We start from the raw sequence: 56,990 nt of genomic DNA, 5'->3' as shown, positions 1-56,990 counted from the left end.
ATAACTGTGAAATTGCCTGGTTGAAGTCTTGCCAGTCCCCTTGAATTTCTGCTAAACGCTCCCGACCACTATCCGTCAACCGATAGTACCGACGATTACGCCCCTGAAAGGGTTCGTCGTAAGTGTCTAGCCAGCCATTTTTCTTCAGCCGCCGCAACACAGGGTATAGGGTTGATTCCGAGATTGGCAAGAGTTGCCGTACTTCCTGGGTCAGCGTGTAACCGTAGTGATCCTGCTGTGTCAGCAGGCCCAACACACTACCATCAAGAAGCTCGGTCGGTACCTGAATGGCCATATATTTTCCTCCTCATAATATTATACGTGATATAATATGAATTCACCAATAGTATACGAAACTCCATGGTGGCTGTCAATGTTTCCTGACAGTTATTTTATAAATAATGGACTTCCTAGCAAGGCCGTTATCATCTAGCTGACAACAACTCATTATTAATGAATTCGCCGTAGTTATTAATTCGTTAATGACCAGCCCCATTGACAACGGCCGGCTTACTCGGCATACTAGCCCAAATAAGGTAAGGAGACGATCAGATATGACCAATCATCAAGCATTGTTAATTATCGATTACACCAATGATTTCGTGGCGGATAAGGGCGCCCTAACTTGCGGCGAACCCGGGCAAAAACTAGCCCCGGCAATCGTTACGCTGGCAGACCAGATGCAGCAGACCGGCGACTGGGTCCTTCTACCTACAGATGTCCACACACCTAACGACCCCTATCATCCTGAGACCAAGCTTTTCCCACCCCACAACGTCCGTAACACTTGGGGCCGCGAACTCTTTGGCCCGGTCAAGGATTGGTTTGATCAGCATATCGCGGACGATAACGTCTGGCTATTCGACAAGACCCGCTACAGTGCCTTTGCTGGCACCGACCTCGACCTGCGACTGCGGGAACGTCACGTGGACACTCTCCACTTAACCGGCGTCTGCACGGACATCTGTGTACTCCATACGGCAGTCGATGCCTATAACCTGGGCTATCGGTTGGTGATTCACCGCAACGCCGTGGCCAGCTTCAATCAGGCCGGTCACGACTGGGCGTTGAATCACTTTGAGACGGCGCTGGGCGCTACGATTGTGAATTAACCTAGACATAATAAAATAAACGTTCAATTGACGCAGGCCATTTCACCTCATCTTGGTGAGAAATGGCCTGCGCTTTTCATTTGGCAAAATGACGTTTTATCACGCATATTTATTTCACAAATACAATTGTCGTCAACACCTCCAAGGCGTACAATGAATGAGTAACCTAACCATTATTTAGACGGATTATATATTCACAAAATCTTTTAATACATACGTAAGGTGGCAACTTTATTATGAAACGACTTTCCTGGGCCTTGCTCACTTTGAGCTGTGGGCTCCTACTCAGCGTTGGCCAACCAGCAAACGCTCACGCCGCTACGGCAACTTCCAACGCCTCCTCAGCGACTACTGCAACCAGTAGTTCCGTGGTTTCGGATTCCACTTCAAGCGCGTCAGAATCTTCTACTTCATCTTCATCTAGTTCTAGTTCATCCAGTTCTAGTTCATCTAAGAAGCCCAAACCAAAACCAAAGCCTAAGCCAGTAGTTTACCGAAAAGTAACTAGCTTAAAAAAGGTGAGCTACTACACCAAAATCAACGCCAACAAGAAACACAACTACAAAGTGTATAAGTCTGGTGGAGCCAAGTCCTCGGCCGCTAACATGAAGGCCATTTCAACCGGCCGAGCTTATGCCAATCGTAAAGTTCACATCACACGCGAAGAAAAGATGGCCGACGGCACTTGGCTGAAGTTCACCTACAATCACACACAGACAGGCTGGATTCATCGTAACGGTACAGTGGAAACTTATCGGTACCTCGCTGTTCCGCTGATTGCACAACGACCACAATTGCCAACCGGATGTGAAATCACAGCTACTGCAATGATGCTTAAATTTGCCGGGGCTAAGGTCACCAAGATGTCTCTAGCTAAAGAGATGCCACGGAGCTCCAACCCTAACAAAGGGTTTGTCGGTAGCCCTTACTCGAAGTCCGGCTGGTGGATCTATCCCAAGGGCCTCATGAAGACGGTTAAGAAGCACACGGGATCTGCTAAAAACATGACGGGTGCTTCCTTTAAACAGATGAAGAAACAGATCAACAAGGGGCATCCCGTAGTCATCTGGGTTGCCGGTGTTGATGGCTTCGTCAATCATGCAATTACCTTGTCCGGCTACAGCAGCACACGGGCCTACTACAACGATCCGTGGACGAAGAAAAAGACTAGCATGACACTAGCCAATTTGAATACACACCGTAAGCATGACGCCTACCGTGCTTTAAGTTATTAATTATCAGGTGTTGCCGCGCGCAATTACCTAGTAATAAAACAATCATTATCAAAGGGGAGATTATTTTGAAGAAACATTGGCTCACAGCTTTATTGGTCATCGCTGGCTTTGCTAGTGTTGGTGTCACAACAACTGCACAAGCAAAGACAAGCTACTATACTAGTAATCCTGGCATTATTCGTGTTAAGAAGACCGTTGCTTACTATAAGAATGCAACACGGACGAAACATGACACAACCGTCCACAAAGGTCACTATGCTAAAATTTCCAAATTAGTAACTGTCAAGGGTCACGCCCCAGTTTTGAAAACCAACACTGGAAAATATGTGACCGCAAATAAAGCATTTGTTGCTAAGACCAAGGGTTACCAAAACCCCAAGAAATACTATCAAGTCAATTACAAACAGATCAAGGCTTACGGTAAGGTCGGTTACACCGTTAAGCGTGGCTATGAAGGGATTAAGACTTGGAAGATCATGCGGCGCTTAGGAACGGCCAATGGTTATAACAAATATAATTCTGCAACCTACTACGCTGTTAAAAACTTCCAACGTAAGCATCATCTGAAAGCTACCGGGAACGTCAATGAAAAGACATGGGTTAAGTTAGGCTTCTCTAAGTCCAGTTGGAAGAGCATTGATTCATACGTAGCGCCATTGGGTGCTCACGCCTGGAATGGCCGTTCAGCTCATATTGAAGCGATGATTAAGCAAGCCTACAAGTACAAGGGCAATCCTTACTTAGTTGGTTCTTCATCTAAGACCATCTATGGGACGGACTGTTCTGGTTTGGTTATGCAAGCATTGTACGCCGGTGGTATCAACACCAAGCCAATTAGTTCCATCCATCATGCCTACCCAGGTAACGAATGGAACTCACGGAATCTGTGGGCTAGCAAGAAGTTTAAGCATGTTGCTTACAGCCACAAACAACGCGGGGACTTAGTCTTCTACTATCAACCAGGGACCCACACAATCTGGCACGTTGCCATTTACTTAGGTAAGGGCAAGGTCATCGAAAGCTGGCCACCACGCATCATGGTTCAACCAATCAAGAATGGTCAACGTTCTAACGTGGCTGGAATTGCACGAGTATTTAACTAAAAAATTAGAATTTAGGAGCGCTACCCACTTAATGTGAGTAGCGTTTTTTATTACATCTCTACAAGTACGCGTGGCGTTCCCAGGAAAAAAACGTGACCCGTATTTCTCAACTGTTCAGAGATTTCTTCACCAATTTTCCCAAGCCTCCCCCGTGTTAGCCTGAACTACCGTGAACCTCACCTTATTGCGCTATCAGTCCAGCTAGCCTTTCATTGACGTCCACAATTGCTTAACCATCAGAATAACGAAACAGATTTAACGGCTTTTACATTAGTACTAGTGAACGGGTAAATTAATGGACCGCTCAAATTTGAGCAGTCCACCGAGTGTCTCATTCTTAAAATTCCGAATACAAACTAGACGTCAATCGCCAACAGCCTTGACTCAGTCCTGTTCTATCTTACGCAGAACTTCGACGCAGTAATTGGTCTTCCCACAAACTGGGCAGGTCAGTTTCCGTGTTTTGGGCGTGTGACCTGACCAAAATGCCTGTTTAAACTGTGGCCGAAACTGGCTAGAACAAGCCGGGCAGATATAATCAACCGCGTTGAAGTAGTGACGAACAGTCAGCGCCGCAAAAATCACAGCCATCACCATCGCGGCCCCAAAGACCCACCAATTACCAACAACAATACTGTAGACCAGAGCCGCTACTTCAATGGCATCCATTACCAATCCGCTAACTACCATGCTCACATGAATCCGACGTAATCCCTTCTTATTTGCCATAATTAAGTCCATGTCTTCAATCGATCTGATGGGCACCGTGGCAAAGTCGGCGAGTCCGGCACGGACCTGCATGACCGTCTTTAGCTTCTCGGCATTCGCTGCCTGTTCATCCCGTAGTCGCTGCTCCTGCTGATCCAACACAAGTCCTAACACACGGGATGCCTGGTCACTGTCCATGATTTCCTGAATAGCCGCCAAAGATAGATCCATTCCCTTGAGTAAGAGAATCAGCTTTAATCGTTGCAGATCTGCCGCAGTATACAGGCGGCGGCCTCCCTCACTGACTTCGGTTGGTCGCAGGAGCCCGCGCTTATCGTAGTACTGCAAGGCGCGCACCGACACGTGAGCCTGCTTGGCCAGTTCACCCGTTGTAAACTTAGACATGGTCGTTCACCTCCTACCTTAGGTATACCCGATGACGTCGCGTAACGTGCAAGGGTCAAACGTCTTATTTTAAAATTAATCGCATATTTCCCGGGGAATATTTCAAGATCGACGCACTTACCAATTCATTTCCCGGGTTATTATTCTCTATTATACCGTAACCAGCCCATAATCAAGCCCACCTATCAAAGAGCGGAGAATCCCCCTCGTTACGCCAACACCTGAAAGTCTACGTTTGAACCACAGGGGCGTGACAACACCACTCTGGTTATTTTCAACTCGGCAGCTTCAATCCTCAAGGTTCATCATTGTCCATCCTTATTGACATTTCCACCACCCCACACAACCCTTTGATTTCCAAGCAACGTAAGCCCTAAAAAAATGCAACTCCATAGTGGAATCGCATTTCTAACAGACTATCGATATATATATAACAAGCTTACCTGACCTCATTAGGCGAAGACTGGTTAGTATGATCAATATTTAATGGCCACACGTAGCTGTGAATGACCTTTTTGATTCCGATTAATGTTTCCATCGTCGCCGTCGATTCTGGCGGTACAGCCAGACTAGTAATGCGACAACCAGCGCTGCCGGTAAGAGCACCGCGTACGCCGCCATTAGCGACGCGAAGGCGGCTACCAGCAACGCACCACCAATGAAGCTCAACATGAGTGCCCCGGTATCCAACGCCTTGGCACGGGCATCCCGATTGCGATAGCGCACCCCGTCATACAGGGATTCCGAAATGCTACGCACGTTGCCGGTCATCATGAGTGGGGTAAACGCTGCCCCCTTGATTTGCCGAAATTCCTGCAGTTCTGCTGCGGCCGCTAATGATAATAACGCCGCTAACAGCACACTTGGTAGATGATTATTTAGGAATAGTACAACCATTAATAATGCCAGCATGTAACCCAACACGACCATCTGGGAACTTACGCGCGACTTTTCCGAAAAATGCTGAAGCACCCGCACAATGACCGTCCCCACAACGAATGCAAGTAGCGAAGCCAGGTAGCGGCCCACAACTGCCAGTTGGAAGTGCCCCAAGCTAACTCCCAACAAAATCAGGTTACCCGTCTGGAGACCGGCAAAGACCGCGCCGTGTTCCAGGTAGGAGTAGGCGTCTAGCGCCCCCGCAACCATGGTTAAGCCACAGCCGAACAACAATTGCTCGTGGGCGGGAAATGTTATCTGTCTCAATTCAACTCACCTCTCTGAACTTTCTGCGTTCAAATAGTGTAGCCGAAATTACTTGAGTTTTGATTAAGACCCGCAAAAAAGCCACGGCAACACCCCGCTCGGTTGTTGCTGTGGCTTGCTTTAGCACGTTACGTCAACCACGCCCGTTTAAAAACGGACGCTTGTGAGAACCACACCCCACGGCATGGTGACCACAATTTGCTTAGATACAGCGCTAGCCTATGAATAGGACTTATCCGCTAATTACCAAAGCCTTTTAGGTCCGCAGGTTGCCAGACGGACTCATTTCTTACAAGAGTGCTAAACCCTTAGCTAAAATATTTTTAGCTGCGTTATGATCACGCACATGGAATGCCCCACAACTAGGACAGGTCCACTTGCGGTCAGCCAACGTTAACTTGTTTTTACCAGTCATGATATACCCACAATGACTACAAGTTTGCGTTGTATTTCGGGGATTGACAGTCAAAAATTTTCGACCGTACAAATCAGCTTTGTAGGACAGCATGCCTAGTAGTGTTCGCCAGCCAACGTCTGAGATGCTCATTGCCAAAGCGTGGTTCCGCAACATATTTTTACTCCGCAGTTCTTCAGCTACGACTAAATCGTGGTTTTTGATCAAGGCCGTAGAGACATGGTGCAGAAAGTTCTTGCGTTGGTTAGCGACTTTAAGCTGTAATTTAGCTACTAGTAACCGTTGTTTTTGATAGTTCTCGGATGCTGATAATCGTCGTTGGCTCTTCTTAGCTCGTCTAGCCCGCCGTGACAGTTTCCGCTGGGCTTTAGCCAGCTTTCCCTTGATCATCCGGTAGTAACGTGGGTTATCAATCACCTGTCCGTTGGAGTCCGTCAGAAAATTATCAAGATTCAAATCAATGCCGACTTTAGATTTAACGACTGATTGCTTAGAAACGAAGGGGTGTTCCGAACCCATCTGCAAGGACACAAAGTAATGGCCGACAGCATCCATTGAGACCGTTGTCGTACCAACTCTGACATCATCGACACGTGATAAAAGTTCTGATGGAAAGCCCTTGAAACGGAGTCGTCCTAGCTTGGGCAGTTGTAGGTGGTGGATATCATCTAGTCTTACGCTGCCATTACGCATGGTTGGGACTGTCACTTTGGCACTGTAAAGACAAGACGTTTGATAAGTCTGAGTATAACCACGTTTATGGAATTTGGGAGTTCCCGCCTGATGAACCTGGTGGAATAGCTTCCAGGCAGTCTTGTAATTCTTGATAGCATTGGCTTTCATCAAGCTATCAAAGTCCGGATGATTGAGCCAACCATGAATATTGGAGATGGCAGTTGATGGCCTCTTTAGACGTTCAGTCAGATCAGCGATTCGATCCAAGACAATTGCAATTGGAATCTTCACTTGTTTTAACCAGAATAGGTCATTGTTCATGCCGTTCATCTGATTATAAATAAATCGACTAGCGTCACTGTTACACTTAATCAACCGTTTCTGTTCGGTTGAAGGAAAGACTCTAACCTTAACCCCATAATGATAAGGTAATTGCGCCATTGTCTTCGCCATAAGTTGCCACCTCCTCTTGCTTGATAGAAGCATACCATATGAGTATACTGTATCCATAGCAAAGCGACTTATAATAATATTTATGGAGGTATCATATGAGCAAGGATGCTGGCGGAATAATTCACGAACGAGGTTATGTTTACAACTTTCATTTTCACTTAGTCTGGGTCACCAAATACCGGTATGAAGCATTTACAACGCCCAAGTTAGTCACTGAAATGGCCGACATTCTAACGAAAATAGCCCGACTGAACGAAGTAACCATTGAGCAAATGGAAGTAATGCCAGACCATATCCACCTACTACTAAGCTTTAAACCCAAGTATGCACCAACTAATGTTGTCAAAGCCTTTAAGGGCGGTTCGGCTCGCTTATTCTTTGAATTACACCCAGAAATAAAGGCTCAAAAGTTTTGGGGTGGACATCTCTGGTCCCCAAGTTATTTCATGAGTACTCTTGGTGATATGAACAAGAAAACTGTAGAAAACTACATTGCCAGTCAGCGAAAGGCATAGTGGCATTCATCCCTTGCTTGAAAGCAAGGGAATTCTGCCTAGCTTATATTAAAAGTCTTTAAAGAATCCGTAATGAGTTGAATAAAGGCTGGCCGATCAATGTCCAATAGCACATCTGTATTCTTCGGCTTGCCGGTCAACTCGTAGTAATCGCAAACCGTTTCGCCACGAACCAGTTCGCCCTGCGTTTCAACGTCCACGTTCATCAGCTCGCTTTTAAACATTTCTGGATGCAGGAGCCAGGCAATCGTGCACGGATCGTGGAGAGGTGCGCCCTTGAAGCCCCATTTAGGATTTTCGTGGTAGACCTCAAAGAAGTTCAACAGGCCCTGAAAGGCGTGGGCCACGGGATTATCGATCTCGCCAATGGCGGCGATTTCTGGCTTGAGGATCTGGGCCTTATGCGTCACGTTCAACGGCGCCATCGTCAATGGAATCCCAGCGTTGAGAACAATTTTGGCTGCTTCGGGGTCGACATAGATGTTAAATTCGACGGAAGGCGTCCAGTTACCCAGACCCATCGCACCACCCATGAAGACGATGCGGGCGATTTTTTCCTTGAGCTCCGGATAGACTCGCAGGAACAAAGCAATGTTGGTCATCGGCCCAGTCACCACCAACGTCACGGGGTCGTCACTCTCCCGCAAGGTTTTGGCAATCAATTCGATAGCGGTCATGTTCTGCACGGCAAAATCGGGATCGGGCAGATCAGCGCCATCCAACCCAGACTTTCCATGGACATTCCCTGCCGTTTCCAGCGGTCGCATCAATGGCGTTCGATTTCCGCCGGCGACCGGAATCTCCTGATGGTGCATCAGGGTCAATAGCCGCATAGCGTTGTTTAAGGTTTTCTCTGGCGTTTGATTCCCCGCGGAGGAAGTTACTGCCAACAGGTCAATCTCGGGGCTCGCCAGCGCCAGCATCATGGCTAACGCGTCATCGTGCCCGGGGTCACAGTCCATAATTATTTTTTTCATGAGGAAATCGCTCCTATCTGTTCATTTCGGTTAAGTTCCATTCTATGCTATGATGATTGCGCTTACAAGTTCCCGTAAAAACAAAAAGTTCCGCCGAACTTAATCGACGAAACTTTTGTAAACCTCTGATTGGGCTAGCTGGGTTCGAACCAGCGCATGACAGGATCAAAACCTGTTGCCTTACCACTTGGCTATAGCCCAATGAATTGGATAAATTACTTACCCCAACAGAGAATAATTTTATCATCTTACCCTAGGTAAATGCAACCCTTTTTTTCGAGATTTTTGTCCAATAAGCAGAAATAGTTGACGACACCCCTATGAAACCGCTACGATAAACTATAAAATACTTGATAATGACAGCCATCAACAGAGTGACTGTTTCTATGACTGTCCCATTATTTGTTTTGCGTTTTAATAATACAATTATTAATAATAAAGAAGTGAATTGCATGTCAACTAATATTACGATCAAAGATGTCGCTAAGCAAGCTGGAGTCTCGGAAGCCACCGTTTCACGGGCGCTCAACGATAGCCCCCAGGTCAAGCGCGACACCCGCCAAAAAATCCAAAATATTGCCCGCAACCTTGGCTACCGGCCCAACGGCCTTGCCCGCAGCATTCGGGTCCAAAAAAGTCACACACTGGGCATGATTATCCCCGATATTCTAAATGGCTTCTTCACGCAGCTCAGTCGCGCCATTGAAGATACAGCCAGCCAAGCCGGCTACGATGTCCTTATCGTCAACACTGACGAACACCTCAGCAAGGAAGCCAAGGCAATTAACTTAATGTTGGAGAAACAGGTCGATGGCCTCATCATCACCAGCGCCGGCAACAGTACTGATTATCCGAAAATGCTGGGCAACACCCCCGCCGTCTTTGTGGATCGGATGCCACCGGCCGACGTCGTCTCACAGTACGACCGCGTACTCGTGGACAACGCTCAGGGCACTCAGGCTATCATTAACTGCCTGATTAGCCGTGGTGCCCAGCGGATCGGGATCATTAACAGTTCCGTCTCCGCGACCGCCAAAGAACGGCTACAAGGCTATCACCAAGCACTAGCTGCGGCCGGACTGCCCACTGATTCTGCCATTGAAGCTACGGCGCGAACCGATGGTAGCAACGTCCCCCAAATGACCCGCCAACTCCTGGTCAATCAGAAGTGTGACGCGCTCTTTGCAGCGGATAATACCATCATGACCGGTGTACTGACCAAACTTCCTGAGCTCCAGCTGCCAGCCTTTCAATTAGGTGCCTTCGATGACAACGATTGGTTTGACTTTTTGCCGCAGCCCATCGTCACAGCCAAACAGCCAATTGCCGAACTGGGCCGCATTGCCGTTGAGCGGGTTCTTGCCAGAGCCGCCGATCACCAGCTCGCAACGCAAGAATTTCGGCTACCGGCGGAAATCATTCCCCGCCCGGACAACGCCTAGTAAGCTTGGCACACAAGGATTCTAACTAACCGTGCATTCCCACAACCATTGTGTGTTACCATCCATCTCTGCTAGGTTTCCATTTAAAACTCAGGTATACTCAGGACATCAAGCAATCACTACATTTCTAAACCATCCAAACAAAAATCCTCGCCGTTATCGACGAGGATTTCTTAGTCACTGATTGTATTTTTTACACAGCGGGTTGCAACGCTGAACGCTGAAAAACCAGTTATAACAATTTAGCTAATATTCAGATTAAAACTAGTGCAGCCGCAGGCGAAATCTTATTTAAACCTGAATCTTTAATCTAAGATCTGGCAGAACTCGATGGTTTCCTGGTTAGGTCCCAGAATGTTAAAGAACCGAATCCCGTGATCCCAGAACGATGGAATCGACTGCACCTCATCATTGACGAGGTGCAAGCCCTGTTCCTTAGCCGCCGCAAACGCCCGATCGACATCCGTCGTGTTCAACGAAATGTGGTTAATGGCGCCGGCCGTCGGATTCGTGGGGTCACCCTCCCAGGTTTCAATCGTCAAATTGCCAAGCCGCATGAAGGCACAGCGGTTCTCACCGTTAGGAAAGAGCCCGGCCTGAGTGAAGCCCAGAGACTTGTAGAAAGCAATGGTGGCATCCAAATCAATTGAAGGAATTCCCACGTGCTGAATCCCCGTAATATACGAACTAACTGACATATCTAACGCTCCTTTGAAGTTTACCGTAACCGTTACTTACCGACGTCGACTTGTTGGTGCTTCAGCTTCGGAAAGACTACCCGATCGGCAATCCCGGTGATTCCACCCTGCGCAAGGAAGGCAAAGACCGTTCCCAGACCAAAGTTCACGAATGAATGGGTGATCAACAAGGCAATGATGGCCATAATGGTCGGTGGAATGTAAGACGCCCACATCGCTCTGGACGCGTTTCCTTTGAAGTAACGGAACCGCAGAATCTGCATCAAATCATCGGCGGGATGTAAGACTAAGTTGACCCGTTGATAAATCGAGATGGCAATGGCAATCAACGCCACACCCAAGAAATTCAAGGCAATGTATCCGGCAACCATACCCGCACTGTGTGCAACGGGAAGGCCCGCAAACACCGCGGTCTTACCGTTGAAGAAGTCCGCAAAAACCTGAATCAACGCTGAGAATGGCACCATGAAGGCCATGTTTCCGGCAATCCGCTTCCAGTCCCAGTGATGAATCAGGACGGCGTTTAACGCCGCGGTCAGGAAGCCCAAAACCAGGAATGCCCAGAAGAGGTTCCAGTGGAAGGCCGCACCTAAGTTAGCCTCCGCAGCTGACCAGTAAGCCGCTCCTAAAAATGACGGGTGAATCTTAGCGCTGGTGACTAACGTGAGGACGTTTCCGGCCGAGTTGATCACGATTGACAGGGCAAAGAAGGCTAACGACTTTGACATCGATAGGGTCCGGCCACTGTCGACGTCACGACTCTGCGCGCCATCGTTGAATTGACTTACTGCTTCAGCTCTCATAATTAATTATCCCTTACCTTTACTGGTTGTTACCAACCTTGACGACCGCCTTGCTGACGCCCTTGATTTTACCGTTAAGGACATCTTCGACTTGTTCCAAACTAACTTCGTGACTGATCAAGGAATCGACATCTACTTCACCACTGGCCATTAAGGCAATGGCATCTTCGAAGGCGTATGGGTTGATGAAGGCCCCTTGGATCTTCAATTGCTTTTGATAAACTTCGTACGTGTTCATGGAGAAGGTTTGATCTGGCTTGCCGACCCCAAACATCAGGACTTGCGCACCCTTTCTGGTAGCGGCGACGGCTTGTTCCTGCGTTTGTGGTAACCCAACGGCTTCGATAACAACATCGTAGTCGGCAGGAATGCTGTCCCGCTTAGTGTTGTAGGTATTCGTAACACCAAACTTTTCCTTGTTGAAGGCTAATTTTTCATCAATGATTCCGGCAAAGTCCACTTGGTGAACACCGTATGCTTGTAAGAGTTGCACGAACAATTGGCCCATGAACCCATCACCAATGACTAAGGCCTTTTGATAAGGCTTAACGTCGATCAGGCTCATCCCATGAACAGCGCAAGAGAGTGGTTCCGTGGTGGCGGCATCCTTTAAGGAAACGCTTTCAGGAATAGGGTAAACAACGGATGATGGGGCAGTGAAGGATTCCTCCAGACCACCATCACGGGTAACCCCAACGGCTGACAGATTGTCACAAAGTTCTGGGCGATCCGTCCGGCAGTACTTGCATTGGCCACAGTAGATGTTAGGATCAACGGTCACCCGATCGCCAACCTTGACGTTGGTGACGTCACTACCAATAGCTGCGACGATCCCGGAATTTTCGTGTCCCAAAACGATTGGTGGCACAGCGTTAGCGGAACCAGGAAGACCCGCATACAGCGCACGGTCGGTCCCACAGATACCAGCGTAAGCGGTGTTGACCAAGACCTCATTTGATTTAACTTCTGGCTTTTTCAAATCTTGAATCTCCATTTGTTTCGTTCCAGTTAAAACTAAGGCTTTCATAATTGAAATCTCCCTTTCTATTTTTTGTATTCTTTAAGTGCGAGGGCAAAATCACCCAGCGTTGCAGAACCATTATTTTTAACCGCCGGCATCACGATGTAATCCTCGAGTTTGCCAACGTCGACGTAATCATTTAATAATTTGGCAAATTCGGCGCGAACCTTGACCAAGAAACCTTCGCTAACGACACCGCCACCGAAAACAATCTTGTCGGGGCGAAGCATCAGTGTTTCCTGCAAGGCGGCCTGGGCGACGTAGTACGCGAGAATATCCCAGACGTGATCCGTCAGTGGCACATCCTTACCAGGCTTTCCCAGCCGCGCATCAAACGTCGGGCCACTGACCAACCCCTCCAAGCAATCACCGTGGAAGGGGCAAATCCCTGGAAAGTCTAAGTCATCGGGGTGACGCTTCAGTCGAACATGTCCCATTTCAGGATGGCCAAGACTCCCGATGAACTCTCCGTTGACGATGGCCCCGGCACCCACGCCGGTTCCAATGGTGAAGTAGACCAACGAGTTGATCTTTTCATTGAACAGCGTCGACATGATGTATTCGCCATAGGCCGAACCATTCACATCGGTCGTCCAGAACATGGGCACGTCGAGATCTTGCTTGAGCCGCCCCACAAAGTCCGTGTTGGGCCAACCCTTCTTAGGGGTATTCGTAATGTAGCCGTACTTCGGTGAGTTGTGCCGGAGTTCAATGGGCCCAAACGACGAAATTGCGATGGCCTTAACATCCGGGAACTGCTTGAAGTAGGCGATAGTTTTACTTAACGTTTCTTCAGGGGTCGTCGTCGGAATCCGCACCTTGTCTAATACCCGGTAATCTTCATTACCAATGGCACATACGAATTTCGTTCCCCCAGCTTCAATACTGCCGAGTTGCATAAATATTGCCTCCATCTTTCGTCGGGGTTGTCACCCACGACACATAATTACTAGGCTGTGAATCACTAGCCCGTTCACCTTTAAAGCGCTTTCAGTATAACATCAGAAATGCCCTGAATAAGCCCCTTTCACGAACCTGAAATTTTCAGAAAGCACAAATACAGCTCAGCGTGGCCCAAATGTAATCGATTACATTTTTCGTACATCTCAGGCCACATTCCTACAAACACTGGTGAATAGAAAATAATGTAGGCTGGTTTACAGGCATCATGCAGGCAATGAAAACGTTTTCTTGAGCTTGATAAATCGAGAAGTCATGGTTAAACTCTGTCTAAACTGGAGAAGGTCAGAAACGTCGCCGATCCCCACAGCAGGCAAAATTTCTGATAGCCGCAGGCGACACTTCTCAGCCATGACGCAAAAAATCCTCGCCGTAATCGACGAGGATTCTCTGTCCCTAATGCAATTCTCTTAAACTCTCTAGCCGGCTGTTAACTAAGCTAAGATTTGGCAAAATTCAATCGTTTCGTGGTTCGGGCCGAGGATGTTGAAGAAACGAATCCCGTTGCTCCAGAACGTTGGAATGGATTGAATTTCATCGTTGACCAGGTCTAACCCTTGTGCCTTAGCGGCTGCGAAGGCTTGATCGATGTTGGTCGTGTTCAATGAAATATGGTTGATGGCACCGGCTTGGGGATTGGTTGGATCGCCCTCCCAGGTTTCAATCGTCAGGTTGCCTAACCGCATAAAGGCACACCGGTTGTCACCGTTAGGGAATAACCCTGCTTGTTCGAATCCGATGGACTTGTAAAAGGCAATCGTCTTGTCTAAATCACTTGATGGAATCCCGACGTGTTGAATGCCGGTAATAAAATCTTGTACTGCCATAAGTTAATTGCTCCTTTGTTTAATCGTCAATTTTACCCACGTCAACTGCTTGGTGTTTCAGCTTCGGGAAGATCGTCTTGTCGGCAATCCCGGTAATCCCACCTTGAGCCAGGAAGGCAAAGATCGTTCCCAGACCAAAGTTCACAAACGTATGCGTGATGATTACCGCAATGATGGCCATGATGGTTGGCGGAATGTAGGAAGCCCACATCGCTCTGGCAGCGTTCCCCTTAAAGTAGCGGAACCGCAGAATCTGCATCAAGTCATCGGCTGGATGAAGCACCAGGTTGACCCGTTGGTAAATGGAAATAGCAACGGCAATGAAGGCAACTCCTAAGAAGTTCAGCCCAATATACAGGATGACCATCCCCAGACTGCGCGCTTCAGGTAGGCCGGCAAATAACGCCGGATACTTTCCAGTAAAGAAGTCCTCAAACACTTGAATCAAAGCGGAGAATGGCACCATGAAGACCATGTTCCCGGCAATCCGTTTCCAGTCCCAGTGGTGAATCAAGATGGCATTTAACACCGCCGTCAAGAAACCCATGACCAGGAACGCCCAGAAAAGGTTCCAGTGAAATGCGGTCCCCAAGTTGGCTTCGGCCGCTGACCAATAGGCCGCCCCTAAGAAGGACGGGTGAATCTTAGCGCTAGTGACCAACGTCAACACGTTCCCGGCCGAGTTGATAACTAACGATAATGCGAAGTAGGCAATGGCTTTACCCATCGAGATCGTCCGTCCATTACTGGTGACATCCATTGTTTCAGCCCCTTCATTCAAATCAGTTGCTGCTTCAACTTTCACAATTATCCCTTACCTTTACTAGTCGCTGACTTTGACAACTGCCTTGCTGACACCTGCAACCTTGCCGTTCAAGACGTCTTCAACTTGTTCCAAACTAACTTCGTGGCTGATCAAGGATTCAACATCCAATTGGCCACTAGCTAACAAAGCAATTGCATCTTCGAAAGCGTATGGGTTGATGAAAGCCCCTTGGATCTTCAATTGCTTTTGGTAAACTTCGTAAGTGTTCATGGAGAAGGTTTGGTCTGGCTTCCCAACACCAAACATCAAGACTTGAGCACCCTTCTTCGTTGCTTCAACAGCTTGTTCTTGCGTTTGTGGTAACCCAACAGCTTCGATAACGACGTCGTAGTCGGCAGGAATGCTTTCATGCTTCGTGTTGTAGGTGTTGGTAACGCCAAACTTTTCCTTGTTGAAAGCTAACTTCTTGTCGTTCAAACCGGCAAAGTCCACTTGGTGAACACCGTAAGCTTGTAATAATTGAACAAATAATTGCCCCATGAAACCATCACCGATGACCAAAGCCTTTTGATATGGCGTTAAGTCCAATAATTTTACCCCGTGGACTGCGCAAGAAATTGGTTCCGTCGTTGCAGCAGCCTTCAATGAGACGCTGTCAGGCAATGGGTAAACAACGGAAGCTGGTGCAGTGAATGACTTTTCCAAACCACCATCGCGGGTCACCCCAACGGCGGACAAGTTGTCACACAGTTCTGGACGGTCAGTCCGGCAGTATTCGCATTCGCCACAGTAGATGTTAGGGTCAACGGTCACCCGGTCGCCAACCTTGACGTTGGTAACTTCGCTACCGATAGCGGCAACGACACCGGAGTTTTCATGGCCCAAAACGATTGGTGGCACAGCATCGGCTGAACCGGGAAGGCCAGCGTACAGTGCGCGGTCGGTCCCACAGATACCAGCGTAGGCGGTGTTGACCAATACTTCGTTAGGTTTTACTTCTGGGATAGGTAAATCTTGGATCTCCATTTTTTTCGTTCCAGTTAAGACTAAGGCTTTCATAAGGTAATTCTCCCTCTCTTATTTGTTATATTCTTTGAGTGCTAAGGCGAAGTCGCCTAGCGTAGCTGAGCCATTTTCCTTGACGGACGGCATCACAATGTAATCTTCAATGTTGCCCACATCAACGTAACCGTTGAGGAGCTTCGTGAATTCGGCGCGAACCTTAACCAGGAAGGCTTCGCTGACAACGCCACCGCCGAAGATGATCTTGTCGGGGCGTAACATCAACGTTTCCTGTAAGGCTGCCTGAGCCACGTAGTAAGCCATGATATCCCAGACGTGATCGGTCATTGGTACCTCGTGGCCGTGCTTACCGATCCGGGCTTCAAACGTTGGCCCACTGACCAGGCCTTCTAGGCAATCGCCGTGAAATGGGCAGATACCCTTGAAGTCGAGATCATCGGGGTGCCGCTTCAAGCGGACGTGGCCCATTTCGGGGTGCCCCATCGAGCCAACAAACTTGCCGTTCACGATAGCCCCGGCACCAACGCCGGTTCCAATCGTGAAGTAGACCAGTGAATTAATCTTTTCGTTGAACAGCGTGGAAACTACGTATTCACCGTAAGCGGACCCGTTCACATCGGTCGTCCAGGCCATTGGCACATCTAGGTCCTGCTTGAGCCGACCTAAGAAGTCGGTGTTGGACCAGTGGGCCTTAGGTGTATCCGTCACATACCCGTATTTGGGAGCGTTGCGCCGGAGTTCGATGGGACCAAATGAGGAAATCCCGATAGCCTTTAAATCTGGATACTGTTTAAAGTAAGCGATACATTGACTTAACGTTTCTTCTGGAGTGGTGGTGGGAATAATCACCCGGTTGTCCGTGCGATAATCTTCGTTACCGATTGCACAAACAAACTTTGTTCCACCAGCTTCAATACTTCCGAGTTGCATAGTCGCTACCTCCATGTGTGGCCGCGGGGTCGTGACCCGCAGCGCCTAATTACTAAGTGATGAATGACCGTACAGCCATTTTTAAATCGTTTTCAGTATAGCATCGCGATTCGCGATTTTAAGACCCTTTTTGGCCCCAAGATTTTCAGAAAATACCGAAAAAGTGACTAATGACGCAAATGTAATCAATTTCATTTTTTAGTGAAATGGGTCACTTAATCACTAAATTGGCTATCTAGTGAAAGGGTTTACCTATCATTTTCATACCAACCGGTTGCCCCAAATCGGCATTCATGTTAAGCTAGCGCTACCGAATCAATCATATATTCTGTTCTCTAGGGTTCCGCTGCCCCTGCAGGTCTGGTCCGAGAGAGAACCTACGGGTGGTCCCGTAGACACGGAAGGGAAAAAGCCTGGGAGATGTCGTCGTTAAGACAACATTTCTCAGGCTTTTTCACGTCTATTTAGGAGGAATAATTATGTTAAAACATTGGTTACGCGTCGTCTACGGCGCAGTCTTCGAGGTCGGCTGGGTCGTCGGCTTCAAACACGCCGCCACCCTCTGGGAGTGGGGGTTGACCGCCCTCGCCGTCTATCTCAGCTTCTACTTTTTGATCAAGGCCGGCGAAGTTTTGCCAGCCGGTACAGCCTACGCAGTCTTCGTAGGATTGGGTACGCTTGGCACCACGGTCACGGGTATTCTGGCCTTCGGAGAACCCGTCAGCCTGGCTAAAGTCGCGCTTATTTTCCTATTGCTTATTGGCATTGGCGGTCTCCAAGTCGTCACCGCTAGAGAGGAGCACTAACATGGCATGGATTTTCCTAATTATCGCCGGCCTCTGCGAAATGCTCGGCGTAACCTTTATGAACTGGGCCCTGCAACGCCATACCTGGCCACTCTGGCTAGGTATGGTCATCGGCTATGGCCTCAGTTTTGGCTTCCTTGACCTCGCCCTACAGACACTACCGATGGGCACGGCCTACGCTATCTGGACGGGAATCGGCGCTGCGGGTGGCGTTCTCACGGGGATGCTTTTCTTCGGTGAATCCCGGAATTGGCGCAAGCTACTCTGGGTCGGCGTCATCCTGATCGCCGTGATGGGCCTCAAACTAATCAGTTAATGGTAGAACCAGATTGTACCAGGTCTCCCCAGCATGGGTGGAAGTGGAAACGCCCTCGTTGACGTATCCGTTAGCCTCATAGAAGGGAACCAGTCGTTTGAGGCAAGTCAGCGTAATTGCGCGACGCCGCTGCTGACGAGCCACGGTGGCGAGGGCCGTCAGTAGGTGACTGGCGATGCCGGCTCCGCGATAATCGGGACTAACGGCGAGACTCAACACGGTCTGGTACGCATCCCCAGCTGCATTCGGCGTGGACTTTTCGAAGAGTGCATCGGTCAAATAACGCTGATTAAACGCCGGCCCGACCACGTAACCGACGACGGTCGTCCCCTGTTTGGCAACGAGGAAGGTATCGGGAATCAGGGCGATGCGTTCGGCCATACTGGCAGAAGTTGCGGCCTCAGCCGGTGAAAATCCGGCGTGCTCGATGGTCATGATTTGACTGAGATCTGCGGCTTGCGCAGGATTGATGGTAAAGGACATAAGCTGAAAACCTCCTGAATTTCTATCTGCGCTTAGTATAGGCGCGATTGACCATTGGCTCAACTCAGCTGACTACAGTTACCGCCTGCGGCTGCCAGGATTCCGCCTGCTGTGGGGACCGCCTGCAGCCAAAGTACTGGCTTCCGGCTCAGTTTGAAACCTCGCCATATTCAGGCAAGTTTCCAAACGCGTCCCACGCTGTAAGACCGGGAAAAATCACCCGGCCTAACAGCGTCGTCACAGCTGGCTGCTTCCTGGCCTCCTCCGGCTATGAACAGGTTAACCTCGGAGTTGAACCACTCAGCTACACTGACCCTACTTTTAAAAACAATAAAAGACACATGACAAATCCAAATGGATTGTCATGTGTCTTGCAATTAAAAATCAATTATTTATTTTCTTGCCATACCTTATCCCATGTGTAACCCGTTAAGTCTTCAACAACTTCCTTGGTGTGTGGATCAACATCCTCCTTCTTACCACCAGCCTGAAGACGTTCAATTTCAGCATGTAAAATCTTATGCGTCCGTTGATTCAGGTTAAAGCGAGCGACCATCCACCAAGCAATAGCAATCGCGATGACTGGCACCAGAATTAACACAATCAAGATGGCATCTTGTGCTTGGGCTGTCTGATGCAAGGCACCTTCCTTGAAGCCACCCCACTGTAAGATGAATCCAAGTAAAGCAGAACCCAGAGCACCAGTCAATTGACGAGTAAATGATTGAACCGCCGCGAAGGTCCCAGTCCGTAATTTACTTGAGACAATCGTATCGACATCTGGCACTAACGGAATAACTTGCCATGCCGTGTATTCCAAGAACTGACGACCAATCTGCCACAGAACACCCAATGTAATTAACACAATAATCGTTGTCCCTTTGCCAAGGTTGCCGTGCATCATGGAAAGAACAAAGAACCCAGCCATGACAACGAAGATTAAACTAAATGAGGTTGACCAGTTGACCTTAGGATTCTTAGTCTTAATTAGCATGTACGCCGCAACAGGAACCACTAGCATTCCAATGAAGGAAAGTGACGTAATCCCCTGTCCAATCGTTTGCGTGAGACCCAGAACAAAGACAACATAGTACAGAAATGCCGTTGAGAAACAGTCTTTAGCAAAATAAGTCATGAAGTAAATCGATACCATATACCGTGCTGACTTGTTCCGTAACATTTCCCAATAATCACGTAAGGAACCAACAAAACTGTTTTCTTTTTCCGCATCCGCTGAACGGTTAGAACTTTCAAAGTCTTCAACTTCTTGCGGTGAATGTTCCCAGGTTGAGCGGTAAGTAATCAATGTGCAGACCGCAAAGACAATCCCAAATACAACCCCAGAAATCGTGTAGGCTTCAGCACCTTCACCTAACACAGCTAACAACGTAGCTGGTAAAGCAGAAACTGAGAATGTAGCAAACGCTGAAATAAACAGCCGAATAGAAGACATCTTAACCCGGTCGTCGGCGTTAGGCGTCATTTCAGTTGCCAAGGTTTCATAGGCGGTCCCAATGATAACGTTAGCCGTTTCAACCATAACAAAGGCAATCAGGTACCACCAGAAACTACCTGGTACAACGATAAACAGCATCGGGAAGAAGACAATTGTCAGCAATGCCCCCACTAACAGTAACAAATGCCGTCGACCAAATCGCCGACCAATTTTGGTGGCGTAGAGCCGATCTGAAATCGATCCGGCTAGCATAGACATAATCGCGTTGAGGAATTTACCAATCAAGAACAACATCCCAACAGATGCCGCCGATAATTTACCATACGTTGTTAAGAAGAACATCAGGTAGGACCCGACTAAGGTTCCCCATGACGCTCCGTTCATATCATTAATCCCATAACCAATAGAACGCCAAACAGAAATCTTATGTGGCGTATAAACCCACCGTTTCTTTTGATTCTCCATTTTTCTCCAACTTCCTATCTTAGGTTAACCCAGCTTCTCACCGTTTACTGACAGGTTAGAGACATTAATGGTTTTAATGTCGCGACTGTCATCATGAAATCTTCCACCAGTCTCTTCGGCACGTTCCGTTGGCAATAAATGAGTCTCATCAGCCAAAGACCAGTTAAAGTTTTCGATAGTTACGTTTTCAATATTTGCTTCTGGCAACCCCACAATAAAGGCTGCTGTTGCCCGGACATTCGTCGCCGAAATATCTTTGATTTCAATGTTCTTGATGTGTGGTGTTGTTTCATCAACTGGCTGTGGTTCTTTGGACAAGACCGTTGCTTCTTCAGCCGGCAATACACCCGGCGCAAAGTACTGTTCCAAAGAAATTGGGCACCAGCAAGCATCCATTTTCAAATCATGTAATTTAATGTTTTTAATGGTGCCTCCACGCGTCCGTCGTGACTTCAGCCGAATTCCACGACGCGTCCCCTCAAAGGTACAGTTCGAAACTTCCACGTCACTAATTCCTGCAGCCGTTTCAGAACCGATGGCAATTCCACCATGACTTGCAAGGATTTTGCAGTCTGAAACCTTAACGTTTCTGGTTGGCCGATTAACACGAATACCATCCTTACCGGAACCAGACTTCAGTGTTACCCCATCATCACCAACATCCAGTAAGCAATGACTGACCGTCACATTCTCACTTGAATCGATATCCATTGCATCCGTATTGATTGCATCGGCAGGATTCGAGAATGTCATGTTCTTAATCGTAATGTGATTTGAATAGACCATATGTAACGTCCAAAATGGCGAATTCTTTAGTGTGATTCCATCGAATATAATCTCTTCACACTGCCAGAACTGAACCAACGGCGGCCGTAAATACTGCGTAGATGGCCGTCCACCACCACCAGTTCGTGTCTTATAATCAGTGTTCAACTCCGCTAGTCGCAATTCATATGGCTCTCTTGGCAGAATTCGATTTTCTTTCTCGATTCCTCTAAACCTTTCCCACCAGCTTGAACCTGTACCATCAATGACACCGTCGCCATTGATTTCAATATTATGTTTACCCGTTGCATAGAGTAAGGGGTGCATGGCGTAACATTCCACACCTTCCCAACGCGTCCACACTGGCGGATAAAGCATGGGATCATCCTTAAACTTAACAACTGCCCCCCTTTGAAGGGTCAACGTTAGATTAGACGTTAGCTCAAGCGGCCCAGTCAGATGTTCTCCTGGCATGACGACAAGTTTCCCGCCCCCAGCTTGTGTAATCTTATCTATGGCTTCCTGAATATTCTCATTTTCCTTTACTTCAATAACTAGCATGACAACCCTGCTTTCCCACGGATATGCCAACCAAGACGTAATCAATTCGCTCAAAATGACTCTTAACCGTGTTTTGATATGTAAGCGCTTACTACAACACGAAGAATAACACATAAATTTGTTTTTGTAAACATTTGTTTATTCGAGTAAACATTTGTTTGTAAATTGACTAATTCCAAATACTTTGTTCACAAATTCACTTAATGTGCCACACAAAAAGGGTTAAGCCGGAACCAGACTGGTTTCGATTTAACCCTTCATCTCTATTATTTTTCAACGTGATTTTCAAGAAAACTAGGACTCATATCATCTAAAATATTCAAGTACGTTGTCATTGTAGCTTCCGCCGCCGTCTTAACAAGTTCTGCCGTATGCTTATCATCCAGCTTTGCACGCCGCGCATACACGATTGCCGCTAGCGCTGCTGCCCCAACACCGTTCGTATTCAGCACCTTCTTTAACGTAACTGGATAATAGAAAGCATCACGGCTCGTCTGATAGAAGAAGCCAACCTGTGCATCATAGATGAATACCGTCGATATCCCCATTGAAAGCAACTCATCTGCACAAGCCTTTGCGGTATCATAATCCGTGATTTCAATGTCAGTAATTGCCTTGGACTCATCGGCATTCAGCACCAGTGTATCAAGTGCCGCAATGCCATGCTTTAGACGCTTCAACTTATTAATTGAATCCGCCAATATTGGTTGATCAAAGTTTTGATAGATCCAAGAAATGGTTTCCTCTGGTAAGTTCGGATCAACCACGATCATTTCGGCATTATTCAAAATATTAAGGCGCTCTTTTAAAAATTCTGGTGTAATTTCATCGTGAATCCGACTATCGTCTACCCCAAAGATTCGCTTAGCACTGGTCTGATTAATATACAAATACCGTGACGTTGGAACACTCGATATTTGTTTGGAGTATGTGATGTCCAAATTCTTTTCGAGAGCATCCTTTTTAAATTCCTCGCCCGCTGAATCGTGGCCGTACACGGAGATGAAATAGTTTGGAATTGCTAGTTTCGTTAGGTTAACGGCAGTGTTGCGTCCCAGGCCACCAACATCGGAATAAATAACCCCCGTGTTCGACTTTTTCTCGATAACTTCACTATTAGGAATCCCAAAAATATCCAAAGTAATCCCACCCACAACGGCGACATAACTTTCCGGAGAAACAATGTATCCTTTCCCCTGTAAAAATCCTTTCTTTACTAAATTGGAGATATGGGCGGCAACTCCAGAGCGTGTGATGCCTGCCAACTCAGCTAATTCATTTTGACTAATCATTGGATTTTGCTTAATCCATTCAAGGATCTGTTGTTCACGTGAGAGCATCCTACGAATCTCCAATCTACTTTGATAATTGATTTATTAATTACTAATAAGTGAACATTCAACTTACTACCTATCCGCATGGCTCACTGTTCTCTCGAAATTCTACTGTTGTCATTATACACTACGCCAGAGTGGTAAAAAAATAAGCCATCAATTCCCAACTGAATACGAAAGGGAGCCCCAAATATCTGGGACTCCCATTTTTTTCTAATTGTTCAAACAATAGTACAACTGAGTAATTGGATAACTCTACGGCCACAACGGCTAGCAGCAAGCCGCTAGTTCAACCACCACCTTAGCCGGAGGATGACAGGATGTAGCCAGCCGTGACGACGGTGTTAGACCGGGATGCTTTTCCCCGGCCTTACAACGTGGGACGCGTTTGGAAACTCGCATGACCTTCGCGAGGTTTCAAACCGAGCCGGAAGCCCGTCCTTCGGCTGCAGGCGGTCCCCACAGCAGGCGGAGACGACGCAATCATAGTTGTTAGCTAGCGGCTCCTGCTAGCTAACCTTTACTAAAGAAATCAGTTCACCGTTAACGCTGACGCCGTAAGTTGGAATCGGCCCACTGATAACCGTGACATCCAGGTTATCCGCCGTCAGGTCAATCTCCAAGACACTCTCGGCAATCTTCATCCGGTAAGTCAGCCGGCTCAGCTCTGCCGGTAAGTGGTTGGCAAAGTGTACGACCTCGTCCTGCACGTAGAAGCCGGAGAATCCAGCCACCAGTGCCAACCAGCTTCCGCCAAGGTTAGCCAAATGCAGGCCGTCCGCGGTGTTCTTTTGCAAATTGACCAAGTCCATCCGCGCCGTATCCATGAAGTACCGGTAGGCCTTTTCAGTATCGCCCATCCGTGCCGCCAGAATACTAAAGATCGACCGCGACAGTGACGAATCGTGGGTCGTCACTCCTTCATAATAACGGTATTCGCGTTTTAACTGATCTGCCGAAAGGTCTTCTGGGAACAAGTAGTCCGCCAGCAACGTATCGGCTTGCTTTGCCACCTGATACCGGTAGATCGTCAATGGGTGATAATGCAATAACAGTGGGAAGTTATCCGGCGTGGACTTTTCCGCTGGCCAGCGGGGCTTATCCAGGAAGCTGTCATCCTGCTCGTTGATTTCCAATTCGTTACTGTATGGCAGGTAGACGTGATCGGCCAAGTTTTGATAAACATCTAAATCAGTCTCACTCATGCCAAACTTCGACAATAGTTGTGGTGAGCGTTTCATCATCTGATGGGCCAACTCAACAACTAATTCAAAATTGTGCTTGGCCAATCGGTTGGTGTAGTAATTATTGTTGACTAACGCGGTATATTCGTCGGGACCCGTAACCGTGTGGAATTCAAAGCGACAGTCATCCCCAACTTGCCGCCAGGACCCGAAGTTTTCCCAGAAACGCGCGGTTTCCAGCACCATTTCAAACCCACACTGGATGACAAAGTCCAAGTCCCGTGTGATTTCAAAGTACTTACCGACCGCATAAGCAATGTCGGCATCAATGTGGTACTGCGCCGTACCAGCTGGGAAGTAGGCTGAGGCCTCTTCACCATTGATCGTCCGCCAAGCGAACAATGCCCCTTGGTCAACCCCCAAGGCCCGCGCACGTTCCCGGGCCTTCGGCAACGTTTGATAACGATAGACCAGCAGTTGCCGTGCCATCTGCTGATTGGTATAGGTGAAGTACGGCAGCATATACATCTCAGTATCCCAGAAGTAGTGGCCCTCGTACCCGGCACCGCTCAGTCCCTTAGCAGAAATATTGGTGCGGCCATCACGCCCGGCAGCCTGATTTAGTTGGAAAATATTGTAGTGAATCGCGAGATCCAGCTCGTCGTTGCCACCCACGCTCACTTCACTTCGGTTCCATACCCCTTGCCAGAACGTCTGACTGTCATCCGTCAGTGACGCAAGTGAACTCGCCATAAACATAGCGGCTGGATCAATCGTATTGTGCTTACCGACCGTTCCCACGTACACCGCATACTCCAGGCTATGAGGTTGTTCATCACTCAAGTCCAGTGGCTGCTGAAGCAATTGGCCGTGGGGGAGTAGAATCCCCAGGTACATCGTCACTGCTTGTTTCGTCAGCCGAGTCTTTACGTGATAGCGTTGCAAGTCCTGCGTTACGAATTCCGTTTCGCAAATGGGCAAGCCCGCCATCCGGGTTTTCCGGGGATCCGCTGACATAATAGCTTCGGCTTCGGCAGGTACCGCAATTGATTTACTGACCAGCAGGCCACCAGCATAGTTGCCCGCCGTGAAGGTATATTCCGCACTCCACATGCTGGTCTGTTCCTGGCCAATCACCGATTTAACTCCCATCATGATTGTTTCACCCTGATCGGTGCTGATCTGATAGTGTTCCACTAGCTCCCCAGTACCGAGGTCGAGGTCCACCGCCGTTCGCTTACTGTGTGTAAACTGGTGGCCAGAACTGGTCGACACGTGAATGTGCCGCAAATCCGGTAAGTTTAAAATCGTCTGGTGCCGCTTAGCGTAGCCGACCCCCGCTTCCCCATAAGTGATGGGGGCGGTTTCATAAAAGCCGTTGATCAAGGTCCCCGCAATGGGATTTCCACTGATGGGATCATTAGCTCGGACGCCAAAGTGCCCGTTTCCCAGCGAAAATACGGTCTCTAAATATTCCGGTTGCTGGTCCGAAACGTCGCGTAAAGTTAAATGATAGTCGCGTAAAGTCACAATAATCTCCCCCAATTAAATTCTAAACTCAGATTAATTTTGCTGCCGAACGCAGAGCATCTTGAACTGCTGGCACGTTCCCCGTGAAATTCAGGAACGCATGGCTAATCCCACCATAACGCAGGTAGTTGGCATCGCCATTGGCTCGGCCGACCTGATTGATGAAGGCTTCACCCTGCAGACGGAATGGATCGTATTCACCCACCAGCAGCGTGGTCTTCTTGAACGTCTGTGGATCGGCCAGAAGTGGTGACAGTAGCGGTGACGTCAGATCCAACGGCTGATCCGCCACATAATAGCCACTCATGATTTCATCGAGCTGCTCAAACAACTGGTAGCTTCTGTGTAAAGCATCCCGCTGTTCAGGAACGATGTCAATACTATCATCGTCCCAGAGTGGCCCACCCAGATCGGAGCCCTGGATCACAGTCGGGTAGAAGAGCAAATGCGAGTCAATCGTGCAGATCCCCATGGACTTGCAGAGCTGGCTAACCCCCAAAGCAATCGAGCCTCCAGCAGAATCACCACCCAGTGAAATGTGGTGGTAGTCCTTGGTCATGGCGGCAACCACGGCCAACCCATCGAGAATGGCGGCCGGATAAGGTTGTTCCGGCGCCAGTGCGTAATCCACGTTGTAGACCACGCAGTTTGCTTGTTCTGCCACGTACTTCAACGCCAGTAAGACATCTTCCGGCGTCCCACCATAGTAGGCGCCCCCGTGGAAATAAATCAAGGCTTTATCCGCGGTTAGGTGATCCATCCGCGCAATCCGGATGACCCGAACCCGCCGATTCATGGCCACAATCTGTTGCATCTCAATCTTCATGTCAACGCTGGTCAGATCCTTTTGCCCGGTCGTTTCGGTTCCCTGCCGTAGACTAAACAAATCGGTCGGCAACTGTGGATTTTCTTCGATCTCGGCCACCGTTTCCCAGACTAATGGCTCGTAGGTGTGGGCTGGGTCCCGTTCCTTGTTCCACAGGGTTACCCCGTCTTCTACACCAGTTGCTTTCATCTTTGCCAGTCGTTTCAGCTCGTCCGCATACCCCAAGGACTGCTTTGTTGTTGTATCATTCAACATGTCGATTACCCCTCTCGTTAGCTACATTATTGCTGAAGCCAAAATTCCGTGAGGTTCCACCTTGCCGCCAACCAATTCAGGTGACGGGGGAACCACCCCGCAACGTCTGGTCGAATAAAGTGCTCCCCAAAGGCCAGGTCGCGGGAATCAAAACTTCTTGGAAATGCCGTCACTGCCCGCGCAAGACTCATACCATGCGGACCGTGCGGATAAATAATCTCAGTCACCGGGATTTGCTGCTCACGCAACGCCGCCACGTAATGCTGCGTATTGGTGATTGGCACGAGCTCATCCTCACGTGTGGCCCAGATGAAGGTCGGCGGGTTCTGTGGCGTAACCAGTAGGTCGGCTTCGTGCTGGGTCCAGCCGGCCGTAACCTCTTGCAACTCAGCCTCGCTGGTTGGCCAGCCCAACCGCAAACCAATCACCGGATACGCCAGCATCAAGGCGCTGACCGCCAAAACGTCTGGATCAGCATTCACCGCTGACCCCAGCGTCGGCCATAAGTCGGCGTACAGCGCCGCTAGATGTCCGCCAGCGGAGAATCCCGCCAGTAAAATCTTACGGGCATCAATCCCGTAAGTCGCCGCATGGCGGTGAAACTCACCAACGACATTTGCCAGTTGATACAGCGCCGTAGGCAAAACCGGTGGGGCATCACGCAGGCGATAGGCCACGACAGCGACCGCAAATCCCTGCGCCAAATACTGCAGTGCCATAATCTCATTCTCCCGATCCGAGTAGAATTGGTAGCCCCCACCCGGCAAGAGAATGACCAAAGGCCGCCGCGGCTGATTGTGAAAATCAGCAATGGCGGCCGGTTGGTAGTACGTGACGGTCACCGGATAGACGGTGCCGCACGTCAGTTTACGCGTTTTCATTAGCTTTACTATTAGTGACTTCTTTGTCCTTAACTGCCTTGGCCGAGGTAATCTCGTCCTCGTCCAACTTGTAGAAGAGGTACAGAATACCCACGATGAGTAAGGCTAGGACAATTGGTAACCAGACGAAACTGGTACTGATCGCCGTGACAGCCTTGGCACCTTGCACCTTAGCTGTAGCTTGGAAGCCACCCCAGGAAAGTAACCAACCGGAGACCAGGCCACCGAAGCCCATCCCCAACTTGGCCCCAACCATTGGTACTGAGGACAAGATCCCGGGTTCATCGATCCGGAGTTCAGAACGTGAGTATTCCACCGTGTCGGCAATCATAACGAAGGAAATGGAGAACGCTGCCCCCATGGCAACCAACGCAATAATATTTCCGGCAAAGAGTAACGGGATACTATTGAAGTGCATGATGGCTTCACCAATACCGAAGGTGATTAATGACAGAATCATAACGTTTCTGTGTTTCATAAATTTACTTAGGAACGGCACTGAAATATTCCCGATAACCGCAACAATTACCAAACCGTTGAAGGCCCCAACCAAATCTGCCCGCCGGTAAACGTAGGTCAGATAGTAGACGGCCGTTTGCATCCGGATTACCCAGAAGGTCTGTAACAGAATGAAACTAATACTCAGAGCAACCCATGGCTTGTTCTTAACGGCACCCTTCAAGGATTCCTTTACGGACAGATGCCCCTTAATTTCCGGTGCATCCGCGGTGTCCTCAGCAATGTTATCCTGTTCACGCAAGTTGGCGAAAGAACTCAGGAAGAGGACAATGATGGCTAACCCAATGAAAATCCCCCAAATCATCCATCCTTTTTCAGCATTCTTACCACCTAATTTCGCAACCATTGGCAGAGAAATCGCCCCGATAACGGCCGTCCCAATGTTGGTCATCACCATCCGGGCACTGGCTAAGTTCGTCCGTTCATCGGGGTCCTTAGTCAGGCTTGGTAGGATCGCCGTGATTGGCGTGTTCGCCCCGGAATAAACTAAACTAAACAGCGTGTAGACAATGGAAATCCAGGCCAGTTGGAAGGCCTTGTTCCCGCCAAATGATGGATTGAAGAACAGCAGCATGGTTAAGATCCCCAGCGGAATCCCGAACCATAAGAAGTATGGCCGCGCCTTCCCATACTTTGAATGGGTATGGTCAATCAAGAATCCATATACCACACCATCAAAGGCATCAATGATTCGAACAACGAAGAACAAGGTCCCGACAAATGCGGGTGAAATCCCCATAACTGTCGTGTAGTAGAACAGCAGGTAGAGCCCCACAATTTGCCAAATCAGGTTTCCAGCCATATCGGTGGCCCCATAGAAGAATCGTTGTTTCCATAATTGCACTTTACTCATGATGAAACCCTCCCCCATAGATTTTATGTGCTTTCCTTGTAACCGCTTACATATATAGCATACCGGTCCTTTTGCCTACCAGTAATCCAGCTTTTTGGCTAAGTACTTACCTTTTCTAACCAGTTCATTCCCCCAAGCCACTTTGTTGAGTAAAACTGACAAACAAACCCAGTTACCGTCCCTATCATAACCGACTTTGGGGGACAATTAGTAGTTGAAGGCCTTCATTAGTTTTCCGTGCTAACTCACTGGTTCAGCTCCTGACTACTGGTTTTGGGTTCAGTTATAGTCCACCGCCTGCGGCTGCCAGGATTCCGCCTGCTGTGGGGACCGGTGAAATCCTGAGGAGCGGTATTTCACCTCGACTTGCAACCTGGCCTCCTCCGGCTACGTAACATTCCTGACCCTACCATGTGCCGGGACTGAACCAGTGAGTTTCTGCAATCACGTCACATTAAACCTGATCTACGGTGGGCCTCGTCAACCAATCTAATCTATACACCTCTTCAAATATTCAAAAGGTTCCACCTCACCATCAACTCCCGGCAAGATAGAACCTATCTGTATTTCTTCTACAAAGTGAACAATTCGAGTGAACTTAGGCATCCAATGACGCTAAGATCTGGCCTCGAACACTGTCTATAGCCTTACCTATTGCGCTGGAGACTGTCGCGCTCCACCAACTTGATTGGCGTAATTTTTTGGGGCAACTCTCCCGGTGCACAGAGTTGTTGGACCCCCGCGACGCCCATCTCGTAGAAGTTCTGCGAGATACTGGATAGTGCCGGTTGAACCAATTCACAGATCTCCGTGCCGTCAATCGCTAGGATTGAGAGGTCAGTCGGCACACGGTAGCCCAGGCTACGCGCCGTATTGAGCACGCCCACCGACGCCATATCACTGGCGCCAATGATGGCGGTCAATCCCGAATTGGCGCCATACGCCCGCATGGCTGCCTGGCCCGCAGCGTAGCTATAATTGCCGAGCTGAATCCACTCAGGCTGAACGGTAATTCCAGCCTCCTGCATCGCCTGCCGGTAACCGGCAACGCGTTGACGCCCGGTGTGAAAATCACTGTCGACACCGGCGAGACCGATATTTTGATGCCCCAGCTTCAGCAACGTCTGGGTAGCTTGATACCCGACCTGCCAGTCATCCGAGGTGATGTAGGGCACCTGAATCTCATCGAAGGAAATCGACAGGAAACAGAAAGGAATTCGCGAGTTTTGCAATAGTGTTAGATTTTCAGCCGCTAGGTTGACCGACAATAGAAGAATCGAGCGAACCGGCCGTTCAATTACCGTCGTCAACGCCCGCCGCTGTTGCTCCGAATCGTCATCCCCGGCATATAAAATAATCACGTTCAGATCATGCCGATGAGCCTCGGCCTGAATCCCTTCAATGATGGGGCTGGCAAAGTTAGTCTTGGTCGAATTCACGATAGCTGCGACCACGTTACTCTGCTGCGTGACGAGCTCTGCAGCGGCCGTATTCTTCTGGTAACCGAGCTCTGAGGCGGCTGCCCGCACTTTTTCTCCGGTATGTTCACTGAAGAAGCCCACTTTATTGGCGAGCACCCGAGAGACCGTTCCGGGTGAAACGCCCGCTAACTTCGCAATGTCTTTGATTGTCGCGGCCATCCCGGCCACCCCACTTTCACTATTTTTCTTCCTAAGTCTCATTCTACCGTTAATGGTCTGAAATAACAAAGTCATTACTGGTAAAAATGACTATTTTTGCACAAACGTTTGTCTTTATTGTTTAAAGGCATTGCAAACGTTTGTGTAAAGTGCTAAGATTCATTTTGAAAGCGGTTACTTCAACCGCCGAGAAATTGAGAGCATCTGCTATTATTCCATTTATTTAGGAGGAATTATTATGTCTCAAAACGCAGCCTTAGCACGTGAGCAAGCCGCCCCGGATACGCCAGTCAGCGACAACTCACTCCCCAAATTACCCTTGAAGACGATTTTCGCCATGACATTTGGCTTTTTCGGGGTCAACATGGCCTTTTCCCTTCAGTCATCTCAGATGGGTCGCATCTTCCAGACCATCGGTGCCGACCCAACTAAGCTGGGATTCTTCTTTCTATTACCCCCATTAGCGGGGATGGTGGTTCAACCCTTGATTGGGAAATACTCCGATGTCACCTGGAACCGCTTTGGTCGGCGGATGCCCTACCTGATCATCGGGGCACCTATCGCAGCGTTGGTCATGATTCTCCTACCCAATGCCGGGTCGTTTGGCTTCGGTTACGCCTCACTGGCCGCCCTGCTATTCGGGGCCATCGCCATTCTCTTCATGGATTTGTCCTCTAACGTCTGCATGCAACCGTTCAAAATGATTATTGGCGATATGGTCAACGAAGACCAGAAGGACCTCGCGTGGTCCTGGCAACAGTCCTACTCCAACTTGGGTGGCGTGTTGGCCACAATCTTCCCATTCGTCTTAACCTGGTTTGGGGTGTCTAACGTTGCGGCCAAAGGGACCGTGCCCTTATCCGTGCGGTTAGCCTTCTACATTGGCGCCGGTATCTTACTTCTTACTTCTATTTACACGATCGTTTCCGTCAAAGAATACGATCCCGCTACGTACAACCGTTACCACCACGTCAAGGCGGAAACGAAACAGAAGACCGCTAGTCTCTGGCGTTTAGTTAAGACAGCTCCCCGCGCCTTCTGGGAAATTTCCTTCGTTCAGCTTTTCGACTGGTTCGCCATTCAATACCTGTGGACTTACGGGACTGGCGCCATCGCCGACAACGTTTGGCACACCGCTAATGCGGCTTCCGCTGGGTATCAAGCGGCCGGCAACTGGTTCGGGATTCTCTCCTGCATTCAGTCATTGGCCGCCGTTGTCTGGGGCTTCGCCGTTCTCTCACACACTAAGCCCAGCCAACGGAAATTCTGGTTCCGTGTCAGCCTCGTTCTCGGTGGTGCCGGGATGATCTGGATCTACTTTATCCACTCACAGTGGCTGCTGATCCTACCATTCTGTCTGATTGGGATCTGCTACCTGACGATGCAGACACAAGCCATGTCCCTCTTCACCGAATCCCTCAACGGTAAAAATGAAGGGGCCTACCTGGGACTCTTCAACTGCGGGATCTGCCTTCCCCAAATCATCGCATCCCTCGCCAGTTTCGCTATCTTCCCGGCTATTGGCAAATCCATGCCCGGTATGCTAGTCATCGCCGGCATTGCCCTGTTACTGGGGGCCGTATCGGTCAGCGTCATTCATCCCAAGTTATCCGCAAATTCAGCAAATTAATTCTTAACGGTTAAACATTTAAATCACTCATTTAAACTTCAGGAGGTTTTACTTATGGCAACAACTCAATGGTGGAAAAACGCCGTCGTTTATCAAGTTTACCCACGTAGTTTTCAAGATAGCAATAATGATGGTATCGGCGATCTCCCTGGTCTCACTCAACGCTTACCATACATTAAGAAGTTGGGGGCCGATGTGATCTGGCTCAATCCAATTTACAAATCCCCCGACAAGGATAACGGTTACGACATCAGTGATTACCGCCACATTCAGGATGTGTACGGCACCATGGCCGAGTTCGACCACCTGCTGGCATCCGCACACCAGCAAGGGTTAAAGATCCTGATGGACTTGGTCGTCAACCACACTTCCGATCAACACGACTGGTTCCAACAAAGTCGCCAATCCAAAGACAACCCGTACGCCGACTACTACATCTGGCGTGACCCGGTCGATGGTCACGAGCCGAACAACTGGGGCTCCTACTTTAGCGGTTCAGCCTGGACCTTTGAACCCAAGCGTCAGCAGTATTACCTGCACCTCTTTGCCCCGGGCCAACCCGATCTGAACTGGGAAAATCCTAAGGTCCGCCAGGAAGTCTACAGCCTCATGAAGTTCTGGCTGGATAAAGGGGTCGATGGCTTCCGGATGGACGTCATCAACCTGATCTCCAAACCAGCCGGCTTGCCCGACGCCCCACAAGCACCAGGCGCTCTGTATGGCAACGTGGAACCAATCGTTGCCGACGGTCCTAAGCTCAACGACTATCTCAAGGAAATGAACGAACAGGTCCTTTCCCACTACGACGTGATGACTGTGGGCGAAATGCCAAGCTCAACACCAGAAGACGCCATCAACTACACGGGTTTTGACGCCCACGAGCTCAACATGGTCTTCCAGTTCCAGCACGTCACGTTGGCCCCCAACCCTGACAAACGACTGGGCAAGTGGAACGATGCGCCGGTCAAACTGACCGAATTAAAGGCCGCCCTCTCCCGGTGGCAGAAGGCCTTAGATGGTCGCGGCTGGAACAGTCTTTACTGGAACAACCACGATCAACCCCGGACGATTTCACGCTTCGGCAACGACGCTCCAGAATACCGCGAGCTATCAGCAAAAATGTTGGGAACGACGCTACACATGCTCCAAGGCACCCCTTACGTTTACGAAGGGGAAGAGCTTGGCGAAACCAACGTCCACTACACACGTCTCGACCAATACGAGGACTTGGAAAGTATCAACGCCTACCATCAACTCGTCGACCAAGAAAAGGCCGTGGACGGACCAACTATGCTGAAGTACCTGGCCAATATGTCTCGGGACAATGCCCGGACACCAATGCAATGGGACGATTCAACCAACGCCGGGTTCTCTCAGGCCAAGCCGTGGTTCGCTTTGAATCCAAACTATACCAAGATCAACGCCGCGGTCGAAGTTGGCCAGCCGGACTCCGTCTTTAGCTACTATCAACGACTAATTGCCCTGCGCCACAACAACGCGCTCATCGTTCACGGGTCTTACGAAGAGATTGACCCAGACGACGACCAGGTCTTCGCCTACCGCCGGCACTACCAGGGCCAGACGCTCCTGGTCATCAGTAACTTTACCGATCAGACGGTCACTCGCGACTACCTCCAAGACCAAGCGGACCAGGAGTTAATCGGCAACTACAGCGATGATTTGGGAACCACGCTACGACCTTACGAAACTAAGGTTTACCGCTTCAATTAACCTATTTTTCTTCGTGGCCGTGACTGCGAGCACGTTCACGCTGGAATCTAACACTGATGACGACCATATTTGCATTGAGCCGTCACCAAAAGCACCGCCTCACTCGGGTAACTACCTGGGTGAGACGGTGCTTTTTAGCTAAGCTTACTTTTCCAAATACTGTGCCAACCACTCCACGTAATGACTCTCGCGCTCAATCGCATGGTCCAGAATCAGGTAGTGCCCGTAGGCCTGGTCAATCGCTGTCTGATTGGGAAAGACCGTCTCCTGACGCTGCTGAAGGTGGTGTAACTGTGATTGATGGAGTTGATACTGCTCCCGCAACATCGGTTGAATCCGCGGGTCGCTAGCCATCTTGATGAAGTAGAGTTTCAGAATAAATTCGTCCTTGCTGGGCGTCAGCTCCGGTGAAGGTTGGCTGACCCAAGCCACCAATTTCTCCCGGCCCGCCGCCGTCAGCGTGTACTGCTTCTTGGCCAACTTTTCTCCGGTCACCGTATCTTCGTGGCTGATCTCGCCGGCGGCTTCCAGTCGTTTCAGCATGGGATAGATCTGACTGTGCTGGGCCTGCCAAAATTCACCAATTTCATTTTCAAAGGCCTTCGCCAAGTCATACCCGGTCTGTGGACGCTGGTTCAGCAAACCTAAAATAATATATTGTAGTCGATTACGTTGTCCGATAGTTGGCATCCCCCTTGATTTCACGCGGTTATTTACCTTTATTGAAACAGTTTAAGCCCAAAACTGCAAGAAAAATTGTTGACAAAGACGTGATTTCTGACTACACTAATCAAGTAAATTAAAACATGTAATTAATTACATGTTTTCTTAGGCAGAATAGAAGGAGCACACAACTTATGACCAAAGAATTTAAAACTTTAGATGACTTTTTAGGCACCCACTTTATCTACACTTACGATAACGGCTGGGAATACGAATGGTACGCCAAAAACGACCACACCGTTGACTACCGAATCCACGGCGGTATGGTCGCTGGCCGTTGGGTGACGGATCAAGAAGCCAATATCGTCATGCTGGTTCCCGGCATCTACAAGGTGGCCTGGACGGAACCAACCGGGACCGATGTGGCTTTGGACTTCGTTCCTAACGAGGGCAAGCTGAACGGGACCATCTTCTTCCCTAAGTGGGTTCAAGACCATCCCGAAATCACCGTGACTTACCAAAACGAACACATTGACGTGATGGAAGCTGCTCGGGAAAAGTACGACACTTACCCTAAGCTAGTCGTTCCTGAATTTGCCAAAATCACCTACATGGGCGATGCTGGCCAAAATAACGAAGATGTCATCAGCGAGGCCCCTTACGCTAGCTTGCCAGACGACATCCGTGCCGGCAAGTACTTCGACGCAAACTATAAGCGGATCAACAAGTAATTACAAAACAACGTTGTTGCCTGCGGCTGTTAAATCCATTTGAAATCTAACACAAGTAATCTAGAAAATCGGTGACCACCACTCCTAATGGAATTGGCGGTCACCGATTTTTTGTCAGATAAGGAGCTAGCCTTTCTAATTCTCTAAAAGTGCGGACCGCAGTACTGCAGTCATCTGCGTTGCCGAATCCGCTACACTGGTAGCCATGTACTCGGCCTGTTGACTGGCGGTCAATTGCAAACGATAGCCCTTTTGCTGCACCAGAACTGCTAAGAAGATTCGGAGAGTCCGGCCATTCCCCTCACGAAACGGGTGAAACATATTAATTGCCGTTATCAATTCTCCCAGGGTTGTTGCTACCACGTCCTGGTCGCGACTCAGCTTGACATAGTCATTCAGTTGCCGCTGAATATCCCACTCGGCATTCCCAAACAGGATGACTGGATGGAAGTGGGTCACAACACCGTCACTAGATTTAGTAAAATCCACTTCGCGGTATTCCCCAGCCCAATCGTAGATGTCACCCAACAAGAAACGATTGATCCGCTTTAACTCCGTAACGTCCACGCCCATGAGTTGGTAACCATCTGGAAGGATGAAATCATTTTGTTCCAAAAACTTCTGCTGTCGTGCACTAACCAAATATTCCAGCGTCTGCAAACGATCATCATCGGTAATATGCCATTTGTTTCTCAGTGTCCCATTGGGCTGCAGATAGTCCTCCCACCTTTTCATTGATCAGACACAGCATCCCGTGCGTCAATCCAATTCAGAATTTCTTGCGTTGTCATTGGCTCATCACGATTATCCATTTCTCTCAGCAGTTTAATATCAGCCACTGTTGGCTCAAACCCTTCATACATGTTATTTACCACCGCATTTAAAGTGGCCCGATATTCCCGTTCGTTGCGAAAGGCCACACCCAGGATTGTCAGCTCTTGATCGTTATGATCTAAATACATAATTCCTTCATCTCCTTTCATACCTACTAACTCCGTAAAAACAGCGTCATTTTTTGCTAAAAGTTGAATTAATTTTACTGCGGTTCCACTAGGGGCATAATCGCCTTGTTCCCAGTGCTGGACTGTGCGTGGCGAAGCATTCAATAACGTTGCTAATTCCTGCTGACTGATGTGATAATGCCGACGAATAAATTTAAGGGTTGCAGCTGTCCTAGTCATAGTCCTCACCTCAATCGTCAGTATACCCTTTAAGGGTAGCTTCACCTAATAAAGCACCCTCCCTCATTTTGTGGCATACTAGGACTTAATCCGATAGAAAGTAGGTCATCCATTCATGGCAAATTATATTCAAGAAATCCGTGGCTTAGTTGGTCACCGACCATTGATTCTCAACGCTGCCGGCGCTATCTTGGTCAATGACCGGCAGGAAGTGCTACTCAACCTGCGAACCGACACCCACAACTGGAGCTTGCCCGGCGGCTACCTCGAATATGGCGAAACCTTCGACCAGGCTTGCGTCCGCGAGTACAAGGAAGACGCCGGTATCGACGTCGAGATCGTTCAACCACTAGGGCTGTTCGATCAAGGTTTTACGATCTATCCCAACGGTGACGAAACGCAAGTGATCTCACGGCTTTACTTGGTTAAACAGGTCGGCGGACACACGCTGCGTGAAGAATCCGACGAGACGCTAGACCTGAAGTATTTCCCCTTCGACAACCTACCACCCTTATTGAACCAACAAACGGCAGACATGTTGGCGGCGGGGCGCGACTACTTTGCCCAAAAATAAAACAACCTTCTGCTAGTTTCAGTAGTCAATCCAAAATAAGCGGGACCGCAAAAACTCACGGTTCCGCTTATTTATGCTCTTTCGTATCCCAACCCAGGCTCACCAAGATTAGGAACGCTCCCGTCCCGAAGCCCACCGAACGCGTGGAGATCGTGTCATAGTGCCAGATACTGACCTCGGCTAGCACGCAGAGGATGCCCAACCAGAATGACACGGTGCGGTAGAATCGGCGATTGAAGTGAAACCACATGCTGCCACCTCCCTTGAAATTGATTAGCCATAAGCTACCATATTTCAAGCGATATTGGGGGGCTAGATACTGGGCTTGGTTCGGCGAAAGTCCTTACTTTTCTAAGTCCAAGACGGCATTGAAGACTTCTTGAGGTAGCTCAATATCACTATGAGCCGCCTGCCGCTTATTCACGCTCTGACGACGTAACAGGGCTTGTTTCTTCGATGCACTCTTCTTGTCGCCACTGACCGCTGCATTCTTCCGTAATGGTGGTACGTCCACTCTGGCCAACGCCTTCCCCTCGACGACGGATTGGACCGGCATTGGGTAGAGTTTCCGGGGAATCACGAACTTTAGCTTGTGGACCAACTCCTGTGCCACGCGAGGTGCGTCCTCACGGTGAACCACGAAGGATAGCGCGTCCACCCGGGCGTAATTGACGTGAACTTCCAGCTTGACCACATCGGCAATATCGTAGCCGGCCAAGTCGGTCGTCAGCGTCGCGTAGCCGTGAGAAACCGACTTCAACGCATTGAAGAAGTCGTAGGCAATTTCGGCAAATGGCAACTCGTAGTTCAGAACGACCAAATCCCCCTGATTACTCATATCCTGTAACGTCCCCTTATGCTGGTCGGCCAATTTCATCACGGCGCCCAGGCTCTCATTGGTCGTAGTGATGGTCGCTGTCGCCAATGGTTCCTCGACGTAATCGACCTGCGAATAGTCGGGAAATTTAATCGGATTGTCCACGATGACCGGCTCATCCTGATTCTTCAAATGCACGTGATACGTGACGTTAGGCGCCGTTGTCAGGACATCCAACCCGTATTCATCATGTAGACGTTCGCGGATGATCTGCAGGTGAAAGATACCTAAGAAACCGCAACGGAAGCCCGCACCGAGGGCCTCGGAATTCTCGGCGTGATAGTGAAACGAGGTATCATTCAGCGCTAACTTTTCCACCGCCAACTGAAGATCGTGGTAGTGGTCCCCCTGGGGATAGAAGCCAGCAAAGACCATCGACTGGGCGGGCTGGTACCCTGGCAAAGCCGTGGCGGTTGGATTGGTGGCCGTCGTCAGCGTATCGCCAACGCGCAAGGCCTGGGGATCTTTCAGTCCCGTCACCACGTAACCAACATCCCCCACACCGAGCTGCTTAGTCGCTACCCGTTGTGGTGCAAAAATGCCGATTTCATTGGCGCTAACGGTCTGCTGGTTAGCCATCAACAGCAACTGGTCGTTCGCCTGCAAGGTGCCATCCAGCAGTCGCACATAGGCGATGATGCCCTTGAACGCATCGTACTGGGAATCAAAGACCAAAGCCTTGAGTGGTTGCTTAGCATCCCCCGTCGGTGCCGGAATCGTGGTGTGGATTGCCTCCAAAACATCGTGCACGTTGAGACCGGTCTTCGCCGAGATTTTCAACATGGTCGCATCCGCAAACTCTGGCGATAGCGCGCGGATCTGCTCGGCAGTGCGTGCGACATCGGCTGCGGCGGCATCAATCTTGTTGATCACGGGAATCACGACCAGGTGGTTGGCCTGCGCAAGCCGCAAGTTGGCCACGGTCTGGGCCTGGACCCCCTGCGTGGCATCGACCAGCAGAATCGCCCCGTCGCTAGCGGCCAGACTCTTCGATACTTCATAGGCAAAATCGACGTGGCCCGGGGTGTCGATAAAGTTATATTCATACTCCTGACCGTCATCGGCGTGGTAGTAGTTCCGCACCGTCCGCGATTTGACGGTGACCCCGTGGGCCTGCTCAACGGCTAGGTCATCGAGCAACTGGGCCTTACTGTCACGGTCGTTGACGGTCTGGGTCTGTTCCATAATACGATCGGCCAACGTGGATTTCCCGTGGTCGATGTGGGCAATGATGGCAAAATTTCTGATATGACTAGGATTCACGGGTGAATTCCTCCTTAAAGATTCCATCGAGGTAGAAGCCAAACGTCTGCTGGGCCTCCACTTCGAGGTTGATTTGAAATGCCGGAAAGTCGGCTGATAGTGTTGTTTGCTTAAAATGATCTAAACCAGAAAGGTTCATCAAACCACTGATGACGGCACTCTGAATCACAAAGAGGTGGGCCGCCACTTGGGCGTCAAGTCCCGGAAGCTTGGTGGCCAACACCTCCCCCAACTGGACGTTCACGGCGTACAGGTCGCGGCGACCTGCCACAGTCCGCGCGCGGTCGGCGTGCGCTTCTAGCACCGGTCCCCGTAAGGCATTCAGCCGCACGAGCGTCGCATGTTGGGTGATGAGCGTCTTGGTCTCGGCCAACAGATACGCCTTCACCTGGGCCGACGTCATCTGTGGTTCGGCTGCCAAACGAGTGGTCAATTGCCGAAAATAATCCCGATACCCCTCCAGCAAAAGCGTCATGAAGATACTTTCCTTGGTCTGGTAATAATTGAATAGCGTCCCCTTGGCAACGCCGGCCTGCCGGGCAATCATTGCCATTGAGATCTCGCTAAACGCGTGCGTCTGAAAGAGTTGCCAGGCTGCCGTGGCAATACGCCGAGCCCTGGCCGTCTTCTGTGTGGGCGTTAAGACATTGGCCATCTGAAACACCTCCGTTGAATTCTTCCAAAATTGACTGGTGGTCATTTTTAATATGCTAGCCTTTTTCTGAGAATTGTCAATTGATTCATCAAATTAATGTCTCGTCGACCAATCATTTAGAGTATAATAATATTATCGTTATAAAAACTTAACCTTCGCCTTATTCGCCGCTGACGCTTGTCAGGTTTTACAAGGGTTGAACGGTCCTTATAAAACCGCTGAAGGCGAATTAAGTGTCAGAAAGGAGGCGCAATATGACTGTCACGACTTACCGGGTCTGTCCAGACTGTGGCTTCCAGAATACCAATGAGGCGAACTTCTGCCTGCACTGCGGCCACGCCTTAACCGCAGCAAACAACTACATAATGACACCGCACGCAACTGATCTGGACTTCCCGCTATCCGCACTGAACCTCTCACCCACTGAAGCAGAGAAGGCCCGAAGCTTACGACTAACTTTAGCCACGGACATCCCTGCCGGCTACCACAGCGGCGGGATTATTTTTGCCGAGAGCGATGTCGCTATTTCTCAAGGGCCCCTCGAATCCTGGAAAAGCCTCGTTCAGAATCTGATTGCCCTGCTACTTGCTAAGGACTATGCGGGTGCCTACAACCTAAGTATCCATGAGAATTCACACCAGTTTTACCTGTACGGGGAAGCTCTAGTCTCCGTCAACTAATTTAAATTTGGAGGAAAAATTATGCATCTCGTAAAATACGCCGCCCCCGCCAATGACCAACCGGCCGGGAGTGCAACGAGCTTTTGTCCCAATTGTGGTCATCCCGTAGCCCCCGACGACACTTTCTGTCAAAACTGTGGCTATAACTTAGCGGACGCACAACCAACAGCTAACGCCGCGCAGTCAGCCACTCCCCCGGAGCCAAGCACAACGTCACCGCAATCCAAGATCGAACCCACCGCTGGGTCACGACAAGCATCCCAACCCCGCAAACCAATGAGTAAAAAGAACAAGCGGATCTGGTGGAGCCTGGGAATTCTGGTTGTGCTAATCATCGCCTTCTTCGTTTGGGGCAATCACTACTACTCACGTGATGCCACACTGGACCGTTCCATCGCCAACATCAAGTCCGGCAAGCACCTGACGTCGATCTTTACCAGTACAACGTCGAGCCTGAAGATGACAGACCACAACCTCAAGCCAATTTCCAAATACTACAGTCAAAATCCCAAGGATCTGGCCAGCTTAAAGCGCCAACTCCGCGCCACGAGCTACAGCTCCGATTCCCTATTTACATACGGCAACAGCGGTCATCGCCTGCTGTTCTTCCCGAAGTACCAGATTACCGTGAAGCCCGTCTACCCGACGGTCACCACGAATCACAAGGGGAACGTCATCAAGCTCGATGGCAAGAAGATTGCGACTGCCACCAGTGATATGTATACCAAGAAACTTGGCCCACTGGCACCCGGCAAATACCAATTACAAGCGAGCGGGACCGTCTCCGGTCACCACATCGTGAATAAGGGGAGTTACTACATTAGTGATGGCACCTCTTACGATCTGAGTCTGAAGACCATTTCCGTCACGTTTGACACCCTGCCATCGTCAACGGTCTACCTGAATGGCAATAAGCTAGGGACCGCCGACAGCAGTGGCATGTTGACCATGAAGAATGAACCTTGGTCCCCTGCAATGCAGATCTACGCAAAGTACAAGGCCGCTAACGGGACGATCAAGTCCAAGACAACGAAGCTCGCTGAAAGTGACGACGGTTACGACGTTAAGCTGACCTTCCCTGGCCTCATGAGTCAGGACGACGCCTCCAGCTTTATTGAAGGAATCTTCTCTGACATCGACGACCTTTCCAATTACGGCGACGATGACTCCGATGACGATGATGACGACGATACGGTCACAAGCGACGACGATTCCGATTTACCCGACTACTTTGAAAGCGGCACGAGCAACTCCGACTATCAAGACCTGGTCAAGATGGCCAAGGGGTACTACAAGGATGACGAAGTTGATTCCACGGACTTCGACACCACCGTCACCGGCGTTGAACCCGACGTTGATAAAGTCAGTCTGGTCACTTACACCGTTAAATATAGCTTCTATCACGATGATTCCAAGCACGTTCAGACCTTCCAATACACCGCAACCGTTAAGCCAGACGCCAACGATTCTGGTAGCTACAAGATTTCCAAGATTTCCGGTGCCAAGAAGATCAACGACTATACCAAAGATAATTAAAGGAGTTTCCATCTATGAATAACGCAACAAAATTCTGTCCCAACTGTGGTAACGAGGTTAAGGCCGACGCTAAGTTTTGCCCGAAATGTGGTCATAATCTGACGGCCGCTACCTCGGCTACCGGTGCCACCCAACAGAGTACCACCACTCAGGAAAGCCGCTCAGCAAAGACCACTGAATCCGTTCAACGGGCCAAGCGCTTCTCCGGCAACTTCTTCTCCTGGTGGTTGAAGACCGTGCGGCATCCCGCAACAATGGTGCCGGACACGCATAAATACTTTGGGGTTACGGCCTTTCTGCTTAATATTGTGGTGATTGTCTTGGCCTTTGTCGTCCTGGCCAACCGGGTTGCTTCCGCAGCAACTAAGGCCTTAAACAATATGACGGATGAACCCGTTCACTTCGGGGGTGTCATTTTCAAGCTCAGCCTTTTCCTGCTAGTCTTCCTGGCAGTTGGCGCAATCATTTACATCGCTGTCGGCTTCGGCTTCCGGAAGATTGCGGATACCGAAGGACGCTTCTCCATCTGGGACTACACCAACCGTTTGGCTAGCTTGACCAACTTGATTCTGGTCTTCTGCGTCATTATCTTCGTCTTCACGCTGTTCATGAGCCCAGACAGTCTTGAAAGCTACGGCCGCATGCTTGGCCTCTTCTCCCCGATCTTCCTGATCCTAAACGTGGGTTACCTCTTCAGCACCGTCGATGGCGTTGACCATCCCCGTTGGGACAAATTCTACACGGTTCTGCTGGCACTGATCGCAATTAGCATCGCGCTGTCAATTTACCTGTTAATCGTACGGAACTTCGTGGGCGGGTCCATCACCAACTACCTGGAAAACTTCACCAATGGCCTGACTGACAGCTTCAACAACAATAACTACTAAACTACCACTAGTGACTGTCGTCTCAGATGACGAACATCCACCAACTTTGGACTTTTAAATAGACAACTTAAGTATCCCTGAAAATCGCCGGCTTAAAATTAGCCGGCGATTTTTATTAAAATTAAGCAGAAAACCTGCGATTTTAATCGCGGGATGAACACCATAATTTAGTTTTAAAACATACGTTCTCCTGTAGAGCTAAACATGATATACTTAACCCAATCTACAGGGGAGGTATCCATTGGTTAAATTAGGGCGAACAATCAAGCTGAGACTCTATCCCGATACGAATCAAGCAGAACAATTGCTAGCGATGAGTCAAGAGTATCAACGATTAGCTAATATTGTCAGTCAATGGATCTTTGACCACGGCTTCCAGTTAAGTTGGTTAAAAATCAATCACCACCTGTACAAAATATTTAGACAAGAATCAGAACTCAATAGTCAGATGATTCAATCTGTTTTTCGTACAGTCTCAGCTCGCTATAAGACCGTTCGAGAACAAATGGAACAACATCCTTACCGCTACAAAAGCGAAGAAAACAAGTGGATTCAGGTTCCTAGAGACTTGACCTGGTTAGCGAAACCTATCCAATTTCGTCGACCACAAACAGATCTAGTCCGTCAGAGTAATTACTCCTTCGTAGATGGCATGCAGAAAATCTCGATGACCACTCTAGGTAGACGGACTAAGTTAGGCTTCACCGATAAAGGGTTCGAAAAGTATTTTACTGATGATTGGAAACTAGGCACTGCCAAGCTGGTTCACAACCAAGGTAAGTGGTTTTTGCACATTGGTATCACGAAGGAAGTTAGTGATTTCGATACTAAGGATAATCCTCAAATTGTAGGTATTGACCGCGGGTTACGCTTCCTAGCGACTGCCTTTGATAGTGAAGGAAAGGCATTATTTTTTGATGGTCAGAAGATCTTACGTAGGCGGAAGAAGTTCCTAGAAATCCGGCAACAACTACAAAGTAAAGGTACCAAGTCTGCCAAAAAGAAGCTGAAACGGCTAGCTCAACGAGAGAACCGCTGGATGACCGATGTGAATCATCGGCTATCTAAGACACTCATTGCACTATATGGCCCGCATACGCTCTTCGTTCTGGAAGACTTAACCAATGTGACGTTCAACATGAACGATTTGCCTAAACCTTTGCGTAATAGCCATCGTTCCTGGTCTTTCTTCCAGTTAGAATCTTTCCTAATGTATAAGGCTCAGGCTATTCAAAGCGCTGTTGTGAAAGTGAGTCCAGCATTTACCTCACAGAGATGCCCGAAGTGTGGCCTAGTTGAGAAGACTAATCGCCATCACGATACGCATGAGTATTGGTGCAAACAATGCCAGTATCGTTGTAACGACGATCGATTAGGAGCCATGAATATTCAAATGCTGGGACAAGATTGGTTGAGTGGTGTCAAGCAACCAAAGATTGAGAAGCTAACAACTGCTGGGTAAACCTGGCAGTTAAGCGGGTAGCCGTCAATTACCCGAAGATGTTGCCACTACGAGTAGGAGTGTCGAATAGGCATGTTGGACTACTGTGTCGTAAGACACGTGAGCGACAAGCCTCTGAATTCATTCAGGGGCAATCGACTTGCGCTACACTGTCAATATTTAAGTGGTATCCTAGAACTTAGGAATTTCTACTGAGGAGGCATCACCATGAGTTTAATTTTCATCAAACGGGCCACGCTTCGTGACTTACCAGCAATCATGGCAATTATTGACCACGCTAAGGCCCAATTAAAGGCCGCTGGGAGTCCGCAATGGCAGGATGGCTATCCGGATGCCGCGGCGCTAAAAAAGGACGTAGACGGTCAACAATGCTGGTTACTGGTGGTCGATGGCCAGGTGGCTGGAACGGCCACCATGATCATCGGCGACGAACCTAGCTACGTCAACATTGAGGACGGTCAATGGCAGAATAACCAGGATCCCTATGCGACTATCCACCGGATTGCGATTGGCGCTGGCTTTGGCGGACAACACCTGAGCCACTACTTCTTCTCCAATCTGATCAGTCAAGCCTATCACGAAGGCGTGCGCAATTTCCGTATGGACACGCACGCGCAGAATCAACAGATGCAGGCGATCGCCAGAAGTTTTGGCTACAAGCACCGCGGCACCATTTACGTGACAGAACAGACCAGCGACGCTTCTCGGTTAGCCTTCGAATTAAACTTGGATTAAACGCTAGAAGTTATCGTCTGCGGCTGCCAAGGGTTCTGCCGCTGTGGGGACCGCCTGCAGCCAAAAGACGGGCTTCCGGCTCGGTTTGAAACCTCGCCAAAATCCGGCGAGTTTCCAAACGCGTCCCACGCTGTAAGACCGGGGAAAAACAAATCCCCGGTCCAACACCGTCGTCACAGCTGGCGCCACCCTTGTCTTCCTCCGGCTAAGGCTTTTAAAGTTAAGTCATAATTTGACTTAGTTTTAATTATTACCCATATACAAAGAAATCGCAGGTCACTGTCGGGGCTACTCCTTGTCAAGTAGACAATTAAATAACTAAAGTCTTATGCGACTTCCTGAACGGCATGATTCCGGTATTCTTCCGGAGTCATGCCGTTCAGTGTTTCTTGCCGACGTTGCTGGTTATACCAGTCCATAAACTCAGCGACCATCATGATAGCCTCATCCTCTGATAACGGCCGCCGGAAAGTGAAAAAGTCGGTCTTCATATGGCTCCACAGACTTTCCATCGGGCTGTTATCTCCTGGTGTTCCGGGGCGCGACATGCTATGCGTAATCCCATTCTTAGCTAGGGCCAAGTTATATGTTCCAGAAGTATAGCTTGATCCTTGATCACTGTGTAATATTTGCGGCTTTTTCCCGCATGTGGCGGACAAAGCCGCTTCAAAGGTCTTTGTAACTAAGTTGGCTGTTTCAGTGGCTTCTACTCGCCATGCGATAACACTGTGGTCGTACAGATCTTTAATCGCACTCACGCGAAGTTTGCCGGTACCCTTAATTCCATATTTAATTTCGCTACAGTCAGTGACCCAGACCTCGTTAGAACGGTCTGGGTGGAACTTATGGGTCGCCTTATCAGTCAGTAATTTATTGTCAAACACAGCTTGCTTTTGTTCTGACCTTCGATCATGTTTTGCGACTCGAACTGAGGCGACAATCCGATAATCATGCATGATTCTTCGCATTTTATTGCTACTAACATGATACTCAGTCTCCATATTGACATATGTGACCAATCGGTTAACCCCAAAGATATAGTTATTATCTTCCTCTAGTTTGACAACGTATTCGACAATCATTTTATCTTCTTGTTCTCGGTGACTAGGTCTTCGTTTAAGCCACTTGTAATAGGCAGCTCGTGAAACACCTAGATACTGGCACATATAGCTTATCGACGCTTCTTGTGAGAGTGCCTGAATGGCACGATATTTTTGGATTGAACTGCATCCGTCCTCTCTATCTCGTCCAATTTTTTTAGTAATTTATTCTCTAACGCCAGATGCTCATTACGTGCCTCCAGCTGCTTGATCCGCAATTCTTGCTGTTCAGCTTCAGTTAGATTGGGTTTGTCAGCTTTTGACTTGCCGCGACGATCTTGCAATGCTTCGGCACCACCATCTTGAAATTTCTTGGTCCAGTTATATGCCTGATTGTAAGATATTTTGAACTTTTGGGTTGCCTTGTTGTAATCAAAATCGTTTTCGATGATCCATTGTGCGACTTCAATACGTTCGAGTTGGGTAGTCTTTCTGCCATTCATAGAAACTAACCTCCTAGTGGTTTTTGGTAATTTACCACTAGTATACAGGTTCACCCACTGATAGATAATACCAGCGTTAGGAATATTGAATTGCTTAGCTAATTTGCGGTAGGAGGTCTGTCCTTCAAGGTAAATATTGATTAGTTTAACCTTGAAGTCTCGGGTATATGCTTGATTGGTCGGCTGTCGTTTTAGACCTTCTAGACCATGTTTTCGATATCTTTCTACCCATTGTTCTACCTGAGTATGTCGAATGCCATATTCTCGTTGAATGGCGTGATAAGAGTTACCCTCGTCGAGAACCAATTTAACGTAAAAATATTTTTCCTCAACTGTATATCTAGACCCTCTTCGGCCCATAAGAAAAAACTCCTCTCTAGATAAACAAGCTTTAGTTATTTGCTTGTCTACCTAAAGAGGAGTATATCCGTCAGCCAACAAGCTGATAAGTCCTGCGATTTTTCATTATTTCGGTTAAACTCTAATATTTCGAAAATTATAACAAACACGCCGCCGCAATTCGTTGAGAATCCTCAGTTAGCCTTCGTGGCCGCCACCCGGATGGCATTGCTGGTCGTTCCCGTCGTAAAAAAGTCATGGAAATTAGCATAGCTGATGCGAATCATATCGACGAGGGCCGGTTCCGTGTAGGACCCAACGTGCGGCGTGACCAGTACCTTGGGATACGCCGCCATTAACTGACGTGCCTCTGCGTTGGGCACCTCATCTAGCGCGGCAAATTGCTTACCCAGCAGTGCCACCTCATCCCGAAAGACGTCCGTCCCGTAGCCGCTGAGCTGCCCGGTATCGAGAGCATTCAGGATTGCTGGCACATCTGCCAGTTCTCCCCGCGCGGTGTTGACGAGGACAGCTCCGGGCTTCATTTGCGCTAAAAATTCCGTATCAATCAAATTATCATTCTCACCCGGGAAATACGGCACGTGCACTGAGACGATGTCACTCTGCGCGAGTAGCTCCGAGAGCGGCACCACCGTCACAGTTGCCTGTGCGGTCGCGGATGGCCGTGGATCATACGCTAATACGCGGGCGCCCAGGCCCTGATACAACTTCGCCTCGGCCAGCCCAATCCGGCCAGCGCCGAGAATCCCGACCGTGGCGGTGTGAATTTCGCGACTAAACAGATTGGCACTAACTGTAAAATTAGCCCGCCGAGTCTGCTCCACGGCCAGATTGACGCGCCGGAACTGCGTCATTCCCAGTGTCAACGCCAATTCTGCCACGGCGGTCGGCGAATAGCCGGGTACCCGGGCCAGCGTGATGCCGAGGTCGGCAGCGGCCTGCAAGTCCAAGTGATTGTAGCCAACCGAGCGGGTGAAGACCGCCCGGATTCCCCAGTCGGCAAACTGCTGGAGATTCTGCCGGTCAACGACGCAATTGCCCCGAACCAGGACGGCATCGGCCCCCTTGGCAGCGGTCACGTTATCGTGGGTCAAGAGTTCCCGCACGTATTTACAGGTAAACTGATCCTGATTCAGGCGGTCAAAGTACGGCTCTTCCAGGGCTCGGACACCGTAAGCAGTAATTTTTACCAAGTCGAACACACTCCTTCTTCCTAAACTCTAGCAAAATTAAGCGGGAAAGTCGCCCGAACTGATGGAAAAAATTAAAATATTCCGTTCGACCACAGAAAGTGGTATTCTTGATTTTAAATTTGAAGTAACTATTGGAGGACGACTAATGAGTTTAGTTTATTTACGACACGCCACCAAGACGGACGTGCCAGCAATTATGGCAATTATTGACGACGCCAAGGCCCTATTGAAGGCGGATGGCAGTCCACAGTGGCAAGATGGCTATCCCGACGAGACCGCCATTCGCGAAGATATTATGGCGCAGCGTAGTTGGATATTGATGGTCGATGACCAGGTCGCTGGAACCGCAGCCCAGGTGGTGGGTGATGACCCTAATTACCACGAAATCAGCGGTGATGGTTGGGCGAACAACACGGACCCCTACGCCACGATTCACCGGATTGCGCTGAGCAAGGACTTCGCTGGCCAACATCTCAGCCACACCTTCTTCTCCAACCTGATCAGTCAGGCCTACCAGGAGGGAGTTCGCAATTTTCGGATTGACACCCACCGCATGAATCAGCGGATGCAAGCCATCACAACCAGTCTGGGCTACCAATTCCGCGGTATCGTCCACGTGGCCGAACCCGGCGACAATGCACGCCGAGCGTATGAATTGAATTTGCCACGGTAAAGCAGTAACATAATCACTTAGCGGACGACACCCGAAAAGTGGGGTCAAAATTCGCTAGAGTCCTGCATCATTATGACTGTAAATTAATTGAACGATGATGTATAATGGGCTCTATTGTTTAAGCCCATGTTTCAACAGAAAGGGGATTTTCTTTTAAAATGTATCGATTCTTCGTCCAACCGCAGATCAATGCGGTCACGCAAAAATTAGCGGGTTATGAACTGTTATTACGGTCATATTGCCATGACTACTGGGTAACGCCAACTGATTTCACTGCGCTACCAATGGACCAGCAGGTTTCACTGTCCTATCAAGAGATCACGAACATTTTAAAAGATCATCAAGATAACCCCGAGATTTCACTCAACTTAAATCGCGAACAATTTACAGATCGACGGACGATTGGCCACCTGATCCATCTAAAAAAGTCCGTTCAAAACCTCAAATTAATCGTCGAACTGACGGAAGCCCCTTCGTTGGAGGAACTTCACCGATACGTGGCCATCTATCAGGCCTACGATATCAAGCTGAGCCTAGACGACGTTGGTACGGACAATCCTTGGTGTGAAGCCATTCAGGACGTTTTGCCCTTCATGGACAGCATTAAATTTGCGATGCAGAACTTCCGGTTCCAGCACCGGCAAAAGGAAATGATGGCCAGCCTCAACTTCTGGCGCAACATTGCCGATACATACCACCTCGATTTTACCCTTGAAGGTATTGAGGACAAGGGCGATGTCGATTTAGCTAGACGCTACAATGTTGGCATGACTCAGGGCTATTACTACAGTAAGCCCGTGCCTTATGCGGCTGGGTAACATTTTAAACTGACACTACTAAATACGAGAGCCACCATTCAATCTGCCTTCGGGGAGACTGATGGTGGCTCTTTTTGGTTACTCATAGTCAGTCTAGAATGACTAGACCAATTTACTTCCCTAAAAATGTGATAACGGTGATAAATATTTTTATATTTCAGGGGCTTTCGTTAGATTCTTTCTATATATGGCCGCAAATCCCTGTCACCAAGCCTTTTAATTTCCCAGAATCTTTCTGTTGACATCTCCCCCACCAGCGACTATTATTAGAGCCAAGTTAGAAATACATGAACGCATCACCAGGAAGAGTAGTCGTTCCCGCTAAGTTTAGAGACCACCGGTAGCTGAAAAGGTGGCTTACAACGGAACCGCGAAGATGAGCCTGGTAGCTAACAATTGGTGAAAGCTGACTGTTCGATTTGAAGCCCGTTACCGCTTCCGACTTTTGGCAACAGAAGTTACGGAGATGGTGGGTGTGAGCCCTCCATGAAACAAGGTGGTACCGCGAGTGAAATCGTCCTTATGTAAATTACATAAGGACGATTTTATTTTTTAGGAGATGTTTTGGGATGAAGAAAAAGGGAACTATTTTAACCGTAGCCGCACTGAGCCTCTTAACGTTAGCAGGTTGTGGGAGCCAAGCCAGCAGTAGTAATTCCAGTCACAAATACGCCGCCAAACAGGAATTGAACTGGACCGAATCTTCCGAACTGGCCAGCTCCGACCTCGCACAGGCCACAGACACACTGAGTTTCACCGTTCTGCAAAACACGCAGGAAGGTCTCTACCGCCTCAACAGCAAGGGCACACCAGCCAACGCCCTCGCTACCAACACCAAAGTCACCAACGGCGGCAAGACTTACACCTTCAAGCTACGCAAGAACGCCAAGTGGTCCAACGGCGATCCCGTAACCGCCAAAGACTTCGTTTACTCCTGGCAACGGACGTTAGCGCCGAAGACCGCTTCACAAGATGCCTTCTACCTCTATCAGGTCAAGAACGCCGAGGCCGTCAACAAGGGCAAGAAGTCTCTGAGCGCCTTGGGCATCAAGGCTGATGGCAAATACAAGCTGACCGTGCAACTCACCAAGCCCGTCTCCTACTTCAAGAAACTCCTCGCTTGGCCACTCTTTTACCCGGTTAACCAAAATGCCGTTAACAAGTACGGTAAAAAGTACGGGACCAGTTCCGCCACAACGGTTTACAACGGCCCCTTCCGTTTGACCGATTGGAACGGAACCGGCAAGACCTGGACACTGGCCAAGAACAAAACTTACTGGGACAAGAAGGCCGTTCACCTGACCAAGATCAACGAGCAAGTCACCGAATCCACCACGACCAGCTACAACCTTTATAACGCCAAGAAGACCGACGAGACGCTGCTGAGTGGTCAACAAATCAAGAATAACAAGAACAGCAAGGACTTCGTCAAACGCCTCCCTACCGGTTCCCAACGACTCGATCTGAACCAAAAGAAGGTCGCTGCCTTCAAGAACGCCAACGTCCGTAAGGCCTTCTCCTTAGCCATCGATCGTAGCCAACTGGTCAACGATGTTTTGCAAGACGGCTCGGTTGCCTCTAAAGGATTTGTTCCCGGCGGCATGGGCAACAACCCCAAGACGGGTGAGGCCTTCAACAAGGAAGCCTACGTCAAGTCCGGCGTTTCCTACGACCTCAAACAGGCTAAGAGTCTACTAGCCAAGGGTCTGAAGCAGACCGGTGATAAGCAACTCAACGTCACCCTCTCCGTTTCCGATACCGACACCAACAAGCAGACCGCAGAATTCCTACAAAGTGCCTTGGAGAAGCTGCCAAACGTCAAGGTCACCATCAAGACGGTGCCTTACGTGCAATTGATCACTCAACAAAACAACGGGAACTACGAGTTAACGTTAGCTGGCTGGCAATCCGTCTTCGCTGACCCCATCAACTTCCTAGACGTCTTCGAATCCGACTCCAGCTACAACACGACCGGCTGGAAGAACACCGAATTCGATAAGCTCCTCGACGAAGCCGAAAACCAAGACGGGAACCAACCCGCAACCCGGTGGGCGAAGTTGGTTAAAGCTGAAAAGGTCCTGATCAACGACCAAGGCACGATTCCACTGTACCAAGCTGCTAAGTCCCAACTGTTACGGAGCAACGTTAAGAGCATCGTTTACAACGGTGCCGGGGTTCCTTACGACTTCAAGACGACTTACATTGCCAAGTAACTAGCGACTGCCAAACGAATTAGGTTGCTTCATAAAAAACATTATATATAGAAGAAACCAGGTTCCAACCCGCGTTTGAAGTGCGCGCGGTTGGAACCTGGTTTTCGTTTACGATTTGTTTAACCTGAAAAGTCATAAATCCAAGCATGACTCCGTAACGGCGTCCTGAAAGCATAAAAATTATCATGATCAATCCCAAGTTTCAGTGCCATATGCTTCTTATTTTTTAATACCTTAACCTTAACTGCCTTGCGACTAATTGTCCCCAAAGATTCGCTGTCCATTGTAATCCGTGAGTGCACCCGGTAAACGCCCTTGGACTTCTTAATATACGTCGTTGGAATAGCTATGGTTGTAAACCACTTCAATGACTTTAACGACTTTTTCTTAGTCGTGTATTCACGCACTGTAATCTTCTTATTGGTAATTGAAAGTTTCGCCACTGCATAGTAGCCACCCGGATCATCGTCCTTGCCAAGATACCCGTACCACGTGCCCTTCAAACTACTGGGCAACTTGACTGACTTACTTGCGGCCTGAGCTGAAGTTGTCGCGCCACCAGCCATGAACAAGCCGAGGCTCGCTAGCCCCAGGATTAATACCTTATAGAATTTTTTCATTTTCACTGTCTCCTCCGATTTTTTTAGCCCCACACATTTCAATAATGCTAGGCCTAAAAGTCATTTATGATGTTTTCTTATTCATCTGTTGGAATGTAGTCCTGAAAGTCCCAGCCCCAGGCATGGGCCCGCACCGGCTGGCGGAAGGCGTAGACGGCATCCGCCTCGCCCCAAAAGTTCAGTGCCTGCGTCCGTTTACCATTGACCTTGACCGTCGTCAATTGCAGTTCATTCAAGTCATCCATGAAGGCTTCCGAATTCAACTCGTAGTAGGCCCGATGATGCTTATCGGTCCGCTGTTTGTAGGTCACGAGAGACTTCTCACCCCACTGCCAGTCGAGCTGGCTGAGATTAGACTTGGTCGTCTGCAAGTAGTTATAATCCATCCGGTTACTAGTGAACCGCAGCTTGACGGCGTAATACGTTCTCACGTGGCCGTCCTTTTCCGAACAAACGTAACCGTACCAGTTGCCCCGATAACTTTTAGGGAGTTTGCTTTTGGCCTGAGCTGTCACGCTACCGGCAAAAATTGCCACGACCAAGCCAGCCAGTCCCAACATTAATTGTTGTGTCTTTTTCATAATAGATACCTACCTCCCCGTCTAGTCGTAAAGCTCTAATGAATCCTCGTAGCCAATGCCCCACGGGTGACTACGCAAGGGTTTCCGGAAGAGGTAGAGATTCTCGTAGCCTTCATTTAAAATCAACGCCTGCTTGCTGGAACCCGTTCCGGTGACCGTCCCCAACCGAATTTTAGCGACCGCATCGTCTTCCTCGACGGGCAAATAAATCTTGTAGATCTGGCGATTCTTCTTGTCCTTCTTAGCCTTGTACGTGGCCAACGCAGACGCACCCCAAGTCCACTTGAGATTCTCGAAGCGGGCATTCGTCGTTGTCAGATAATCAAACGAAATCCGCTTTGACTTGATCGTGATTTTACTGAAATCGTAATGGCGCACATGATGGATCTTTTCCGAACTTATGTAGCCGTACCACGTGCCCTGATACTGGCTTGGCAGTGCATCTGCTTGAGCCGACACCGTCAGTAGCGCCCCGCCCACCAAGATACCCACTAAGCCAAAGAGAAATCCTTTCCCATACATCGGCATCCCCTACTTTCCGAAATAATTGTTACCGCAACTAACTATCCTAAATATAGGTCAACCCGGTAAATTAAACAAGCTATTTTTGGTCTGAATGGCTAGATAAATTGCTGGTCTGACGTCACTTTTATCATTTGATTTATCCAAATTACATAATATGTCTCTTTCAATATAAAAAATGGGTGTCAACCGCGACTGCAGCTAACACCCAATTCTTTTTTAATCTACGTTAAAGGCTGACCATTCGTCCAACCTACCAACACTTTTAATTATCCGTATAGTCCCAGAAGTGCAACTTCACTCCAGTCAGTCCCAACACGGTATGACTGGTCAAGGCCGCCCCACCTAACAGGGTAGCCAACTGGATATTCGGAATCAACTTCACCGGAATATCGTAACCCGACAACCGCTTGAAGTAGTTGCGGACCTGAGGAATAGCACTGGGAATCTGGTGCAGGAGTGGCGAATTCAGGTAGAAGACATCGGGATCGAGCATCCCTACCACATTATTCAGAATACCAGCGATACCGTTCGCAAATTGCGACAGCACCGTGATCACCTCGGCATTGTGGTCGGCATATAGTTTAGAAATTTCATCTAACGACATGTCCGCCTTCCCCAGCAAGTCGCTGATCTGATGAATCACGGCGTACTCGGAGTAGACATCCTGATACGTCACCTGGCTGCGACTGTTATTGATGGAGAACGCCGGCATAACAATGTTGTGGCCGAGATTACCCACCCGACCTTGCGACCCCCGGTAGAGCTTGTTCTCTAAAATAAAGCCGGCCGCGATCCCCTGATGGATGCTCAGTGTCACCGTGTTCTCCAGGCCCAGCTCCTCCACAAAGTCGCGGGAGTAGATGGCGGAAAGGTTTGCCTCATTTTCCAACAAGATTGGCACCCCGTATTTCGCAAAGTAAGCCTTGAGGTCCAAGTCGCCGAGGTTTAGGAAGGACTCCTGAACCTGCGTGCCGTTAGTAATCCCGTGGATGGCAAAACAGATGCCCACTAAGCCACGTGTCGTTCCAGGAATCGCCGTGAAGTGGCCAATCAAGTCGTCCAAAGTGGCCGCCAAATCCGTGATTGCCGTAGTCGTGACCTGTTGGAACTGTAGCGTCTCGCCGTCCAAGTAGCAGGCCAACGCCCGAATCACCTGAGAGTCCAGCTCGACCGTCAACGTATAGCCGTAGCGCCGGTTGATCTCAATCAACGTGGGCTTCCGGCCACCATTTGAAGACGCCGACCCGGAGCCAATCTCAGAGACGACACCCTGATCCTGCATCTCACTACACAGCAGCGACACAGTGGCCTTATTCAGACCCAGGTCACGGGCAATCGCCGACCGCGACGTTGCGCGGTGATTGAAAATGTACTCAACAATTCTTTGATAGTTGTAATCATGTGAATTACTTCGACTCGCTGATTCCGCCACAACGTCCACTCCCGACTAATTTTTCACAAATTCACGTGTGTACCAAAAGTTTAACACACTCTGCTAAGAGCACTAAACGATTCTTTCTTTTCATTTTGTCGTGCGCTGCCCCACCCCAGTGAAGACCAATGCCAGCGGCGAAAAATGATCTAACCCCTATGTGAGATTAGACCATTTTTCACCAAGCTTACCGCGTCACATCGTACGTGAAGTCAGTAAACGTTGCCTTAGTACTGTTACGTTTGTACATATCAATGACGTCTAAGCCAATGAAGTTCCCAGTATAGCCACCGGACAGGAAGCTAACATCCATCGCACCCAGTGAGGTCTGCTTGACCCCATCGTTGACGATAAATTCGGCTTGCGATTCGTTGATCTGAATGCTGAAGTTATACGTCCCGTCGCCACTAACCGGAATCTTGGCAACCTGTTCAAACTCCCCAGCAATTGAGCGGTGGAGAATGACACATGGCTTGTCATTTTCATCCAGCGTGACCATCAGCAGCACGTAGTTGTCCAGGTCAAGGTACAACGTCATCCCCGCCATCTGCAGGTAGCTTTCTGGCTGGTATTGCATCTGCACAGCAGCCCGACAGTAGAAGTCCACTTGCCGCGTAGCAATCAGATGTTGGTCAAACGCCGACTGGGGCGATTGGCCACCGGCAAGTGTTAACCCGGACTTACTTGGCTGTAACCACGCCTTGTTCGGGAACTGTCGCAACGTGTTCCAGTACTCCGTGTTCAGGTGGTCACCCGTCAGGCTATCGCTAAAACTGTGACTCTGAATCGGCGTGCTGTCCACGCCAGCTGGTGCCGGCGCTTCCAGGCTAGGATGATTGCCACCGCTCGCCAACCGCAACCAACCATCATCGGTCCAAACGACCTTTTGAATGGCAGTTTCACGGCCCAGAACGGGGTCATCACCCTTGAGTGGCCGGGTGCACAGGTGCGCCATGTACCACTCGTGATTGGGTGTTTCGGTGATGCTGGCGTGCCCGGCACACTGCAATGGCAGGATGGGATCGTTAGCCGACGTCAACATTGGGTTCTGTGGATCGACCTCGTAAGGTCCCCAAACGTTGCGACTCCGCGCTACCGTTTCCTGGTGACCGGCTTCCGTCCCACCTTCGGCACACAACAGGTAGTAATACCCGTCGTGCTTGTAGATCTGGGGAGCCTCCGTCTTCCGGTCAGCCGTTCCTTTAAAGATCACCCGTGGCTTGCCTTGGAGTTCCAAGGTATCGGCATCGATCTTCTGGGCCACGATTCCCGCAGACTT

General features: G+C 49.2%; 55 protein-coding genes, 1 tRNA gene and 1 riboswitch (2 of these 57 only partly in view). Of the genes, 19 read left to right on the top strand and 37 right to left on the bottom strand.

Annotation, left to right across the window (positions count from 1 at the left end; all coding sequences use genetic code 11):
* On the bottom strand, positions 1-295 hold the 5' portion of the coding sequence (locus ACEPSU_RS01720; protein ID WP_020088417.1) for a PadR family transcriptional regulator. It extends 23 nt beyond the left edge of the window; only the first 295 of its 318 coding nucleotides appear in the window; it begins with the start codon at positions 293-295; the stop codon falls past the left edge of the window.
* 259 nt (positions 296-554) lie between these two features.
* Here ACEPSU_RS01720 and ACEPSU_RS01715 point away from each other — a divergent pair, with 259 nt between their 5' ends.
* From ACEPSU_RS01715 to ACEPSU_RS01705, 3 genes are all read left to right on the top strand, one after another.
* Entirely contained in the window at positions 555-1,112 is a 558-nt protein-coding gene (locus ACEPSU_RS01715; protein WP_395322426.1) for a cysteine hydrolase family protein, read from the top strand.
* 236 nt (positions 1,113-1,348) lie between these two features.
* Entirely contained in the window at positions 1,349-2,347 is a 999-nt protein-coding gene (locus ACEPSU_RS01710) for a C39 family peptidase (RefSeq protein WP_395322424.1), read from the top strand.
* 92 nt (positions 2,348-2,439) lie between these two features.
* Positions 2,440-3,450, top strand: coding sequence for a DUF5776 domain-containing protein (locus tag ACEPSU_RS01705; protein ID WP_395323123.1), 1,011 nt, complete (start codon positions 2,440-2,442; stop codon positions 3,448-3,450).
* Between the two features lie 384 nt (positions 3,451-3,834).
* Here the strand turns inward: ACEPSU_RS01705 and ACEPSU_RS01700 are convergent, their stop codons facing one another.
* From ACEPSU_RS01700 to ACEPSU_RS01690, 3 genes are all read right to left on the bottom strand, one after another.
* The gene (locus ACEPSU_RS01700) at positions 3,835-4,563 is read right to left on the bottom strand and encodes a MerR family transcriptional regulator (protein ID WP_395322422.1); all 729 of its coding nucleotides are present in this window, start codon (positions 4,561-4,563) and stop codon (positions 3,835-3,837) included.
* Between the two features lie 525 nt (positions 4,564-5,088).
* Positions 5,089-5,769 (bottom strand): YoaK family protein, encoded by a 681-nt coding sequence (locus ACEPSU_RS01695; protein ID WP_395322420.1) that lies wholly within the window; start codon positions 5,767-5,769, stop codon positions 5,089-5,091.
* A 289-nt stretch (positions 5,770-6,058) separates the two neighbouring features.
* The gene (locus ACEPSU_RS01690) at positions 6,059-7,312 is read right to left on the bottom strand and encodes an RNA-guided endonuclease InsQ/TnpB family protein (RefSeq protein WP_395322418.1); all 1,254 of its coding nucleotides are present in this window, start codon (positions 7,310-7,312) and stop codon (positions 6,059-6,061) included.
* A 95-nt stretch (positions 7,313-7,407) separates the two neighbouring features.
* Between ACEPSU_RS01690 and tnpA the strand changes: the two genes are divergently transcribed.
* Positions 7,408-7,827, top strand: coding sequence for an IS200/IS605 family transposase (gene tnpA, locus ACEPSU_RS01685; RefSeq protein ID WP_395322416.1), 420 nt, complete (start codon positions 7,408-7,410; stop codon positions 7,825-7,827).
* A 38-nt stretch (positions 7,828-7,865) separates the two neighbouring features.
* Here the strand turns inward: tnpA and rihA are convergent, their stop codons facing one another.
* Both rihA and ACEPSU_RS01675 read right to left on the bottom strand, forming a co-directional pair.
* Complete coding sequence (rihA, locus tag ACEPSU_RS01680; RefSeq protein WP_395322414.1) at positions 7,866-8,804, bottom strand: pyrimidine-specific ribonucleoside hydrolase RihA; 939 nt, start codon at positions 8,802-8,804, stop codon at positions 7,866-7,868.
* A 129-nt stretch (positions 8,805-8,933) separates the two neighbouring features.
* Positions 8,934-9,005: transfer RNA gene (locus ACEPSU_RS01675), tRNA-Gln, on the bottom strand.
* 251 nt (positions 9,006-9,256) lie between these two features.
* Here ACEPSU_RS01675 and ACEPSU_RS01670 point away from each other — a divergent pair.
* Positions 9,257-10,246, top strand: a complete 990-nt coding sequence (locus ACEPSU_RS01670) for a LacI family DNA-binding transcriptional regulator (RefSeq protein ID WP_395322412.1) — start codon at positions 9,257-9,259, stop codon at positions 10,244-10,246.
* Positions 10,247-10,551: 305 nt separating this feature from the next.
* Here the strand turns inward: ACEPSU_RS01670 and ACEPSU_RS01665 are convergent, their stop codons facing one another.
* From ACEPSU_RS01665 to scrK (ACEPSU_RS01630), 8 genes are all read right to left on the bottom strand, one after another.
* On the bottom strand, positions 10,552-10,944 hold the full coding sequence (locus tag ACEPSU_RS01665) for a VOC family protein (RefSeq protein ID WP_395322410.1): 393 nt from the start codon (positions 10,942-10,944) through the stop codon (positions 10,552-10,554).
* A gap of 32 nt (positions 10,945-10,976) precedes the next feature.
* Positions 10,977-11,747, bottom strand: a complete 771-nt coding sequence (locus ACEPSU_RS01660; RefSeq protein WP_020089984.1) for a hypothetical protein — start codon at positions 11,745-11,747, stop codon at positions 10,977-10,979.
* A gap of 19 nt (positions 11,748-11,766) precedes the next feature.
* Complete coding sequence (locus tag ACEPSU_RS01655) at positions 11,767-12,774, bottom strand: zinc-dependent alcohol dehydrogenase family protein (RefSeq protein WP_260338964.1); 1,008 nt, start codon at positions 12,772-12,774, stop codon at positions 11,767-11,769.
* A gap of 17 nt (positions 12,775-12,791) precedes the next feature.
* Complete coding sequence (scrK, locus tag ACEPSU_RS01650) at positions 12,792-13,667, bottom strand: fructokinase ScrK (RefSeq protein WP_020089982.1); 876 nt, start codon at positions 13,665-13,667, stop codon at positions 12,792-12,794.
* Between the two features lie 495 nt (positions 13,668-14,162).
* Positions 14,163-14,555: a VOC family protein gene (locus ACEPSU_RS01645; protein ID WP_020089981.1), complete on the bottom strand. Its 393-nt coding sequence runs from the start codon at positions 14,553-14,555 to the stop codon at positions 14,163-14,165.
* Positions 14,556-14,574: 19 nt separating this feature from the next.
* A complete protein-coding gene (locus ACEPSU_RS01640; RefSeq protein ID WP_020089980.1) occupies positions 14,575-15,315 on the bottom strand; it encodes a hypothetical protein in 741 nt (246 codons plus the stop codon).
* A 63-nt stretch (positions 15,316-15,378) separates the two neighbouring features.
* Positions 15,379-16,380 carry a zinc-dependent alcohol dehydrogenase family protein gene (locus ACEPSU_RS01635; RefSeq protein WP_395322405.1) on the bottom strand — a complete coding sequence of 334 codons (1,002 nt, stop codon included), beginning with the start codon at positions 16,378-16,380 and terminating at the stop codon, positions 15,379-15,381.
* An 18-nt stretch (positions 16,381-16,398) separates the two neighbouring features.
* A complete protein-coding gene (gene scrK, locus ACEPSU_RS01630) occupies positions 16,399-17,274 on the bottom strand; it encodes a fructokinase ScrK (protein WP_020089978.1) in 876 nt (291 codons plus the stop codon).
* A 324-nt stretch (positions 17,275-17,598) separates the two neighbouring features.
* A riboswitch (guanidine-I (ykkC/yxkD leader) is annotated at positions 17,599-17,696 on the top strand.
* A gap of 57 nt (positions 17,697-17,753) precedes the next feature.
* Here scrK (ACEPSU_RS01630) and ACEPSU_RS01625 point away from each other — a divergent pair.
* Entirely contained in the window at positions 17,754-18,080 is a 327-nt protein-coding gene (locus ACEPSU_RS01625; protein ID WP_260338972.1) for a multidrug efflux SMR transporter, read from the top strand.
* A 1-nt stretch (position 18,081) separates the two neighbouring features.
* Positions 18,082-18,396 (top strand): DMT family transporter, encoded by a 315-nt coding sequence (locus ACEPSU_RS01620; protein ID WP_395322402.1) that lies wholly within the window; start codon positions 18,082-18,084, stop codon positions 18,394-18,396.
* Here the strand turns inward: ACEPSU_RS01620 and ACEPSU_RS01615 are convergent.
* The 9 genes from ACEPSU_RS01615 to ACEPSU_RS01575 form a co-directional block, all read right to left on the bottom strand.
* On the bottom strand, positions 18,385-18,879 hold the full coding sequence (locus ACEPSU_RS01615) for a GNAT family N-acetyltransferase (protein ID WP_395322400.1): 495 nt from the start codon (positions 18,877-18,879) through the stop codon (positions 18,385-18,387). The genes ACEPSU_RS01620 and ACEPSU_RS01615 overlap by 12 nt on opposite strands.
* 388 nt (positions 18,880-19,267) lie before the next feature.
* The gene (locus ACEPSU_RS01610) at positions 19,268-20,800 is read right to left on the bottom strand and encodes an MFS transporter (RefSeq protein ID WP_395322398.1); all 1,533 of its coding nucleotides are present in this window, start codon (positions 20,798-20,800) and stop codon (positions 19,268-19,270) included.
* A gap of 24 nt (positions 20,801-20,824) precedes the next feature.
* The gene (locus ACEPSU_RS01605; RefSeq protein WP_395322396.1) at positions 20,825-22,126 is read right to left on the bottom strand and encodes a glycoside hydrolase family 28 protein; all 1,302 of its coding nucleotides are present in this window, start codon (positions 22,124-22,126) and stop codon (positions 20,825-20,827) included.
* Between the two features lie 266 nt (positions 22,127-22,392).
* Complete coding sequence (locus tag ACEPSU_RS01600) at positions 22,393-23,466, bottom strand: PfkB family carbohydrate kinase (protein ID WP_395322394.1); 1,074 nt, start codon at positions 23,464-23,466, stop codon at positions 22,393-22,395.
* A gap of 503 nt (positions 23,467-23,969) precedes the next feature.
* A complete protein-coding gene (locus tag ACEPSU_RS01595; protein WP_020089974.1) occupies positions 23,970-26,174 on the bottom strand; it encodes a glycoside hydrolase family 65 protein in 2,205 nt (734 codons plus the stop codon).
* A 28-nt stretch (positions 26,175-26,202) separates the two neighbouring features.
* Complete coding sequence (locus ACEPSU_RS01590) at positions 26,203-27,255, bottom strand: alpha/beta hydrolase fold domain-containing protein (RefSeq protein WP_020089973.1); 1,053 nt, start codon at positions 27,253-27,255, stop codon at positions 26,203-26,205.
* A gap of 26 nt (positions 27,256-27,281) precedes the next feature.
* Positions 27,282-28,136: an alpha/beta hydrolase gene (locus ACEPSU_RS01585; protein WP_395322391.1), complete on the bottom strand. Its 855-nt coding sequence runs from the start codon at positions 28,134-28,136 to the stop codon at positions 27,282-27,284.
* Entirely contained in the window at positions 28,123-29,508 is a 1,386-nt protein-coding gene (locus ACEPSU_RS01580; RefSeq protein WP_020089971.1) for an MFS transporter, read from the bottom strand. The genes ACEPSU_RS01585 and ACEPSU_RS01580 overlap by 14 nt, the downstream gene beginning before the upstream one ends.
* 647 nt (positions 29,509-30,155) lie before the next feature.
* Complete coding sequence (locus tag ACEPSU_RS01575; RefSeq protein WP_395322389.1) at positions 30,156-31,148, bottom strand: LacI family DNA-binding transcriptional regulator; 993 nt, start codon at positions 31,146-31,148, stop codon at positions 30,156-30,158.
* Between the two features lie 238 nt (positions 31,149-31,386).
* Between ACEPSU_RS01575 and ACEPSU_RS01570 the strand changes: the two genes are divergently transcribed.
* Positions 31,387-32,778: an SLC45 family MFS transporter gene (locus tag ACEPSU_RS01570; protein ID WP_395322387.1), complete on the top strand. Its 1,392-nt coding sequence runs from the start codon at positions 31,387-31,389 to the stop codon at positions 32,776-32,778.
* A 54-nt stretch (positions 32,779-32,832) separates the two neighbouring features.
* Complete coding sequence (locus tag ACEPSU_RS01565) at positions 32,833-34,509, top strand: glycoside hydrolase family 13 protein (protein WP_260338993.1); 1,677 nt, start codon at positions 32,833-32,835, stop codon at positions 34,507-34,509.
* Positions 34,510-34,653: 144 nt separating this feature from the next.
* On the opposite strand, the gene ACEPSU_RS01560 is transcribed toward ACEPSU_RS01565, so the two are convergent.
* Entirely contained in the window at positions 34,654-35,190 is a 537-nt protein-coding gene (locus tag ACEPSU_RS01560) for a PadR family transcriptional regulator (protein ID WP_395323122.1), read from the bottom strand.
* 176 nt (positions 35,191-35,366) lie between these two features.
* Here ACEPSU_RS01560 and ACEPSU_RS01555 point away from each other — a divergent pair, with 176 nt between their 5' ends.
* Positions 35,367-35,903, top strand: a complete 537-nt coding sequence (locus ACEPSU_RS01555; protein ID WP_020089966.1) for a phenolic acid decarboxylase — start codon at positions 35,367-35,369, stop codon at positions 35,901-35,903.
* 135 nt (positions 35,904-36,038) lie between these two features.
* Here the strand turns inward: ACEPSU_RS01555 and ACEPSU_RS01550 are convergent, their stop codons facing one another.
* Both ACEPSU_RS01550 and ACEPSU_RS01545 read right to left on the bottom strand, forming a co-directional pair.
* Positions 36,039-36,638: a Fic/DOC family protein gene (locus ACEPSU_RS01550; protein ID WP_395322384.1), complete on the bottom strand. Its 600-nt coding sequence runs from the start codon at positions 36,636-36,638 to the stop codon at positions 36,039-36,041.
* Positions 36,635-37,084, bottom strand: a complete 450-nt coding sequence (locus ACEPSU_RS01545; protein ID WP_033388939.1) for a helix-turn-helix domain-containing protein — start codon at positions 37,082-37,084, stop codon at positions 36,635-36,637. The genes ACEPSU_RS01550 and ACEPSU_RS01545 overlap by 4 nt, the downstream gene beginning before the upstream one ends.
* Positions 37,085-37,199: 115 nt before the next feature.
* Here ACEPSU_RS01545 and ACEPSU_RS01540 point away from each other — a divergent pair, with 115 nt between their 5' ends.
* Positions 37,200-37,658 (top strand): NUDIX hydrolase, encoded by a 459-nt coding sequence (locus ACEPSU_RS01540; protein WP_395322382.1) that lies wholly within the window; start codon positions 37,200-37,202, stop codon positions 37,656-37,658.
* 67 nt (positions 37,659-37,725) lie between these two features.
* On the opposite strand, the gene ACEPSU_RS01535 is transcribed toward ACEPSU_RS01540, so the two are convergent.
* The 3 genes from ACEPSU_RS01535 to ACEPSU_RS01525 all read right to left on the bottom strand — a co-directional run bounded on the left by ACEPSU_RS01535 (position 37,726) and on the right by ACEPSU_RS01525 (position 40,453).
* The gene (locus tag ACEPSU_RS01535; RefSeq protein WP_395322380.1) at positions 37,726-37,908 is read right to left on the bottom strand and encodes a hypothetical protein; all 183 of its coding nucleotides are present in this window, start codon (positions 37,906-37,908) and stop codon (positions 37,726-37,728) included.
* A 93-nt stretch (positions 37,909-38,001) separates the two neighbouring features.
* Positions 38,002-39,798: a translation elongation factor 4 gene (gene lepA / locus ACEPSU_RS01530; RefSeq protein ID WP_395322378.1), complete on the bottom strand. Its 1,797-nt coding sequence runs from the start codon at positions 39,796-39,798 to the stop codon at positions 38,002-38,004.
* The gene (locus ACEPSU_RS01525; protein ID WP_395322376.1) at positions 39,788-40,453 is read right to left on the bottom strand and encodes a TetR/AcrR family transcriptional regulator; all 666 of its coding nucleotides are present in this window, start codon (positions 40,451-40,453) and stop codon (positions 39,788-39,790) included. Before ACEPSU_RS01525 ends, lepA begins: the two co-directional genes overlap by 11 nt.
* Before the next feature lie 254 nt (positions 40,454-40,707).
* Between ACEPSU_RS01525 and ACEPSU_RS01520 the strand changes: the two genes are divergently transcribed.
* The 5 genes from ACEPSU_RS01520 to ACEPSU_RS01500 all read left to right on the top strand — a co-directional run bounded on the left by ACEPSU_RS01520 (position 40,708) and on the right by ACEPSU_RS01500 (position 45,753).
* Complete coding sequence (locus ACEPSU_RS01520) at positions 40,708-41,133, top strand: zinc-ribbon domain-containing protein (protein WP_395322374.1); 426 nt, start codon at positions 40,708-40,710, stop codon at positions 41,131-41,133.
* Positions 41,134-41,154: 21 nt separating this feature from the next.
* The gene (locus ACEPSU_RS01515) at positions 41,155-42,669 is read left to right on the top strand and encodes a zinc ribbon domain-containing protein (protein ID WP_395322372.1); all 1,515 of its coding nucleotides are present in this window, start codon (positions 41,155-41,157) and stop codon (positions 42,667-42,669) included.
* 14 nt (positions 42,670-42,683) lie between these two features.
* Entirely contained in the window at positions 42,684-43,556 is an 873-nt protein-coding gene (locus ACEPSU_RS01510) for a zinc-ribbon domain-containing protein (RefSeq protein WP_395322370.1), read from the top strand.
* Between the two features lie 241 nt (positions 43,557-43,797).
* Positions 43,798-45,018 carry an RNA-guided endonuclease TnpB family protein gene (locus tag ACEPSU_RS01505; protein ID WP_395322369.1) on the top strand — a complete coding sequence of 407 codons (1,221 nt, stop codon included), beginning with the start codon at positions 43,798-43,800 and terminating at the stop codon, positions 45,016-45,018.
* A gap of 207 nt (positions 45,019-45,225) precedes the next feature.
* Positions 45,226-45,753 carry a GNAT family N-acetyltransferase gene (locus ACEPSU_RS01500; RefSeq protein WP_020090452.1) on the top strand — a complete coding sequence of 176 codons (528 nt, stop codon included), beginning with the start codon at positions 45,226-45,228 and terminating at the stop codon, positions 45,751-45,753.
* Positions 45,754-46,079: 326 nt separating this feature from the next.
* On the opposite strand, the gene ACEPSU_RS01495 is transcribed toward ACEPSU_RS01500, so the two are convergent.
* The 3 genes from ACEPSU_RS01495 to ACEPSU_RS01485 form a co-directional block, all read right to left on the bottom strand.
* Positions 46,080-46,919, bottom strand: coding sequence for an IS3 family transposase (locus tag ACEPSU_RS01495; protein WP_234898053.1), 840 nt, complete (start codon positions 46,917-46,919; stop codon positions 46,080-46,082).
* A 5-nt stretch (positions 46,920-46,924) separates the two neighbouring features.
* Positions 46,925-47,656, bottom strand: coding sequence for a helix-turn-helix domain-containing protein (locus ACEPSU_RS01490; RefSeq protein ID WP_395322366.1), 732 nt, complete (start codon positions 47,654-47,656; stop codon positions 46,925-46,927).
* Positions 47,657-47,829: 173 nt separating this feature from the next.
* Positions 47,830-48,849, bottom strand: coding sequence for an NAD(P)-dependent oxidoreductase (locus ACEPSU_RS01485; RefSeq protein ID WP_395322364.1), 1,020 nt, complete (start codon positions 48,847-48,849; stop codon positions 47,830-47,832).
* Between the two features lie 145 nt (positions 48,850-48,994).
* Here ACEPSU_RS01485 and ACEPSU_RS01480 point away from each other — a divergent pair, with 145 nt between their 5' ends.
* From ACEPSU_RS01480 to ACEPSU_RS01470, 3 genes are all read left to right on the top strand, one after another.
* The gene (locus ACEPSU_RS01480) at positions 48,995-49,522 is read left to right on the top strand and encodes a GNAT family N-acetyltransferase (RefSeq protein WP_395322362.1); all 528 of its coding nucleotides are present in this window, start codon (positions 48,995-48,997) and stop codon (positions 49,520-49,522) included.
* Positions 49,523-49,680: 158 nt separating this feature from the next.
* Positions 49,681-50,340, top strand: a complete 660-nt coding sequence (locus ACEPSU_RS01475; protein ID WP_020090449.1) for an EAL domain-containing protein — start codon at positions 49,681-49,683, stop codon at positions 50,338-50,340.
* A 569-nt stretch (positions 50,341-50,909) separates the two neighbouring features.
* On the top strand, positions 50,910-52,553 hold the full coding sequence (locus ACEPSU_RS01470) for a peptide ABC transporter substrate-binding protein (RefSeq protein ID WP_395322360.1): 1,644 nt from the start codon (positions 50,910-50,912) through the stop codon (positions 52,551-52,553).
* Between the two features lie 119 nt (positions 52,554-52,672).
* On the opposite strand, the gene ACEPSU_RS01465 is transcribed toward ACEPSU_RS01470, so the two are convergent.
* The 5 genes from ACEPSU_RS01465 to ACEPSU_RS01445 form a co-directional block, all read right to left on the bottom strand.
* Complete coding sequence (locus tag ACEPSU_RS01465; protein WP_395322358.1) at positions 52,673-53,173, bottom strand: hypothetical protein; 501 nt, start codon at positions 53,171-53,173, stop codon at positions 52,673-52,675.
* 77 nt (positions 53,174-53,250) lie between these two features.
* A complete protein-coding gene (locus ACEPSU_RS01460) occupies positions 53,251-53,754 on the bottom strand; it encodes a hypothetical protein (protein ID WP_395322356.1) in 504 nt (167 codons plus the stop codon).
* Positions 53,755-53,775: 21 nt separating this feature from the next.
* A complete protein-coding gene (locus tag ACEPSU_RS01455) occupies positions 53,776-54,276 on the bottom strand; it encodes a hypothetical protein (RefSeq protein WP_395322354.1) in 501 nt (166 codons plus the stop codon).
* Between the two features lie 265 nt (positions 54,277-54,541).
* Positions 54,542-55,711, bottom strand: coding sequence for an ROK family protein (locus tag ACEPSU_RS01450; RefSeq protein ID WP_395322352.1), 1,170 nt, complete (start codon positions 55,709-55,711; stop codon positions 54,542-54,544).
* Positions 55,712-55,898: 187 nt separating this feature from the next.
* Positions 55,899-56,990, bottom strand: the 3' portion of a protein-coding gene (locus ACEPSU_RS01445; RefSeq protein WP_395322350.1) for a glycoside hydrolase family 43 protein. It continues 462 nt past the right edge of the window; 1,092 of the gene's 1,554 nt are visible here — the last part of the coding sequence; its start codon lies beyond the right edge, outside the window; its stop codon occupies positions 55,899-55,901.

This window comes from Levilactobacillus parabrevis, from assembly GCF_044051715.1.
Classification (GTDB): domain Bacteria; phylum Bacillota; class Bacilli; order Lactobacillales; family Lactobacillaceae; genus Levilactobacillus; species Levilactobacillus parabrevis.
Note: the sequence above shows the minus strand (reverse complement) of the source record. Positions and strands in the feature narration are given on the sequence as shown.

What these genes read in the sequence shown, in the direction of transcription:
- ACEPSU_RS01480 (WP_395322362.1), top strand. Translation starts at nt 48,995, where the DNA reads ATGAGTTTAGTTTATTTACGACACGCCACCAAGACGGACGTGCCAGCA.
- ACEPSU_RS01590 (WP_020089973.1), bottom strand. Translation starts at nt 27,255, where the DNA reads ATGTTGAATGATACAACAACAAAGCAGTCCTTGGGGTATGCGGACGAG.
- ACEPSU_RS01535 (WP_395322380.1), bottom strand. Translation starts at nt 37,908, where the DNA reads ATGTGGTTTCACTTCAATCGCCGATTCTACCGCACCGTGTCATTCTGG.
- ACEPSU_RS01545 (WP_033388939.1), bottom strand. Translation starts at nt 37,084, where the DNA reads ATGACTAGGACAGCTGCAACCCTTAAATTTATTCGTCGGCATTATCAC.
- ACEPSU_RS01475 (WP_020090449.1), top strand. Translation starts at nt 49,681, where the DNA reads ATGTATCGATTCTTCGTCCAACCGCAGATCAATGCGGTCACGCAAAAA.
- ACEPSU_RS01635 (WP_395322405.1), bottom strand. Translation starts at nt 16,380, where the DNA reads ATGAAAGCCTTAGTCTTAACTGGAACGAAAAAAATGGAGATCCAAGAT.
- ACEPSU_RS01640 (WP_020089980.1), bottom strand. Translation starts at nt 15,315, where the DNA reads ATGGATGTCACCAGTAATGGACGGACGATCTCGATGGGTAAAGCCATT.
- ACEPSU_RS01575 (WP_395322389.1), bottom strand. Translation starts at nt 31,148, where the DNA reads ATGGCCGCGACAATCAAAGACATTGCGAAGTTAGCGGGCGTTTCACCC.
- ACEPSU_RS01700 (WP_395322422.1), bottom strand. Translation starts at nt 4,563, where the DNA reads ATGTCTAAGTTTACAACGGGTGAACTGGCCAAGCAGGCTCACGTGTCG.
- ACEPSU_RS01510 (WP_395322370.1), top strand. Translation starts at nt 42,684, where the DNA reads ATGAATAACGCAACAAAATTCTGTCCCAACTGTGGTAACGAGGTTAAG.
- ACEPSU_RS01465 (WP_395322358.1), bottom strand. Translation starts at nt 53,173, where the DNA reads ATGAAAAAATTCTATAAGGTATTAATCCTGGGGCTAGCGAGCCTCGGC.
- scrK (WP_020089982.1), bottom strand. Translation starts at nt 13,667, where the DNA reads ATGCAACTCGGCAGTATTGAAGCTGGGGGAACGAAATTCGTATGTGCC.
- ACEPSU_RS01690 (WP_395322418.1), bottom strand. Translation starts at nt 7,312, where the DNA reads ATGGCGAAGACAATGGCGCAATTACCTTATCATTATGGGGTTAAGGTT.
- ACEPSU_RS01495 (WP_234898053.1), bottom strand. Translation starts at nt 46,919, where the DNA reads ATGTGCCAGTATCTAGGTGTTTCACGAGCTGCCTATTACAAGTGGCTT.
- rihA (WP_395322414.1), bottom strand. Translation starts at nt 8,804, where the DNA reads ATGAAAAAAATAATTATGGACTGTGACCCCGGGCACGATGACGCGTTA.
- tnpA (WP_395322416.1), top strand. Translation starts at nt 7,408, where the DNA reads ATGAGCAAGGATGCTGGCGGAATAATTCACGAACGAGGTTATGTTTAC.
- ACEPSU_RS01460 (WP_395322356.1), bottom strand. Translation starts at nt 53,754, where the DNA reads ATGAAAAAGACACAACAATTAATGTTGGGACTGGCTGGCTTGGTCGTG.
- ACEPSU_RS01665 (WP_395322410.1), bottom strand. Translation starts at nt 10,944, where the DNA reads ATGTCAGTTAGTTCGTATATTACGGGGATTCAGCACGTGGGAATTCCT.
- scrK (WP_020089978.1), bottom strand. Translation starts at nt 17,274, where the DNA reads ATGCAACTCGGAAGTATTGAAGCTGGTGGAACAAAGTTTGTTTGTGCA.
- ACEPSU_RS01605 (WP_395322396.1), bottom strand. Translation starts at nt 22,126, where the DNA reads ATGCTAGTTATTGAAGTAAAGGAAAATGAGAATATTCAGGAAGCCATA.
- ACEPSU_RS01655 (WP_260338964.1), bottom strand. Translation starts at nt 12,774, where the DNA reads ATGAAAGCCTTAGTTTTAACTGGAACGAAACAAATGGAGATTCAAGAT.
- ACEPSU_RS01585 (WP_395322391.1), bottom strand. Translation starts at nt 28,136, where the DNA reads ATGAAAACGCGTAAACTGACGTGCGGCACCGTCTATCCGGTGACCGTC.
- ACEPSU_RS01520 (WP_395322374.1), top strand. Translation starts at nt 40,708, where the DNA reads ATGACTGTCACGACTTACCGGGTCTGTCCAGACTGTGGCTTCCAGAAT.
- ACEPSU_RS01500 (WP_020090452.1), top strand. Translation starts at nt 45,226, where the DNA reads ATGAGTTTAATTTTCATCAAACGGGCCACGCTTCGTGACTTACCAGCA.
- ACEPSU_RS01455 (WP_395322354.1), bottom strand. Translation starts at nt 54,276, where the DNA reads ATGTATGGGAAAGGATTTCTCTTTGGCTTAGTGGGTATCTTGGTGGGC.
- ACEPSU_RS01565 (WP_260338993.1), top strand. Translation starts at nt 32,833, where the DNA reads ATGGCAACAACTCAATGGTGGAAAAACGCCGTCGTTTATCAAGTTTAC.
- ACEPSU_RS01525 (WP_395322376.1), bottom strand. Translation starts at nt 40,453, where the DNA reads ATGGCCAATGTCTTAACGCCCACACAGAAGACGGCCAGGGCTCGGCGT.
- ACEPSU_RS01600 (WP_395322394.1), bottom strand. Translation starts at nt 23,466, where the DNA reads ATGCTCTCACGTGAACAACAGATCCTTGAATGGATTAAGCAAAATCCA.
- ACEPSU_RS01470 (WP_395322360.1), top strand. Translation starts at nt 50,910, where the DNA reads ATGAAGAAAAAGGGAACTATTTTAACCGTAGCCGCACTGAGCCTCTTA.
- ACEPSU_RS01615 (WP_395322400.1), bottom strand. Translation starts at nt 18,879, where the DNA reads ATGTCCTTTACCATCAATCCTGCGCAAGCCGCAGATCTCAGTCAAATC.
- ACEPSU_RS01555 (WP_020089966.1), top strand. Translation starts at nt 35,367, where the DNA reads ATGACCAAAGAATTTAAAACTTTAGATGACTTTTTAGGCACCCACTTT.
- ACEPSU_RS01610 (WP_395322398.1), bottom strand. Translation starts at nt 20,800, where the DNA reads ATGGAGAATCAAAAGAAACGGTGGGTTTATACGCCACATAAGATTTCT.
- ACEPSU_RS01490 (WP_395322366.1), bottom strand. Translation starts at nt 47,656, where the DNA reads ATGGGCCGAAGAGGGTCTAGATATACAGTTGAGGAAAAATATTTTTAC.
- ACEPSU_RS01570 (WP_395322387.1), top strand. Translation starts at nt 31,387, where the DNA reads ATGTCTCAAAACGCAGCCTTAGCACGTGAGCAAGCCGCCCCGGATACG.
- ACEPSU_RS01670 (WP_395322412.1), top strand. Translation starts at nt 9,257, where the DNA reads ATGTCAACTAATATTACGATCAAAGATGTCGCTAAGCAAGCTGGAGTC.
- ACEPSU_RS01620 (WP_395322402.1), top strand. Translation starts at nt 18,082, where the DNA reads ATGGCATGGATTTTCCTAATTATCGCCGGCCTCTGCGAAATGCTCGGC.
- ACEPSU_RS01660 (WP_020089984.1), bottom strand. Translation starts at nt 11,747, where the DNA reads ATGAGAGCTGAAGCAGTAAGTCAATTCAACGATGGCGCGCAGAGTCGT.
- ACEPSU_RS01710 (WP_395322424.1), top strand. Translation starts at nt 1,349, where the DNA reads ATGAAACGACTTTCCTGGGCCTTGCTCACTTTGAGCTGTGGGCTCCTA.
- ACEPSU_RS01550 (WP_395322384.1), bottom strand. Translation starts at nt 36,638, where the DNA reads ATGAAAAGGTGGGAGGACTATCTGCAGCCCAATGGGACACTGAGAAAC.
- ACEPSU_RS01645 (WP_020089981.1), bottom strand. Translation starts at nt 14,555, where the DNA reads ATGGCAGTACAAGATTTTATTACCGGCATTCAACACGTCGGGATTCCA.
- ACEPSU_RS01625 (WP_260338972.1), top strand. Translation starts at nt 17,754, where the DNA reads ATGTTAAAACATTGGTTACGCGTCGTCTACGGCGCAGTCTTCGAGGTC.
- ACEPSU_RS01580 (WP_020089971.1), bottom strand. Translation starts at nt 29,508, where the DNA reads ATGAGTAAAGTGCAATTATGGAAACAACGATTCTTCTATGGGGCCACC.
- ACEPSU_RS01515 (WP_395322372.1), top strand. Translation starts at nt 41,155, where the DNA reads ATGCATCTCGTAAAATACGCCGCCCCCGCCAATGACCAACCGGCCGGG.
- ACEPSU_RS01540 (WP_395322382.1), top strand. Translation starts at nt 37,200, where the DNA reads ATGGCAAATTATATTCAAGAAATCCGTGGCTTAGTTGGTCACCGACCA.
- ACEPSU_RS01715 (WP_395322426.1), top strand. Translation starts at nt 555, where the DNA reads ATGACCAATCATCAAGCATTGTTAATTATCGATTACACCAATGATTTC.